At 46.5% G+C, this 57,671-nt stretch carries 48 protein-coding genes and 2 tRNA genes (2 of these 50 only partly in view); 30 read left to right on the top strand and 20 right to left on the bottom strand.

The window, feature by feature from the left end; all coding sequences use genetic code 11:
• The 6 genes from Y697_RS09915 to Y697_RS09890 all read left to right on the top strand — a co-directional run.
• Window positions 1-276, top strand: partial view of a carbohydrate ABC transporter permease gene (locus Y697_RS09915; protein ID WP_121551463.1) — the end only. It extends 552 nt beyond the left edge of the window; the window shows 276 of its 828 coding nt (coding positions 553-828); its start codon lies off the left edge, out of view; it ends in the stop codon at window positions 274-276.
• A 222-nt stretch (window positions 277-498) separates the two neighbouring features.
• Window positions 499-1,554, top strand: coding sequence for a zinc-binding alcohol dehydrogenase (locus Y697_RS09910; protein ID WP_121551462.1), 1,056 nt, complete (start codon window positions 499-501; stop codon window positions 1,552-1,554).
• Between the two features lie 435 nt (window positions 1,555-1,989).
• Window positions 1,990-2,796: a sugar phosphate isomerase/epimerase gene (locus Y697_RS09905; RefSeq protein ID WP_121551461.1), complete on the top strand. Its 807-nt coding sequence runs from the start codon at window positions 1,990-1,992 to the stop codon at window positions 2,794-2,796.
• Complete coding sequence (locus Y697_RS09900) at window positions 2,793-3,857, top strand: Gfo/Idh/MocA family protein (protein WP_121551460.1); 1,065 nt, start codon at window positions 2,793-2,795, stop codon at window positions 3,855-3,857. The genes Y697_RS09905 and Y697_RS09900 overlap by 4 nt, the downstream gene beginning before the upstream one ends.
• Window positions 3,854-4,402 (top strand): flavodoxin family protein, encoded by a 549-nt coding sequence (locus tag Y697_RS09895; RefSeq protein ID WP_121551459.1) that lies wholly within the window; start codon window positions 3,854-3,856, stop codon window positions 4,400-4,402. The genes Y697_RS09900 and Y697_RS09895 overlap by 4 nt, the downstream gene beginning before the upstream one ends.
• Complete coding sequence (locus Y697_RS09890) at window positions 4,383-5,051, top strand: NAD(P)H-dependent oxidoreductase (protein ID WP_183083775.1); 669 nt, start codon at window positions 4,383-4,385, stop codon at window positions 5,049-5,051. Before Y697_RS09895 ends, Y697_RS09890 begins: the two co-directional genes overlap by 20 nt.
• A gap of 1,509 nt (window positions 5,052-6,560) precedes the next feature.
• Here Y697_RS09890 and Y697_RS09880 read toward each other — a convergent pair.
• The 4 genes from Y697_RS09880 to Y697_RS09865 form a co-directional block, all read right to left on the bottom strand.
• Window positions 6,561-9,173: a calcium-translocating P-type ATPase, PMCA-type gene (locus tag Y697_RS09880; protein WP_121551456.1), complete on the bottom strand. Its 2,613-nt coding sequence runs from the start codon at window positions 9,171-9,173 to the stop codon at window positions 6,561-6,563.
• Window positions 9,174-9,272: 99 nt separating this feature from the next.
• Entirely contained in the window at window positions 9,273-9,998 is a 726-nt protein-coding gene (locus Y697_RS09875; RefSeq protein WP_121551455.1) for a TetR/AcrR family transcriptional regulator, read from the bottom strand.
• Window positions 9,999-10,983: 985 nt separating this feature from the next.
• Complete coding sequence (locus Y697_RS09870) at window positions 10,984-11,523, bottom strand: flavodoxin family protein (protein ID WP_121551454.1); 540 nt, start codon at window positions 11,521-11,523, stop codon at window positions 10,984-10,986.
• Between the two features lie 133 nt (window positions 11,524-11,656).
• Window positions 11,657-12,169: a hypothetical protein gene (locus Y697_RS09865; RefSeq protein WP_121551453.1), complete on the bottom strand. Its 513-nt coding sequence runs from the start codon at window positions 12,167-12,169 to the stop codon at window positions 11,657-11,659.
• Between the two features lie 239 nt (window positions 12,170-12,408).
• On the opposite strand from Y697_RS09865, the gene Y697_RS09860 reads away from it, so the two are divergent.
• The 10 genes from Y697_RS09860 (at window position 12,409) to Y697_RS09815 (ending at window position 27,454) form a co-directional block, all read left to right on the top strand.
• Window positions 12,409-13,473 (top strand): GntR family transcriptional regulator, encoded by a 1,065-nt coding sequence (locus Y697_RS09860; RefSeq protein WP_183083782.1) that lies wholly within the window; start codon window positions 12,409-12,411, stop codon window positions 13,471-13,473.
• Between the two features lie 1,241 nt (window positions 13,474-14,714).
• Complete coding sequence (locus Y697_RS09855; protein WP_121551451.1) at window positions 14,715-15,944, top strand: extracellular solute-binding protein; 1,230 nt, start codon at window positions 14,715-14,717, stop codon at window positions 15,942-15,944.
• A 44-nt stretch (window positions 15,945-15,988) separates the two neighbouring features.
• Window positions 15,989-16,900: a carbohydrate ABC transporter permease gene (locus tag Y697_RS09850; RefSeq protein ID WP_121551450.1), complete on the top strand. Its 912-nt coding sequence runs from the start codon at window positions 15,989-15,991 to the stop codon at window positions 16,898-16,900.
• Window positions 16,901-16,904: 4 nt separating this feature from the next.
• A complete protein-coding gene (locus tag Y697_RS09845) occupies window positions 16,905-17,783 on the top strand; it encodes a carbohydrate ABC transporter permease (protein ID WP_121551449.1) in 879 nt (292 codons plus the stop codon).
• 5 nt (window positions 17,784-17,788) lie between these two features.
• Entirely contained in the window at window positions 17,789-19,204 is a 1,416-nt protein-coding gene (locus Y697_RS09840) for an endo-1,4-beta-xylanase (RefSeq protein ID WP_121551448.1), read from the top strand.
• Window positions 19,205-19,218: 14 nt separating this feature from the next.
• Complete coding sequence (locus Y697_RS09835; protein ID WP_121551447.1) at window positions 19,219-21,165, top strand: alpha-L-arabinofuranosidase C-terminal domain-containing protein; 1,947 nt, start codon at window positions 19,219-19,221, stop codon at window positions 21,163-21,165.
• Window positions 21,166-21,197: 32 nt separating this feature from the next.
• Entirely contained in the window at window positions 21,198-22,682 is a 1,485-nt protein-coding gene (locus Y697_RS09830; protein ID WP_121551446.1) for an alpha-N-arabinofuranosidase, read from the top strand.
• A gap of 336 nt (window positions 22,683-23,018) precedes the next feature.
• A complete protein-coding gene (locus tag Y697_RS09825; protein WP_121551445.1) occupies window positions 23,019-24,542 on the top strand; it encodes an FGGY-family carbohydrate kinase in 1,524 nt (507 codons plus the stop codon).
• A 622-nt stretch (window positions 24,543-25,164) separates the two neighbouring features.
• A complete protein-coding gene (araA, locus tag Y697_RS09820; RefSeq protein ID WP_121551444.1) occupies window positions 25,165-26,697 on the top strand; it encodes an L-arabinose isomerase in 1,533 nt (510 codons plus the stop codon).
• A 55-nt stretch (window positions 26,698-26,752) separates the two neighbouring features.
• Window positions 26,753-27,454 carry an L-ribulose-5-phosphate 4-epimerase gene (locus Y697_RS09815; RefSeq protein ID WP_121551443.1) on the top strand — a complete coding sequence of 234 codons (702 nt, stop codon included), beginning with the start codon at window positions 26,753-26,755 and terminating at the stop codon, window positions 27,452-27,454.
• Between the two features lie 96 nt (window positions 27,455-27,550).
• On the opposite strand, the gene Y697_RS09810 is transcribed toward Y697_RS09815, so the two are convergent.
• The 10 genes from Y697_RS09810 to pfkA form a co-directional block, all read right to left on the bottom strand.
• Complete coding sequence (locus tag Y697_RS09810) at window positions 27,551-28,159, bottom strand: metal-dependent hydrolase (protein WP_259462476.1); 609 nt, start codon at window positions 28,157-28,159, stop codon at window positions 27,551-27,553.
• A complete protein-coding gene (locus Y697_RS09805) occupies window positions 28,146-28,658 on the bottom strand; it encodes a hypothetical protein (RefSeq protein ID WP_121551441.1) in 513 nt (170 codons plus the stop codon). Before Y697_RS09805 ends, Y697_RS09810 begins: the two co-directional genes overlap by 14 nt.
• A gap of 11 nt (window positions 28,659-28,669) precedes the next feature.
• Window positions 28,670-29,539, bottom strand: a complete 870-nt coding sequence (locus Y697_RS09800) for a DUF4895 domain-containing protein (RefSeq protein ID WP_121551440.1) — start codon at window positions 29,537-29,539, stop codon at window positions 28,670-28,672.
• Window positions 29,536-30,729 (bottom strand): VWA-like domain-containing protein, encoded by a 1,194-nt coding sequence (locus Y697_RS09795; protein ID WP_121551439.1) that lies wholly within the window; start codon window positions 30,727-30,729, stop codon window positions 29,536-29,538. Before Y697_RS09795 ends, Y697_RS09800 begins: the two co-directional genes overlap by 4 nt.
• A complete protein-coding gene (locus Y697_RS09790; protein WP_121551438.1) occupies window positions 30,719-31,816 on the bottom strand; it encodes an AAA family ATPase in 1,098 nt (365 codons plus the stop codon). Before Y697_RS09790 ends, Y697_RS09795 begins: the two co-directional genes overlap by 11 nt.
• 23 nt (window positions 31,817-31,839) lie before the next feature.
• Window positions 31,840-33,471: a hypothetical protein gene (locus tag Y697_RS09785; RefSeq protein ID WP_121551437.1), complete on the bottom strand. Its 1,632-nt coding sequence runs from the start codon at window positions 33,469-33,471 to the stop codon at window positions 31,840-31,842.
• A gap of 349 nt (window positions 33,472-33,820) precedes the next feature.
• Window positions 33,821-35,443, bottom strand: a complete 1,623-nt coding sequence (gene groL / locus Y697_RS09780; protein WP_121551436.1) for a chaperonin GroEL — start codon at window positions 35,441-35,443, stop codon at window positions 33,821-33,823.
• Window positions 35,444-35,456: 13 nt separating this feature from the next.
• The gene (gene groES, locus Y697_RS09775; protein WP_121551435.1) at window positions 35,457-35,726 is read right to left on the bottom strand and encodes a co-chaperone GroES; all 270 of its coding nucleotides are present in this window, start codon (window positions 35,724-35,726) and stop codon (window positions 35,457-35,459) included.
• Window positions 35,727-35,949: 223 nt separating this feature from the next.
• On the bottom strand, window positions 35,950-37,368 hold the full coding sequence (pyk, locus tag Y697_RS09770) for a pyruvate kinase (protein WP_121551434.1): 1,419 nt from the start codon (window positions 37,366-37,368) through the stop codon (window positions 35,950-35,952).
• A 14-nt stretch (window positions 37,369-37,382) separates the two neighbouring features.
• Window positions 37,383-38,342: a 6-phosphofructokinase gene (pfkA, locus tag Y697_RS09765; protein ID WP_183083780.1), complete on the bottom strand. Its 960-nt coding sequence runs from the start codon at window positions 38,340-38,342 to the stop codon at window positions 37,383-37,385.
• A gap of 151 nt (window positions 38,343-38,493) precedes the next feature.
• On the opposite strand from pfkA, the gene Y697_RS09760 reads away from it, so the two are divergent.
• The 7 genes from Y697_RS09760 (at window position 38,494) to Y697_RS09730 (ending at window position 44,817) form a co-directional block, all read left to right on the top strand.
• The gene (locus tag Y697_RS09760) at window positions 38,494-38,727 is read left to right on the top strand and encodes a putative signal transducing protein (protein ID WP_121551432.1); all 234 of its coding nucleotides are present in this window, start codon (window positions 38,494-38,496) and stop codon (window positions 38,725-38,727) included.
• Window positions 38,720-39,826: a glycine cleavage system aminomethyltransferase GcvT gene (gene gcvT / locus Y697_RS09755; RefSeq protein ID WP_121551431.1), complete on the top strand. Its 1,107-nt coding sequence runs from the start codon at window positions 38,720-38,722 to the stop codon at window positions 39,824-39,826. The genes Y697_RS09760 and gcvT overlap by 8 nt, the downstream gene beginning before the upstream one ends.
• Window positions 39,827-39,833: 7 nt before the next feature.
• Window positions 39,834-40,211, top strand: a complete 378-nt coding sequence (gene gcvH / locus Y697_RS09750) for a glycine cleavage system protein GcvH (protein WP_183083773.1) — start codon at window positions 39,834-39,836, stop codon at window positions 40,209-40,211.
• Between the two features lies 1 nt (window position 40,212).
• The gene (gcvPA, locus tag Y697_RS09745; RefSeq protein ID WP_121551429.1) at window positions 40,213-41,559 is read left to right on the top strand and encodes an aminomethyl-transferring glycine dehydrogenase subunit GcvPA; all 1,347 of its coding nucleotides are present in this window, start codon (window positions 40,213-40,215) and stop codon (window positions 41,557-41,559) included.
• Window positions 41,556-43,004, top strand: coding sequence for an aminomethyl-transferring glycine dehydrogenase subunit GcvPB (gene gcvPB / locus Y697_RS09740; protein ID WP_121551428.1), 1,449 nt, complete (start codon window positions 41,556-41,558; stop codon window positions 43,002-43,004). The genes gcvPA and gcvPB overlap by 4 nt, the downstream gene beginning before the upstream one ends.
• Window positions 43,005-43,047: 43 nt before the next feature.
• A tRNA-Thr gene (locus tag Y697_RS09735) sits at window positions 43,048-43,124 on the top strand.
• Window positions 43,125-43,365: 241 nt separating this feature from the next.
• Complete coding sequence (locus Y697_RS09730) at window positions 43,366-44,817, top strand: PAS domain-containing protein (protein ID WP_259462475.1); 1,452 nt, start codon at window positions 43,366-43,368, stop codon at window positions 44,815-44,817.
• Window positions 44,818-45,020: 203 nt separating this feature from the next.
• On the opposite strand, the gene Y697_RS09725 is transcribed toward Y697_RS09730, so the two are convergent.
• The 6 genes from Y697_RS09725 to yajC all read right to left on the bottom strand — a co-directional run bounded on the left by Y697_RS09725 (window position 45,021) and on the right by yajC (window position 50,694).
• Window positions 45,021-46,739, bottom strand: coding sequence for an NAD+ synthase (locus Y697_RS09725; protein WP_121551426.1), 1,719 nt, complete (start codon window positions 46,737-46,739; stop codon window positions 45,021-45,023).
• Window positions 46,736-47,638, bottom strand: coding sequence for a phosphatidylserine/phosphatidylglycerophosphate/cardiolipin synthase family protein (locus Y697_RS09720; RefSeq protein WP_259462474.1), 903 nt, complete (start codon window positions 47,636-47,638; stop codon window positions 46,736-46,738). The genes Y697_RS09725 and Y697_RS09720 overlap by 4 nt, the downstream gene beginning before the upstream one ends.
• 44 nt (window positions 47,639-47,682) lie before the next feature.
• Window positions 47,683-47,758 (bottom strand) — tRNA-Ala (locus tag Y697_RS09715).
• Between the two features lie 54 nt (window positions 47,759-47,812).
• The gene (gene secF / locus Y697_RS09710; RefSeq protein WP_121551425.1) at window positions 47,813-48,733 is read right to left on the bottom strand and encodes a protein translocase subunit SecF; all 921 of its coding nucleotides are present in this window, start codon (window positions 48,731-48,733) and stop codon (window positions 47,813-47,815) included.
• Window positions 48,730-50,235 carry a protein translocase subunit SecD gene (gene secD / locus Y697_RS09705; protein WP_259462473.1) on the bottom strand — a complete coding sequence of 502 codons (1,506 nt, stop codon included), beginning with the start codon at window positions 50,233-50,235 and terminating at the stop codon, window positions 48,730-48,732. Before secD ends, secF begins: the two co-directional genes overlap by 4 nt.
• Window positions 50,236-50,301: 66 nt before the next feature.
• Window positions 50,302-50,694: a preprotein translocase subunit YajC gene (gene yajC / locus Y697_RS09700; RefSeq protein ID WP_121551423.1), complete on the bottom strand. Its 393-nt coding sequence runs from the start codon at window positions 50,692-50,694 to the stop codon at window positions 50,302-50,304.
• 154 nt (window positions 50,695-50,848) lie between these two features.
• On the opposite strand from yajC, the gene frr reads away from it, so the two are divergent.
• The 7 genes in view from frr to mutL are tightly spaced (at most 22 nt apart) and all read left to right on the top strand, a layout consistent with a single transcriptional unit that may run on beyond the window.
• On the top strand, window positions 50,849-51,406 hold the full coding sequence (gene frr, locus Y697_RS09695; protein WP_183083779.1) for a ribosome recycling factor: 558 nt from the start codon (window positions 50,849-50,851) through the stop codon (window positions 51,404-51,406).
• Window positions 51,406-52,089 carry a polyprenyl diphosphate synthase gene (gene uppS / locus Y697_RS09690; RefSeq protein WP_121551421.1) on the top strand — a complete coding sequence of 228 codons (684 nt, stop codon included), beginning with the start codon at window positions 51,406-51,408 and terminating at the stop codon, window positions 52,087-52,089. Before frr ends, uppS begins: the two co-directional genes overlap by 1 nt.
• A complete protein-coding gene (locus tag Y697_RS09685; protein ID WP_121551420.1) occupies window positions 52,089-52,943 on the top strand; it encodes a phosphatidate cytidylyltransferase in 855 nt (284 codons plus the stop codon). Before uppS ends, Y697_RS09685 begins: the two co-directional genes overlap by 1 nt.
• Window positions 52,944-52,955: 12 nt before the next feature.
• Window positions 52,956-55,565: an alanine--tRNA ligase gene (alaS, locus tag Y697_RS09680; protein ID WP_121551419.1), complete on the top strand. Its 2,610-nt coding sequence runs from the start codon at window positions 52,956-52,958 to the stop codon at window positions 55,563-55,565.
• A 22-nt stretch (window positions 55,566-55,587) separates the two neighbouring features.
• Window positions 55,588-55,968, top strand: a complete 381-nt coding sequence (locus Y697_RS09675; protein ID WP_259462472.1) for a Mini-ribonuclease 3 — start codon at window positions 55,588-55,590, stop codon at window positions 55,966-55,968.
• Complete coding sequence (gene rlmB / locus Y697_RS09670; RefSeq protein ID WP_121551417.1) at window positions 55,968-56,711, top strand: 23S rRNA (guanosine(2251)-2'-O)-methyltransferase RlmB; 744 nt, start codon at window positions 55,968-55,970, stop codon at window positions 56,709-56,711. Before Y697_RS09675 ends, rlmB begins: the two co-directional genes overlap by 1 nt.
• A 9-nt stretch (window positions 56,712-56,720) precedes the next feature.
• On the top strand, window positions 56,721-57,671 hold the 5' portion of the coding sequence (mutL, locus tag Y697_RS09665; protein ID WP_121551416.1) for a DNA mismatch repair endonuclease MutL. The gene runs 846 nt beyond the window's last position; 951 of the gene's 1,797 nt are visible here — the first part of the coding sequence; the start codon lies at window positions 56,721-56,723; the stop codon falls past the right edge of the window.

The raw sequence follows: 57,671 nt of genomic DNA, 5'->3' as shown, positions 1-57,671 counted from the left end.
AGGATAGTCGTCCTCCCTCTCGTGATGCCAGGACTCTCGGCCACGTCCATACTATGCGCGCTCATCGCTTGGAACGAGTTTCTGTTTGCCCTGGTTCTTACAGGCAGAGACACCAGACCTCTACCCGTTCTGGTCAACATGTTTGTAAGCGAAAGAAACATAGAATGGGGAGTAATGAGCGCGGCGGCAATAATCACCGTACTCCCTATGATCGTTTTCGGTCTGCTCGTGCAAAACGACCTTGTTCGAGGTCTTACAATGGGAAGCTCTAAGTAGAGCCTGGATTCAAGATTAGCAGGTTACGGCCAAAAGAAGCAGTAGGATTAAACCGTCGGTTGCATCGATTCCTTCAATAAATTCATTCCTTTCCAAATCGCCCCAAAAACACATACGATTTTTCAATTCCTGGAATTGTCTTCAGGAACCGAAGCATGTAGTTTGTCGTATGGGATAATAATCGAAACTGGAAGACGGTTTTTGAACAGGGGGTATGTGGAAATGCCAAGAATGCTTGTTGCAACTGCGCCAGGAAAAGCGGAGATTGTTGAATACAGGGACAGGAAGATTGCTGCGAACGAGGTTATGGTTGAAGTCGAGTTCGCTTCTCCAAAGCACGGTTCGGAGATAGCAGATTTCAGAGGCGAGAGCCCGCTTATAGACGAATATTACGATGACGACTGGAAGCTCTTACTCCCTCGATCGCCGGATCAGAAAAAAGGAGTTGAGTTCGGTTCCTGGAATCTCGGCAATATGTGGGTAGGTAAAATCGTCGTGAAGGGTGTGGATGTGAAGGACTATGGTGTTGGCGAGAGGGTCTGTTCTTACGGAGGAATTCGCGAGACTCATATTGTAAACGCCTTAGGCAATCATCGTCTATTGAGAGTTCCCAAAGCTGTCTCCTGGAAGAGCGCCGTGTGCTATGATCCAGCTCAGTTTGCTCTGTCTGGGATCAGAGACGGGAATGTGAGACCGGGTGATCATGTTGCAGTAATAGGGCTTGGAGCCATAGGACTGCTTACAGTCCAGCTCGCGAAGAAGATCGGGGCCAGCCCCGTGATAGCAGTCGACCCCATTGAAGTCAGACGGGAGGCTGCGCGAAACTCAGGAGCAGATTTTACTTTGGATCCAAAAGCGTGCGATGTTGGACTAGAGATCAAGAGCCTTACCGCTAAAACCGGTGCAGATTGCATAATCGAGACAAGCGGAGCTCCCTCCGCTCTGCAATCGGCTCTCAGAGGTCTTGCACATGGGGGAACGATTTCCTACGTTGCCTGGGCAAAGGAGTTTCTCGGGGGCATCAATTTTGGACGTGAAGCCCATTACAATTACGGACGGTTGATCTTCTCCCGTGCGGCAAGTGAACCGGGACCCGACTATCCGAGGTGGGACAGAAAAAGGGTTGAAAGAGTCTGCTGGGAGATGATATGCAAAGGTTCTATTCGCGGCGATGAAATAGTCAGTCCCGTCGTCGGCTTTGAAGAGTCCGCTAAAGCCTACTGCAAATACGTCGATACAAGTCCCGAGCTGAGCATCAAGCTCGGAGTTGCCTTCTGAAGGCTCATAATAATCCATGAGTCGGGAGGTGATCGGGAGCTATTTGCAAATGCCGCGATTGACCTCTGATGATCTTGATTATAGATTCTCCCTCGAAGAGGGGAACGAGCAGTAGCTGAGGGCGCAAGTCTCTGAAGACCAAGAGACTCCTTTGTATAATCGTAATTGGAAAAGGCAGGTTTGCTGGAGAAATTCCGTTATCTGATCAGAAAGCAAGGCCCTTCAATCGTGAACAGGACACACGATTGGAAACGCGCTTCAAAAAACACAGTTTGGTATCTGTGATAATGAAACCGATTTGTGAACTGAGAAAAGAGATGATCGAACTTCAGAAACAAAGATGTGAAAAATTGCGGGCTACCAAGAGAGAATAGATAGCTTGTCTTAAATCCAGTTGAATCTACGTCAATGACTAACCTGTGAAAGGGGGAATATATGAAGCTGGTCACTCAAGACAAGGAGTTCTTTCCTTCAAAAATGGAGGAGAAAATGAGTTTCATGTATAAGCTGGGTTTCGACGGTTTCGAGATAGATGGAAGACTCTTGATCGAAGAGTTCGCCGAAGTGAAGGCGGCCGTTCGTTCCACCGGCGTTCCAGTTACAAGCGCATGCGGCGGTTACCGCGGCTGGATAGGAGATTTCTCGAGCGAGAGGAGATCTCAAGCAGTAAAGGATATCGTAGAGATCCTGAAAGCACTTGCCGACGTCGGCGGGAAAGGTATAGTAGTTCCTGCCGCCTGGGGAATCTTTTCGAAGAGACTTCCACCTATGGTCCCCCCTAGAACCGATTCAGAAGATACGTCAGTTCTGCTTGACTCCCTCGAAAGCTTGGACAAAGTGGCCGCCCAAACTGACACCTTTATCTATCTCGAGCCCCTTAACAGGTATGAGGATCACATGCTTAACACCCTGCAATCTGCCGCGGAACTGATAGAGCTGGGCGGATTTTCGAATGTCAGACTTACCGCTGACGCCTTCCATATGAATATAGAGGAGGCCGATCTTCGTAAAAGCATTGTGCAGAACAAGGAGTATATTGCGCACGTACATATCGCCGACAGCAACCGCTATCAACCGGGTCAGGCCCATCTTGATTTCGATTATTTCTTTTCTGCACTTTCGCAAATCGATTACAGCGGAAACGTGGTCTTTGAATGCAGGGTTGCTGGAGACGACCCGATCGAGAGATACAGAGAATCCTGTTGCTTCATAAGAAGCATAGTTGGGAACACCGACACATGAGAAACGACAGACTCCGGGTTGCGATAATCGGTGCTGGGCAGATAGTCGAGGTTACACATTTGCCCATTCTTTCATCAATGAGGGAGAAATTGGATCTTGTCGGGATTGCAGACATTGTTGCGGAGAGAGCCGAAAGACTGGCGACCAAATTCGGTGTAGAACGGGCTTTCCAAGATTATGAGGAGATGCTTTCGCTTCTCAAGCCAGATGCAGCACTTGTCTGCACGCCGAATAGATTTCATGCGGCTGCCACAGTGACCGCACTTAGGACAGGTTGCCATGTCTTCTGTGAAAAACCTCCTGCTATGACCAAGGAAGAGGTCTACCAGATGATGGTCGCTTCGAGGAAAGAAGGAAGGATTCTTTCTTTTAACTTCAATTACCGGTACAGGAGCGAGGCAATCGCTATCAAGAAGTTCGTTGATAACGGCGATCTTGGCGAAGTCTATCTTTGCGAGGGGAACTTCTTGAGACGGCGCGGGGTACCCGGCTGGGGTTCCTTCTCAAACAAGGAAATGCAGGGCGGAGGACCCCTGATGGATATCGGCGTGCACATGCTCGATCTCGCCCTCTTCATGATGGGTTTCCCAGAACCAGAAAGCGTGACGGCCAGCACCTACTGCAAGATAGGTAACAAGAAGGGTGTCGGTCTGATGGGCAGCTGGGACCCGGGTAAATTCAATGTTGAAGATTCGGCTTTTGGGTTCGTGAAATTCGCAAACGGAGCATCATTGATTCTGAAAACGGCTTTCGCGTTGAACATGAAGGATCGTTCAACAATGAATCTTCAGATCTTCGGCGACAGGGCAGGCGCCACAGTCTTTCCGCCCGAAGTATTCACTGAAATTCACGGCGAGCTGGCAGATATTTCTCTTCCCTTTGTAGAAGATAAAAACTGCTATATGAGATCGTTAGGAGCATTTTTTGATCGTTGCCGGGGAGGGAGCGCTGAATTACCCAATCCCGAACAGGCATTTCTCGTTCAGAGCCTCCTCGACGCCTTTTATGATTCGGCCGAAAGTGGTTCGCCCGTGATATTCGAAAGGGGCTCAATGCAATGAAGATCACAATTCTAAACGGCACCAATAAGGAAAGAGGCACTTTTGAAGAGTACCTGGAAAAGCTCATCGAATCTCTCTCAAAGATGAAGAATGAGATTCAGTATTTCAAGCTGAGAGATCTGCAGATCAAGCAATGCATGGGATGTTTTGGATGCTGGATCGAGACTCCTGGAGAATGCATCATTCCGGATGACACAGTCAAAATCAGACGGGCCGCAGTGAATTCCGATCTACTTCTTTTTGCTTCACCGCTCGTTCTCGGCTTCACCACATCGATTCTTAAGAAAGCAATCGACAAAATGATTCCGATCGTCCATCCCTATTTCACAGTAAGAGCTGGCGAAATCCACCATAAGAAGCGCTACAAGACTTACCCGCTCTTGGGTGTCCTGATCGGGAAAGAAATCGATACAGACGAAGAGGATCTGGAAATAGTTCGGGCAATATATGAACGGGTGGCAATTGAGATGGCAACCAGTCTTGTATTCTTCGATTCCGTTGAGAGATCGCCTGAGGAGGTCGCATATGCGATTACTAGTCATTAATGGATCACCTAGAGGAAGCAGGAGTAACTCACTCGTAATTGCGAATCACTTCTTGAGTGGAATAAAAGCCGCTCTCCAGAACGATCTCCAGCCAGAAGTTGTGAACTTGATCGAAGAGCATTCGGCCCTCTCTGATGTGACAGATAGAATCGCCGTTACAGATAAGGTTCTCTTTGCCTTCCCCTTGTATGTGGACAGCATGCCAGGCTTGGTGATGGGGCTATTTGAGACCTTATATAACTTGAGGGGGAGGTTATCGGGAAAAGAGTTCTTGTTTTCCATCCAGTGCGGCTTCCCTGAGACTCTGAACCTGAGATTCGTCGAAAGATACCTGCAGAAGCTTACAGGAAGACTCGGAGCAGACTATGGGGGATGCATCAGCAGGGGAGGGATGGAAGGAGCGAGATTTCTTTCTGAAGATTCGCAGATACTTCAGAGATATCGGGAACTCGGAGAGATCTATGGAAAGACCGGTAAGCTAGACAAAGATCTGCTCGGAAAAATCGCAGATCCGGAGAGAATACCATTGGCCGCCAAAGCGATCGCTCTGGCCCTTTCCCCGATCGGCATTTTCGACAAATACTGGAACAAACAACTTAAGTCAAACGGGGTTTTCAGAAGAAGGAATGACAGACCTTACGAAGAATAGATACGAATCTCGTGACTGTTTTCCCTTATACTACTAAATTCTGCAGAGTGAACGTCTTTGTGAAGGAAATCCGGAAGCTCGATAGGTCTTCACAAGCTCTGCGGGTTATTCATCACTGACTGCAAAGACTAACGGTTTCTTCTTGAACTCGGTGTTATAGGAGAAGCCTATTGCCACAACGAAGTCCTCTCGCATAATAGGCAACTCTCGACTGGATCAATCACACGGTATCCTCTCTCTTCGACAAGAACCTCGTCTGAAAACAGCACAGTCTAGGGGGTCACTTTTTTGCCCTCATTCCACCAACTTAGATTTCGAATTTGATAGATCCTTCTCTATTAGCCGTTATTAGGCCAATGGCTTTGGCAGAACCGTCTTCTCTGGCAATGAAGTGAGCGCAATCGCTTCCCAGAGAACTGCGGCCGTTGCTTTTGTGTATTGACGAAGTTGTCACCGATTCTGAAAGCTCATCATGATCTTTAAGTCAGAGAGTTAAATTCCACTAATATGCTGGTCTATGCGCGAATCTTATTTGGCTCCTGCCGATCCTGATCTTAAATCCTCCCTTGAGGGAGGAGGGCCACGTAGTGGCGGAGGGTGTAGGTCTTTGTACACGAGAAGAGCCGACGCTCTGAAATAGTACTCTGAGAGCGGTTGCTCGGTGTTAGTTTTTGGTCTCTGGCAGGAGCATACCTATGGATCACAGACCAAATAACGCAAAGTAGTGAATACATCGTTCAATTTCTAACAGGCCGACCTATTCTAAACGTTGTTCAAAGAGCACACACCCCACCGCAAGCGGTCCCCCCCGCTCGAGCGGGGATTTAGATCAAGAGCCAGGAAGAGCCGGGTCTAGGGTCTGGAAAGAGCAGAAGTGATGCTGGGAAGAACATCCCAGGAAGTGATGCCCGGAGTAGCATCCGGGGAAGTGAGGCTCGCTGCGCGAGGAAGTGATGCTGCTTCGCAGGAGGCAACAAAACGTAAGAAGCCAAAGTGAAGAGAGAAAAGCGGCTCTAGTTCTGACGCTACGCGTCCAGGTTCTTTTAAGAACGCTAGAGAAAAAGAGAGGGGAGACTGAAGAGACGCGAGATTTCAGGCCGATTATGGAACTAAGGAATAAGATGATTGAGCTTCAGAAAAAATAATGTGGGTAATGACAAGAGTCTGAAAGGATGCCTTCACTAGATTGATAGCGCATTCGATCGTAACTCTTCGCCGCAGGCTGCGACAAACTTACCTCATAGCTATTTCCCTTGAGGAAGACCGTGTCATAGTATGGAAGCCAGAAATACCCTCCGTCATGGAGATCTTCACTCAAGCTGTCTTTTATGAGCCAAGCCCAGGTCCGGGCGCACACGCAATCGATATGGTATCGTCCCAGCCCGCGATTGTAACCATATGAACAAGAGAATCGACTGGAGACTCGTTGTCACAATGGATCTGAGTCGCACGAAAAAACTTTAGAGAAAAACCGGACCGGGTACAGGTAGCTACTTTTCGTTCATTATGTCAATGCTTGTGGCGAATAAGTCCAATCAACTTCGCAATCTCAATTACGGGAATAGGCACCAGTGAGAGAAGGAGAGCCAGAACGTACATCGGCGTCTCCAGTTGAGTCAATCCGAAAACTGTCGCGAAAGGAGAGATGAATACAACTGCAGCCACCATGGCCAGCGATGTCAACACTGCAAGAGATAGTACCTTGTTTGAAAGGATCCCGATTCTGAACAGCGAGTGGTTTGACCGCATATTGAACGAGTGAAAGATCTGAGTTAAAGAAAGAATGACAAAGGCCATGGTTCTCCCGACAACAACATCTCCGGTGCTCTTCCAGCCAATCGCAAAGCCGATCAAAGTGAGGATGGCAAACATAGCTCCTTGAAGAAGAACCTGAATACCAAGTCCCCTGGCAAAAATGCCTTCATTCTTGGGTTTAGGCTTTCTTTTCATGACATCCTTCTCTACTGGCTCCATACCGAGAGCGATCGCCGGAAGGCTGTCGGTCACTAGGTTTATCCAGAGCAGTTGTGCAGATATCAGCGGAGCTTCTCTCCAGATCATCATTGCTGTAAAGACTGTGAGTATCTCTCCAATGTTTGTTCCCAGCAGGAAACCAACCACTTTTCTGATATTGTCGTATATGCCGCGACCTTCCTTAACGGCATGCACAATCGTCGCGAAATTGTCGTCAGTGAGCGTCATGTCGGCCGCGCTCTTCGCAACATCGGTTCCGGTTATTCCCATCGCACATCCGATATCTGCGGCTTTTAGAGCCGGAGCATCGTTCACCCCGTCCCCAGTCATTGCAACGACTTCACCCTTCTTTTGTAATGCACGAACGATCCTTATCTTGTCTGACGGAGATACTCTTGCATAGACCGAGATGTCTCTTACTCTCCTGTCCAGTTCATCATCAGACATTTTTGAGAGCTCGATTCCGGAGACAACCTCATCTCCGTCAAGCAAGATGCCGACTTCTTTGGCAATAGCCGCAGCCGTGAGTTTGTGATCGCCGGTGATCATCACGGGTCTAATCCCTGCCTGGCGGCAAAGTCCGACGGACTCTTTCGCTTCGGGACGCGCCGGATCTATCATAGCAACGAGACCAAGGAACGTGAGACCACTCTCAATCTCGGCTGGATCAAGGGTCGCTGGAATCGTATTGATTTCTCTGGAGGCTATGGCAAGAACTCGAAGCGCACTGCTTCCCATTTCCTCCGCGATCTCTTTCCCCTTTTCGACTTCTCCGGATGTGCATCTTGTGGCGACTGAATCTATCGCGCCTTTAACAATTACCACGTTCTTTCCATCGATGCCGTTAATAGTTGTCATCATCTTACGTTCTGAATCGAATGGTATCTCGGCCAGTCTCGGATACTTTTTCTCTATCTCATCTTTTAGGATCCCATTTCTCATGGCCGCAAGCACTATAGAGGTCTCGGTCGGGTCACCGATGTGCTTCTCTTCTCCATCCTCAATAACGACTCTTCCGTCTGAACAAAGCGTCGCATACAGCAAAAGGTCCCTCATTTCAGACGAGTTGTCACCGCTGATGTCCTCAGTAACTGACGAGGCAGCCGAAAAGGCCTTGACAAGGGTCATCTTATTCTGTGTGAGAGTCCCCGTCTTATCTGAACAGATTACAGTGGCGCTTCCGAGAGTCTCCACGGCGGGCAGCTTTCGAATTATAGCGTTTCTCTTCACCATTCGTTGGACTCCAATGGCAAGCACAACTGTCACGATCGCCGGAAGCCCTTCCGGAATCGCCGAAACTGCTAGCGAAACAGAGATCATGAAGATCTCCATTATTGGAATACCTTCGATGAGCCCCACAAGAAAAATCACTGCACAGGCAATAAGAGCGGCGATGCCGAGATACTTCCCGAGAACGGCCAGTCTGTGTTGGAGAGGAGTTTGGGTATCTTCTTCTCCAGAAAGCAGGCCCGCGATCTTTCCCATTTCTGTCTTCATTCCCGTCTCAACGACGACGCCCTTCCCTCTTCCATAACTGACGCCGCACCCTGAAAAAACCATGTTGTGTCTATCACCGAGAGAAGCCTCTTCCTTAACGATTGCATCTGCCGATTTCTCGGAGGGGACCGATTCACCGGTAAGGGCAGACTCATCGACCTTCAAACTCGCGCTTTCAAAGATTCTCGCATCGGCAGGAACGAAGTCACCGGCCTCGATGAGGATAATATCTCCCGGTACCAGCTTCGATGCTCGAATTAACTTTTGTTCTCCGTCACGAATTACCCTGGCGTTTGGTGAAGAGAGCTTTTTCAAAGCATCCAGAGCCTTCTCTGCCTTACTCTCCTGTATTACGCCGATAACAGCGTTCAGGATTACAATAAGTATTATCAGAACCGGCTCGAAGAACCCTTCCTTTTCGAAGATCGAGACAATAAACGAAATCGCGGCGGCGGCAATCAGAATGATTATCATTACGTCCTTGAACTGCTCTGCAAAGCGTTCAAGATTCGTCTTCTTTCTCTCCTCGCGGAGAGTGTTTTCGCCGTATTTGCCCAGACGTTCTTCCGCTTCAGAAGAACCTAGGCCAATTCCTGGATCGACATCAAGTTCTTCGGTAACCGCTTTTGTCTCAATGAAATGCCAAGTCATAAAATCCCTCCACCACATCTATTTGTCTAATTATTCATTTCAAAACTAATGAAGTCACACTAGAAGGCTTCGTGAAATCTTCCCACTGGTGAGCTCCGATCACGATTGACCAGGAGTTCCTGTCCTCAGCGAAATCTCGGTCCCATTTATCAGGGAAGAGAGAACAACTCGAAATGATTGAAGAAAGGAGCTACGCAATTCTTCATCACTCATCAGACTCTTCTTTTTGAAATCGTCGTAGTAAGCCGCAAAGGTTACAAGCGGAATTATCGAGAAAAAGAATTTGAAGAGCGTCATTTCTGAAGAGTAGTTGAAGTCACTATCGGCCTCGGAAATCGATTTGAAAATCGGGTTGTCATCGGTATCTCTTGTAAGATCAAGCAGTCTGAAAAGGTCGTCGTGGTGTTTGCTTTCTTTCAAGGATTCGTACATCAATATTCTCAGAGTCAGCCTGTTCTCAATGAGATAGTCGAGTATCTTGTCGTAATAGGAGAGTGACCTCTTCACGAAACGCGCAACCGAATCTTCATCTATGAACTTCATCCTGTCATGCTCTATATCTAGCTCTCCATCTCTTATCATCTGGATAATACTTGCCTGAACGAAGTCCATAGCAATCGTCGTCGCATCTCTTAGCAGAGAATCCACCACGTGGCTCAGAATTTCTTCTTTGCTATCGAAGTAATAGTATATGAGACCTTTGGTTACCCCCGCAGCTTCCGCTATCTCACTTGCGGTTGTCGCGTGAAATCCCTTTTGAGAAAACAACTCTATCGATGATTTTATTATTCTTTCTCGAGCCTCGTTGACATCTGAAGATTTCAATATAGACCTCCTGACTGACCGGTTAGTCAAAGATATTATATACCGTTATCGCTGACTGTCAATAGATAGAAAAATGAATAAGACACCTAATTGAAGAAAATGAGGCTTCAAAACAACACGCAAAGACGAATGCACCTCTTCAGCTCTCGGAAAGCTTATCATTACACGTAAGTCAGGGAGTCAAGTGCCATAAATATGCCGGATCTCGCGTGAGTTTGTATTTGACTCCTGATGATCCTGATCTTAAGTCCTCCCTCGAGGGAGGAGGGCCACGTAGTGGCGGAGGGTGTAGGTCTTAGTATGCGAAAAAAACCGATGCTCTGAAATAGACCGATGTGAGTGATTGCTCGATGTTAGTTCTTGGTCTCTGGCAGGAGCATACATATGGATTACAGATTAATAACGTGAAGTAGTGAATATATCGTTCAATTGCGAACAGGCCAATCTATTCTAAACGTTGTTCAAAGAGCACACACCCCACCGCAAGCGGTCCCCCCCGCTCGAGCGGGGATTTAGATCAAGAGCCAGGAAGAATCGGGTCTAGGGTCTGGTAAGAGCAGAAGTGATGCCGGGAAGAACATCCCAGGAAGTGATGCCCGGAGTAGCATCCGGGGAAGTGAGGCTCGCTGCGCGAGGAAGTGATTCTGCTTCGCAGGAGGCAACAAAACGCAAGAAGCCAAAGTGAAGAGAGAAAAGCGGCTCTAGTTCTGACGCTACGCGTCCAGGTTCTTTTAAGAACGCTAGAGAAAAAGAGAGAGGGGAGACTGAAGAGATGCGTGAATTCTAGCGGATTCTGGAATTGAGGAACAAGATGATTGAGCTCCAGAGAGGACGATGTGGGTAATGATTAGCATAGAATGAGCACCATCTGAATGCGGCAGAGATCGAATTTCATGATTCCCTTAGAAGAAATTCAATGCTACTTCGACTCTGAAACTACTTAAGCCATCGATTCTTCCAAAGTTCTTCTCGTTCTGCATAAAACTCAAAGATCAAAACCAAGATTGTAGACCTTTTTTAGAGCCTCCTCTCTTTCATCTTCACTCAGCTCGCTGCACATTCCGAAACTAACAGAAAACTCCATAGAAACGAAGTCACAGATCTCCCTCATACTCTTTTCGACAATTTCGGCTCCGGAATTAGGATCCTCACCACCGTAAGTCATGAGAAGAACGAACTTCTTTCCTTTGAAGGCCTTTTCGTAGTCGAGTGCGTACAATCTGTCAAGGAAAGTCTTCAACTGAGCACTCATATTCCACCAGTATATGGGTGTGGAAAAGATAATCACATCGGCGGCAAAGACTTCACCATAAAGATCAAGCATGTCGTCATTAATTACGCAGGATTCGCCACCATTTTTGCATTTGTCGCAGCCCGCGCACGGTTCGATCTTCTTACCATGAAGAAAGACGGATTTCAACTCCAGCTTATCGTGTCCCTCTCTCATCCCCTTCGTGAAATAATCCAGGACAAGCATAGTATTGCCCTTCAATCTTGGACTTCCCATAACAGAGAATACCCTCATAAGCGGATCACATCCTATTAGAAGTTTTCGTATCGGAAAAACCCTTCAGCCGAAAAATGCCATCTTCTCTACTACTCCATCCACTTCTTTATTTAACAAAGGGGTAGTACGAAGGAACAACAGTACTAGCCGATTAGAAGTACAGATCGAATCCCAACAATACCGGCAGCGGCCAGAAGAACAACGAGTAATTCACTCTGTTAGTCATTTTCGTAACATCGATAATGCTTAGAGCCGGTGATATTCGAGGCTTTGAAAGCTTAAGAGTCGTGAAAGAGAAGGCAGATGAACCTCTGAGACCTACAGCAATCATAAATCTTCTTCCAAAAAGATTGAAAGAAAGATTTTCAATTCCAGAGAAGAGTCTTCCGCTGATACCAGCCTCAAAACTATGGTGAACGTTGTCATAGCTGTAAGAAACCGTGGGACCAGCGTACAACATGACTTGAGTGAAATCTATAGGGCCAATGCTCCAGGGATTTGTAAGCTTAAAACCAAAATGATAGTATCCCCTTGCCGAGAAGGTCTGAAGGATGAAGGGAAAGTAAGCGATTGAAGCTCCGATATTGTTTGTGTTGAAAGTGTATCCATACGCAGAAACAGAAAGAACCAAAACTAAAGTCACTACGAGCAGTAATTTCTTCATTATTTCCACCTCCCGACTGAAGTATATCATCTAGATCTTCTCGAAAAGAAGCTCTAGAAAGGGCTTAGGCTATTGTCATCGGCAGGTATTCTCTTTCAGGTCAGAAGAATTTATTCTCCGTATGACCCTTTGAAAGGCAAAGATCGATCGAGACTATCTCTTTCTAAGAAAACTTGACTCAACCAATATTGAAGTGTAAAATCCTATATGTACGTACATTCTAACTGGGGGCGATTGCCATCACTCCAAAGTATACTGTCATTGAACGTTACCTGCTCGAAGAACTCAAGTCCGGGAAATACTCTGTAGGGGATAAACTCCCCACAGAGAAGGAATTGATGAACAAGTTCAGTGCCAGTAGAGAGACAGTTCGAAAAGCTTTGGATCGACTCTCTTTCAAAGCGGCTATCGTGAGAAGACCGGGCCTTGGAACCTTCGTCAGCTATGGCAGCGATAACCACCTTGTCGGCATTCTTGTGCAACAGATAACCAGCTACATATTCCCCTATATTGTTCTCGGAGCTGAAGATCATCTCTTCCGGAACGAATACAAGATGCTGTTGGGTAATTCAGCGGAAGATCCAGTGAAGGAGAGGCAGATTCTTACGGAGTGGATCGAATCGGGAGTGAAGGGCTTAATAATCGACCCAGTTTACAGCGCGACGAAGAGGTCAAACAAGGATCTCGTAAAGTCCATGGCCAAATCCGGAGTGAAGATCGTTCTCGTCCACAGTGACTGGAATATCGATAACGTAAGCTGCAATGTCCTCGATGACGCATACGGAGGGGAAAAGGCGTCGGAAATCTTCTTTGAATACGGCCACCAGAGAGTAGCTGTAATCTACAAGTCAACACATCTGCCGGGCGTCATAAGGGCAAAGAGTTTCGTCGACCGTTGCAAGCAGCTTGGATTTACTAAGATTTACGAGAAGTCCTTCAACGTCTCGGAATTTACCGGAGCGCCTATGCAGATAGCTCATGAACTCATGTCTCTCCCCTCTCAGCTGCGTCCGACAGCAGTATTCTGCTACAACGATGCGACTGCTCTTCAGCTTCAGTTAGTAGCCAAAAGACTGGCGCTGAATATTCCCGAAGATATATCCGTAATCGGATTTGACGACGGACCAATCGGAGATTTCAGAGAAGTCCTAACCACCTTTGCCCACCCTAAAGAAGAGGTGGGGAGGAAATCTGTCGAGATTCTCCTGGACATGCTAAATGGTTCCAATACTCATAGAGTTGTTCACCAACCGGAATTGATAGAGAGAAGCTCAGTAGCAGAAGCGAAACAGTATCTCAAGTGAAATGTGAGAGGCTGAGGCTAAGGTGTTCGAGGACCAGTTCTCTGGGGACTGGATTTGAGACGCAACTTTAGATTTATTAAGAGCGAGGGCAGTTTCTGATAAGAGAAAGAACAAAGCGGTTTCACATGGCCTGAAGATTTAGGAATGACGGAAGTCCCCCGTTGGCGATAACCAGCCGTGATGTAGGAAGAGCACACTTCGCTAGAGTAGAATCACGTCCTCTTTTAGAAGAACTTCTGAAAGCCGTAGTATGAGATTCAAGGCTCCAGTTTCGTATAGCGGAAACACCCACCTTTCAGAATGACAGGACCGCAGCACCTCAACGATTCTCAATTCCTCACCTTATCCAAACGGCGTTTTCAAAAACAGTCTATCTAGTTCTTCTTTTCCAGTCAGAAGAAGTTGAAACTGAATTTTGCGAAGGGAAGACTGTTCTCTAAAAATATCTCGCATTACTCTTGTTCTTTAAGACCCAAACTCTAGCCCCACTCCCACCACGAATCACCAAGGACTTTTGATGAAGCCAGCATGCTGCAATAGGTATTATTCTACGCCTTCCGTTCTATGATCTTCTCATGGTACGGATTCATGATCTGGGGAAGGTCTGTTCTTCACTGCATTTGCGAATTGCCTTAATGCTCAATTAACCACTTACCAAAACTCGGGACTCTAAAGGTATTGCCAGCTAGACACACTCAGAGTGTTCGTCGTTACTGAACTCTCTACTCTATATATGTACGGACATTACTTCATGAAAAAGCGAAAGAAATCGAAGAGAACTGATCTTTTCGGTGTCCGAGCAATGAATGAGAAAGATATCGGGCGAAGTCGGGCTCAGATCATCGCAGAATGTCTATAATTCAATTTGGTGAGTCATTCGATATTTTGCTAGAATATGACCGTAAATTGATTCTTCTTTTAATATCATCGATTATTTTGGCTTTGGAGCATTCGGAACAAGACTTTTTTGCGGAACTGATTTGTGAAGGATTTTCTGTTTTGCAATTAGGTACGTACATATAAATGTTTTCCGATCAGCATTCGTCTAAGCCTTGACTCTCGAATCCAACTCATACTAAATACTCATTCACGGAAGATATATCTTAATTATTTTGAGGTCTGACAGATTGAAACAATCCACTCTTTTGGAGGGTGATATGACAAGCTAAAGAGTGAACACCTGATTGCGATCTGTTCTTTTTCGACTATCAAACGTTTACCTTTATTGGGAGGTGAAACAAATGAGAAAGTTTATGTTTTTGGTACTTACGCTAGTTGTCGCTGTTAGTTTCTCTTTTGGTGTAACCATTACGATGATGACACCGCTTACCGGAGCTGACGGAGCGTACATGGACGAGATTGTTGCTAAATTCAATGCAGAACATCCGGATATTGAAGTTGTCCATGTTGTGGTAGAGTCTTCTCTTGATATGAAGAACAAGCTCTCGATGGGTATTGCATCCAAGACGGCCCCCGAGATCATGTTCATCAGGAAATTCGACATGCCTCTCTACCTGGAACACTTTAAGGGCTTCACAACGGAAGAATGGCTGAAAGAGTATGGAATTGACACTGACGACATCTTCCCCGGTGTTCTCGACGGACTTGTAGTTGATGGTAAAGTTGTCGGTATTCCAATGGACATATGGCTATTCTACATGGCCTACAACAGAGGAAACTTCGCAGAGGTCGGTCTCGATCCCGATAACCCGCCGAAAACAAGAGATGAGTTCATTTCCGCAATGGAAGCTCTGATACCCATTACACCTCCAGGTCTTACCCCATACTATGAAAACCCTGCCTGGACATGGATCTGGTTCCATCTTCTCTGGCAGCATGGCGGCGAAGTGTTGACAGACGACTTCAAGGAACCGGCATTCGAAAAGGCCGGAATAGAAGTCTGCAAATTGATGCTCGAGATGCAGGACAAGGGTATTCTTCCCATGCAGGTTGCCGACCCTGGCGTGTCCTTCCAGTCTGGGGAGAGCACTGTGTTAATAACCGGTATCTGGACCATTAAACCCTGGATGGAACAACTGGGTGAGGATTTCGGTTATGCGGTAGCTCCTCAGTTAGGCAACACTAAGGCCGTATTTGGAGGATCCCACGTGCTCGCGATGCCAACCGTCATGGTTGAAGATCCAAAGGTACTGGGAGCGGCAACGACATTCATCAAGTATCTTTGGGACCACGCCATTGACTGGTATGAAGCGGGCCAGACTCCTGCAAGAAAATCAGTCGCCGAAAGTCAGGAACTGAAGGAAAGACTTCCTCACATCTACGCAGTATCTCAGGATTCCGAATACGTAAGACAGTTCCAGATGTTCCCACTGATATCGGAAATCGAGGCCGAGATCGCAGTCTACCTTGAGGAAGTATTAGTGCTTCACTCGATATCTCCGGAAGCAGGTATGAAAGAAGCTGCATTTGCCGTACAGGAAATCCTTGACGACTACTGGTCAAGAAACTAATCGCAGATAAGTAATCGCTTTGTTGGTGAAGGGAGGAGGAGTAATTGACACAATCACATTCTAAATCACCTAAACGATTCCGAAGGGAGTTAGGATCGTGGTTGTTCCTTCTCCCTCACCTGTTCTTCTTCGCTCTATTTGTTGTAGTTCCGCTGGTTTTTGGTCTCATAATTAGCTTTTTCAACTGGAGCCTTCTCAAAGATAACGTCTTTATCGGTTTTGACAATTACATTCGAACGTGGAACGATTCGAGATTTTGGCCCACTGTTCAGCATACGGTGATCTTCGCGATAATCAGCGTTCCGCTCACGATAATCGTGGCAATCTTATTTGCCCACATACTCAAGAAAAAGAGATTCGGTCAACTCTGGCTCCTCATAGCGTTTGTGTCGCCGGCTTTCTTTGGATCGGTAGGAATTCTCAGTTCCTGGAAGTGGATATTTGCCTCATTCCCTTCGGGTCTGGCCAATTTCTATTTGAATAAGGCTGGGTTCATTGAAAACGCAGTTTCATGGTTCGGAAGTACTTCCGTCGCGTGGGGCGTGATTATTCTGGTTACCGTCTGGTGGATTGTGGGATTCAGCATTTTGCTCTATCTAGGGGCTCTTCAAAGAATCCCGCCGGAGCAGTACGAATCTGCCAAACTCGATGGTGCCGGTCCCTGGAAGAGGTTCATCTACATTACATTGCCGTGGATCAGGAGCGTGCTTTTCTTTGACGTGGTTCGCCAGGCAATACTGGCATTTGGACTGTTCGACCAGGCCTATATTTTGTCAGTCGGAGGCCCCGCAGGAACGACCCGTACACTGGTCTATTACCTTTACCTTGTGGGATTTGAAAGACAGGATTTCGGAAGGGCCGCAGCGATTTCCTGGTATATATTTGCGATCGTACTGATATTTGCGGTGATTCAGCTCGTTCTGGTCACCAAATCGATACGATCGACGGAGGGGTGAGAAGATGACTTCTACGGTTGCAAAAAACAAGAAGAAACTGAGCAAACGGGTGACTGCACTGATTATTACTGTTCTTCTCTGGGTCTTTGCAGCTTTCTGGTTTGCGCCAATTTTCTGGATGTTGTCAACTTCAATGAAGTCAACGACGCTTGCTGTAATTGAGACTCCCCCTCAGTGGATACCCAAAAACCCTACAACTGAGAACTATCAGATTATCTTCGCGCCCTCTGGGGGCCTTTCACTGATCAAAGCAACTCTCAACAGCGTGATTGTTGCGGTGAGCTCCACTCTTGCAACGCTGGTTCTGTCAATCCCGGCCGCTTATGCTCTATCTCGATTGAGATTTAGAGGACGAATGTTCATCTTCTGGATTTATGTCGCTGTCCTGGCCTTCCCCGCCGTTCTCTTTCTAATACCTCATTTCTTCATAATAAACGGTATGGGTTTATCTAATTCCTACCTTTCCCTGATCTTGCCTGGCCTTGGGGGAACATTCGGGGTATTTCTCTTAAGGCAGTACATGCTAGACATACCCAAAGAGCTGGAGGATGCTGCATGGATAGATGGGTGTTCTAAGTTCAGGTTTCTGATAAGCATCGTGATTCCGTACATTAAGCCCGCGATGCTCGTTCTTTCCCTGATGACGTTTCTTGGTTCCTGGAACAGCTTCCTATGGCCGCTGTTGATCTTGAGCAAGTCGGATAAATTCACCTTGCCTATAGCACTGATAAGATTCAGCGCGGGGTGGGGAGATCCTTATAGAGGAATAGGACCAATGATGGCGGGAGCTTTCTTCTCTGTCGCCCCATCTTTGATAATTTTCATCGCATTCCACAGATACTTGATGAAAGGAATCTCCCTGGGATCTCTTGGAAAGGAGTAGATACCATGTCTAGAATACTGAAGTCTTTTCGGAGAATTGGAGAAGAAGAGTCAGCAATGACCCCAAGGCCCTGTCTGCTAATAATCTTGGGCTTGCTAATATGCAGTCTATCTTTTGGAAGTAGTGTTTTGCCTATCGATATCGATGTAAGCACTTTCGAAGAAAGGATAGAGTCCGACAGAAAAGTACAGGTTGAGATAGAAATCGTAGATAGAGATGGAGAAGCGTTGGAGAACATTTCGGTGTCCGCCAAACAACTTTCACATGAGTTCTACTTCGGAAATGCTCCGGAATATCTGCTTTACGTATACGCCCAGACCAGTTATAACCGCGGAAGGAGATTCGGGATCAGGCCTCTGCCTGAGGAAGATCTCCAGGAGTATAAACGTTTGTATCTTGAGCTCTTCAACTTTGCCACTCTTCCCTCCTTCTACTGGGCAGACTATGAGTCCACTGAAGGAAGAATCCGATTGGCCGAAGCCTCGAAGAAAATCGCCCAATGGCTGGGTGAAAACGAAGTACCGGTTAAGGGTCACACACTTGTTTGGGGAAATCCGCCGAGCGTAGGCGTCCCCGCATGGATAGAAATAAAAGGAAGGCTCGGTCAATGGGCCGAAGTCCGCGAATACCTCTTTTCGAGAGTTATTAGGGAAGTCGAAGAGTTCAAGGATCTCATTCAGTACTGGGATGTCGTTAATGAGCCTATTGTTCAACCCTGGTTCGACTCGATAGGTTCGGACTATATTGCAGAGTCGTTTAGAATCGTTAAGGAAACCGATCCCGACGCCATTACAGTTCTAAATGAATACGGGGTGTTGGTTAATGAACGGACCAGGCGAGCCTTCATTTCGAGAGCCCGGCAACTCATAAATGAAGGAACTCCAATAGATGTGATTGGGGCCGAAGCGCATATCTTCACTGCTCAGGACCTGCTTGGTCAGCTTCAATCCTTGGAAAGCATATATCTTGCGATTGACGAGCTGGCTCAGCTGGGAAAACCTATTCATATATCGGAGTTTCAGATTCCTCTCCCCGCCGTGATAGATGCTTTCAACGTCTCAATAAGTGAGGCCGAGGAGATACAGGCCGAGATCGCCAAAATATTCTATAAAGTCTTCTTCAGCCATCCAGCAGTGGAGGTAATAACGTACTGGAATTTCTACAGGGCATGGCAGTCAGGCAGCGGATTTCTGCGCGATGATCTCTCGATAAAACCGATGTATGATGAGTTGAAGAGGCTTATTCATGAAGAATGGAAAACAGCTGCCCATCTCGAGACGGATATTTCGGGCACAGTGGCTTTCAACGGTTTTGCTGGCAAGTACGAAGTCTCGGTAGAAAGCGGGGCGATGTCAGAGAAATTCATTATCGAAGTGAAGAAAAACGAGAAGAATGAATTCACCCTTATTCTCGGGCAATGAATGGAGTGATCTAAATGAAAACAGCCACCATTTTATTAACCTTTGTTCTCATGATGGCTCTTGTTCCGGTAACTCTCGTTGCGAATACAGATCATGTGCTGACAATAGACCCCAGCAATCTTGGTCCCGAAATAAGTCCCTTCCTCTACGGTATATTCTTTGAAGACATAAACCATGCAGTAGATGGCGGCCTGTACGCAGAATTGGTAAGAAATAGATCTTTCGAACACAAAGATCCTCTCGAAGGCTGGTTTGCAGTCTTTGAAACAGGTTGTCAGGCCACCTTCTCAATAGACTCGGACCTACCGCTGAATGAGAACAATCTGCATTACCTGAGTTTTGATATTGCATCGGAAAACAAATCCGTATCGCTCTCCAATAACGGTTACGACGGCATCCCTTTGAAGAAAGGGAAACGTTACGAGTTTTCCGCATTCATTCGAGGTAATTCGGAATACAGCGGTGAGATCGCTGTGCTACTCACGGATGCGAAGGGCAATAAAATCGTTGAGGCAAGCCTCGGCTCGGCTTTTGGCGCTGAGTGGGAAAAGTATTCGGTCGAATTCGAAATCCCCGAAGACTACGGCAATAGCAGGCTTCTACTAACATTGAAAGGGGCCGGCGAGGTCTGCCTGGACATGATTTCGCTTTTCCCTGAAGAGAACTGGAACGGCATGAGGGTAGATCTCCTCAATATGCTTGAAGAGCTTAGACCTGGTTTCGTAAGGTTTCCGGGCGGCTGCCTCGTTGAAGGTGACAGCCTGGAGAACGCCTATAGATGGAAGGATACAATTGGACCGGTAGAAGAGAGAAAAGCAAATTACAACCTCTGGGGCTATCACCAGTCATATGGAATCGGATTCTCCGAATATCTTCTTCTGTCGGAACGCCTAGAAGCTGAGCCCATACCGATCTTCAACTCGGGCATGTCCTGTCAGGTTCGAGGAGCCGAGTACTGTCCGATAGATGAGATGGAGGAATGGATTACTAATGTTCTTGACTTCATAGAGTTTGCAAATGGTCCGCAGACTTCATTCTGGGGCTCGAAGCGTGTCGAGCTTGGTCATCCAGAACCGTTCGATGTCAAGTACATAGGCATTGGAAACGAGAACTGGGGAACGGAGTATTACGATCGCTTCCCGTTGTTCAGAGAAGCTGTCAAAGCGAAATATCCTGAAATCATCATTGTGTTCAGCGGCCCGCCTTCATATGAAGGAGCTTCATTCAACCGGGCATGGAGATGGGCAAGAGAAAACGATGTCGAAATTCTTGACGAACATATGTACGCTGTTCCGGAATGGATGTTAAGAAACACCGAAAGATACGACAAGTACGACAGAACTGGTCCAAAGGTCATGCTCGGAGAATACGCAGCTCACGCGGCTGGGACAAGAAACTCCCTTCAAGCAGCAATGGCGGAAGCGGCCTTGATGACAGGCATTGAACGCAATTCAGACATAGTAATAATGGCGGCTTACGCGCCTCTATTCAACAGGCCGGGCTGGTCGCAGTGGACGCCGGACCTGATCTGGTTCGACAACACAAGAGTATATGGAACCCCAAGCTATCATGTTCAGAAACTCTTCAATGAGAATCTCGGAGATGTGGTCATACCTTCTGAACTTACTGACGAGAATCTCGAGGTTATCGGTTACTGGTTTAAGTCCCTGTACCACGTCTGCGTCTATGATCGTGAAACGGAGAACTTGATCATAAAGATTGTGAATCCATGGCCCGAAGAGAAAGAAGTCAGAGTCGAAATTGGCGAGGAATTGAAGATCAAGGAGCAGGCAGAAGTGATTCTGATGACTTCCGACAGCGTCTTCGATGAGAACACTTTCCAGAACCCTGAAAAGGTCCTGCCAAAGAAATATGTTCTATCGGGTCTATCAAACGAGTTTACTTTTACCTTTGCAGAAAATTCCATAACTATACTGAGATTGAAAGCAGTTGGCTTATAGAGTGATCATCTAATTACCAGGGAGGGAATGAAGTGCAGACATCTGTAAAAATCTGGCCTAGGAAGATCGGAAAAATTGACAATATGATTTACGGTCACTTCACAGAACATCTAGGAAGATGCATTTACGACGGTATCTATAACGAGAAATCTCCAAAATCAGATTCGAGGGGTTTCAGAAGGGACGTCATGGACGCCGTGAAGAACATAAAGTGCCCAATCTTAAGATGGCCTGGCGGAAACTTTGTGTCTGCCTACCACTGGCAAGACGGTATAGGCCCTCTCGAAAAGCGCCCGCAACTTCTCAATTACATCTGGGGAGGTGTGGAGTCAAACAAATTTGGGACTGATGAATTTATAGAGTATTGTCGCGAAATAAATACCGAACCATATCTGGCCGTTAGTCTCGGAACGGCGACTCTTGACGAAGCAATTGCCTGGCTTGAATACTGCAACCTCGACACCCCGACGAAATATGCTCAAATGAGAAAAGAAAATGGTCATCCGGAGCCCTACGGCGTTAAGTACTGGGGAATCGGGAACGAAGTATACGGACCCTGGCAGGTAGGCCATTGCAGTGCGGCCGAGTACGCAGAAAAACTCCGCCAGTACACTCAGTTCATGAAGGGTGTGGATCCGTCGATAAAGGTAATCGCAGTTGGAGCCGATAACCCCGGCTGGGACATGACTGTGTTGAAACATGCGGGACATCTGATAGATTACATCTCTATCCACCAGTATCACGGCTGCGATGACTACTTCGGTACCGTCGCATCTGTCTACTACTGTGAACAGAGACTCAAACTCCTGGAGGGGCTGATAAAACACCTGCGTTTGGATCATGTCAAGATCTCCTTTGATGAATGGAATATCTGGTACAAAATCAGCGCGGAAAGGGAAGGCGCAGAGAAGAGAATTGTGCTTCTGGAGGAACCCTACGCTTTGAAAGACGGTCTCTTTGCGGCAGGAATCTTCGCTGTTATGCATCGTATGGCAAATACAGTTCAAATGGCTAATCTTGCGCAAATGGTGAATGCTCTCGGCATGATAAAGACAAAAGGCGACGAAATGGTATTGACTCCTATCTATCATGCATTTGATCTATTTGTGAATCACACCGGAAGAACTGTCCTGGACATGGCGATTGGCTCAGAAACTTACGAAATAAACTCCAAGACATTCGTCGAGGGCCGAAACAGCTTCAAGCTCAGCGATGTTCCCTATGTTGATGGATCGGCCACCTATAACGAAGATAAGAATATTTTGAGCGTTGCCCTTATCAACTACTATCAGAAGGATGTAGAAGTCAGTCTCGATCTTTCGGGAATTGAGGTCCAGAAGAGGGCAGTACAGCATATATTGACGGGGTCTGCTCCCGATGAAATGAATGACTTTGACAATCCAGAACGAATAAAACTTTGGAGCAAAGAGCTTACCTCCTGCTCTCCGAAAATGACCGTGAAGCTGGATTCGATGTCGGCCAGTGTAATCGAGTTTTCCCTGGACGGAAAGCTCTAACTCTTTGAAGAAGGATTGCCTCTAGCATAAGTTCCGGTAATGAGAGCTTTCTAGACCTGAGGAGAAAGTGTTCCCGAGTCTTGAAGAGAAAGAGTCATCATTTGAAAACAGGACGGGACTCAGCATCGAAAATCAAGCTGGTCTTAAGTCTAGCAGGAACTGGTTTGTGGCCCGTAAATCTATCATGTTGCCGGTGTCCACGCGAGCAAAATCTTTGCCGTCTTGCGAGCATCCAAATGCCCCGAAGGCGTGGGGCTCGACTCAGGCAAGTCCGGACTGGATGAGGTAAAATCGTGGTTAAGGCATAAAATCGACGAAATCTAGAAGGTGATGTGTATGTACTTAATCGGATGTGATATTGGCACCCAGGGAACAAAGAGTGTGATGGTAAATGAAAAAGGAGAGGTACTAGTAGAAGCTCAAAGAGAGTATGACGTCATTAAGCCCGGTTCAAACTGGGCTGAGCAGTGGCCCGATGTTTGGGTTAAGGCGGCTTTCGAAACCATAAAAGAAGTGTCTGAGAAGTCGGGAGTGCCGAAGAAGGAAATAGCCGCACTGGCCGTAAGCGGACTTTATGGAGGGTCGGGAGTCCCTGTTGACAGTGGAATGAAGCCTCTGCACCCTTGCCTCATCTGGATGGACAGAAGAGCGACGTCGCAGACCGCCTGGGTGAAGGAAAACATATCAAAGGATAAGATCTTTTCGATTACGGGAAACTATGTCGATTCCTATTATGGATTCACAAAAATAATGTGGCTCAGAGACAACAGGCCGGATATCTGGAAAAAGATATATCAATTCGTGACACCGAAGGACTACATGGTTTATCAGCTTACAGGTGAGAACGCAATTGATTACTCCTCGGCAGGAAACATTGGCGGCGTATTCGACATAAGAAAGCTGACCTGGTCGAAGGAGATGTGTGAGGCCCTGGGAATTCCCATTGAATACCTTCCCGAGAGAATCGTCAAGTCGAGCGATGTCGTCGGCAGAGTAACTGCCGAAAGCTCAAAGCTGTGCGGCCTTCTCGAAGGTACTCCGGTAGTCTCAGGGGGGATAGATGCCCCGGTTGCTCAGCTTTCGGCGGGAGCTCTTGAAGAAGGCGAACACGTTGCAATGGTTGGAACTTCTACCTGCTGGGGTACCGTACACGACGGCAAGGATCTGCCATTTGGTTTGGTGAGCTTCCCATACGTGGTGAACGATACTGAAAGAATCTACTCTTTTGGAGGCTCGGCAACTACCGGGGCTCTTGCCAAGTGGTTCAAGGAAGAGTTTGCCGACAGTGAAGAGTCCGTTGGTCAAAGGACAGGCAAATCTCCGTATCAGCTCCTCGACATGGAAGTTGAAAAGATTCCTGCAGGAAGTGACGGAATCGTAGTGCTTCCTTATTTCATGGGTGAAAGGTCGCCCATCTGGGATCCCTTTGCGAAGGGTGTATTCTTTGGAGTTACGCTAGTTCACACAAGAGCCCACATGTACAAGGCACTCATGGAAGGTGCTGCATACGCATTGAGGCACAACATGGAAAACGGAATCAAGGCTGGATTGAAACTTGACGATGAGTGCTGGATAGTTGGCGGAGTGGCCAAATCTACTGCATGGAACAGAATTTTCGCAGATATAACCGGTTACAAAATGAGACAGGTATCCAGTCTAGTTGAAGCGCCCTTTGGCGATGCCTTCCTTGCGGGGCTAGGTGTTGGATTGATAGACAGACCGGAAAGAATAAAAGAGTGGGTGAAATTCCGAGATCCGATAAGTCCAAATTCCGAAAACCAGAGGGTTTATGAGAAACAGTACTTGATTTTCCGCGAGCTCTATGAAAAAACGAAGGAAATAATGTGGAAGATGCACTAGGTACGGGCAGGGTGTTAGGCCAGGAAGGCAGGATGCTTAACTGAGAATCCCTTGAGATGACGCATCGCCGGGTGGAGCATTAACGGCAGGCCCCAGATTCTATCGTGACTTTTGCCCGAATACTAATTGTCTGCGTCAGCGGACTAGTCAAGGCACTCATGTTTTCCCGGGGATTTCCTGAGAGTGGTTCAGTCGTGAAGGGTATGTAATCCTATCGATTTCAACCACTCCTCGATTCGTCTTAGCTCACGAAGAGGGGACTTAAGATCAAGGGCTCCAGGAAATGATTCACACTAATGGCCCGAGATATTGAATCAAGAACTGACCGTCATCGTGAGGCATCCACAATGTAATAGGAGAAATTTGGGCGGCGAGGAATCACTTCTGGCAGGGATGAGCCGGTAAAACGGGACTTTATGTTCTCCGGGATCAGACTCTCTGTTTTGTGGACTGGCAGCGCTGAGAGAAAAAGATAGTCAAGGATGAGAGGCTCACAGAGATCCTGCTCATTCAACGGCTCACCTATAACCCATAAGATCGGCAAAGAGAGGAAGTATGAGCGATAAATCATTCCTAGATTGCAACCTGGAGCCTTTAGCCGACATCAAAACTTTCTGGATGAGTGGTTGTATTTCAAAAAGGAGGACTGATTACTATTACTAGAGACCTTGAAGTATGGTTTATAACAGGAAGTCAGGAACTGTATGGAAAGGAGGTTCTGAAAAAGGTTGAAGAGAATTCGAAGAAACTGGTCGATGCACTCAACGATGCGATTTCATCTCCTATAAAGATTGCCTGGAAACCAGTGTTAAAGGATGCAAATCAGATAAAGAAAGTAATTGATGAAGCTAATTCTAGCAAAATCTGCGTAGGTTTGATAGCCTGGATGCACACGTTTTCACCCGCAAAGATGTGGATTGCCGGACTTAAATCACTTGAAAAGCCTTTCCTCCACTTCCATACTCAGTTCGAGCAGAAGATACCCTGGAATACCATCGATATGGACTACATGAACACTAACCAGTCCGCCCACGGAGGAAGGGAGTTTGGATTCATCTCGACAAGGCTTGAACTCAAGCGCAAGGTCATCGCGGGACACTGGAGCGATTCTAAGGTCATATCAAAGATGGAAGACTGGATTAGGGCGGCGCTCGGCTGGAATGAAGCTCATACACTAAAGGTTGCAAGGCTTGGCGACAATATGAGAGATGTCGCGGTCACTGAGGGAAACAAGGTCGATGCTCAGATTGACTTTGGTTATGAAGTTCACGGCTTCGCAGTTGGTGACTACATTGAGGGGTATTTCAAACAAGTTAAGAGAAGCGAAGCTGAGGAGCTCGTGAATAGGTACCAGGAGGAATACCCTATCAAGAAATCAACAGTCTCTGAAGAAGTCTTTCAGGCATCTATATGGGAAGCCGCAAGAATAGAAATCGCACTCCGAAGATTTTTGGAAGAGGGCGGCTTCAAAGCATTCACAACCACTTTTCAGGACCTCCACGGAATGAGACAGCTTCCGGGAATCGCAGTGCAGAGACTCATGAGAGATGGCTACGGATTCGGGGGCGAAGGTGACTGGAAGTCCGCGGCCCTTGTTAGAATCATGAAGGTGATGGCTGAAGGCATCGATGTTGGAACCTCCTTCATCGAAGACTACATTTATCACTTCGAACCGGGAAACATAAAAGAACTTGGATCTCACATGCTAGAAGTCTGTGAATCCATAGCGGACGGTACACCTTCTCTCGAAGTGCATCCCCTTTCGATTGGAGGGAAAGAACCTCCCGCGAGACTGGTGTTCAATGCGAAGGAAGGGCCTGCCGTCCAGGCCTGTATAGTCGAGTTTGGAGACAGGTTCAGGATGATAGTCAATGAACTTGAAGTAGTGAAGCAGGACGAAGATATGCCGAAGCTTCCTGTTGCAAGGGCGTTATGGGTTCCAAAGCCGGATCTGGCAACGGCGGCGACTGCGTGGATACTCGCCGGCGGGGCTCACCATTCAAGTATGAGCTACACTGTTACTGTGGAACAGCTTGAAGATCTTAGTGATATGTTTGGAATTGAGATGGTAGTAATTGACGATAAAACGGATATCAAAGAGTTCAAAAAGGAGCTTAGATATAACGAGCTATACTACAAGCTGAAGAAGCTGTAGTTTGCAGGTTCAAATCGCTGGAAGTGTACGCTAATCTCTTGGTAGGGGGAAGTCTATGCTGCGTGAACTGAAGGAGGAAGTCTACAGAGCGAATGTTGCGCTCATTGAATCTGGACTGGTAAAACTCACGTGGGGAAACGCAAGCGGAATCTCCAGAAAGGAGCGTCTCGTAGTTATTAAGCCAAGCGGGGTAGACTACTCCGATCTTTCCCCAGACAATATGGTTGTTGTCGACCTTGAAGGAAGAGTAGTCGAAGGTGAACTGAGGCCTTCTTCCGACACTCCAACTCATGTCCTTCTTTACAGATGCTTTGGCAAAATCGGCGGTGTAGTCCATACCCACTCAACCTGGGCAACTTCGTGGGCACAGGCAGGAAAAAGCATTCCCTGCTTCGGAACGACTCATGCCGATCACTTCTACAATGAAGTACCCTGTACGAGATTGCTGAACGCCGAAGAGACAGAAACCGATTACGAGTCGAACACAGGCAGGATAATCGAAGAAGCTTTTTCCGAGAGAGATTACCTCGGAACCCCAGGCGTCCTAGTCGCCGGTCATGCGCCCTTCACATGGGGAAAGGATGTGCTGGACGCAGTCAAGAACGGCATAATTCTTGAAGAGATAGCTAAGATGGCATGCCTTTCACTGCTTATAAACGCGGAAACAGGCATCCTTCCAAAACACATAATGGACAAACACTATTTCCGAAAGCATGGGAAAGAGGCGTACTATGGACAGACTCCGAAAAACAAGTGAATAGAAAACCATTAGGAACGCTGTCAATGATATCTCTTGTGAGTTTGTTTTATTGACTATCTTTTTGGAAGAGGTTTTCTGGATGTAACATTAAGCTCATACACCGTCCTTTTCATTTTGAGCGGCTGGCACTCTCCACCCTTTTGCAAAGCCGTGGACTCTATCAAGAATTAGATGAAGATAATAGCCGACAGAGCCCGCAACACCGAGAAACAGCACTTCTGTGTAGTTCATCTCGCCCCCAAGCAGTTCTGATCTTAGAAGCACCGTTGTTACGATGATCAGGCCGTAGAGGAGTCCTCCCCACACTGAGTGGAAGAAGCCCCTGTGACTCAGAAGATTTATCGCTTTTGAGACGACCACGCCCAATGCAATGGCAAGGGAAAAGGAAATTGCAACTGCAAGAGACATAGAATTAAGCCAGGATAGAACAAAAGGCTGAATCTCTGGCGAAATCACCGAGGAGTAAAAGACGCAGGCAAAGAGACCCGCGATAAGCACTTCAAAGATTCTCTTTATCAAGGCGCTTTTTGAGTCAATATCAGGTACGTCGCTTCCCAAGACGAACAAGAGATATCCGTAGCCTATCAGCCTGCTGTCTTGAAGAGGGCAGACATGCAAGAGTTCGATTGCAGTCAATGAGAGAAAGATGAAGACAGGATAAGTCGCTATTCCCCAGTAAACGTGCGTTCTAAAGTCCGGCATCGGCATCACTGCCAAATTTGGTTCCCTGGCTCGAGACATCAACATAGAGAAGCACGTCTTTCAAAGATATGCTCATGCCGCACTCCACTTCCTCCGGAACGGATTCACTTACATCCAGCGGATAGAGGGCAGTGCGGTCGCACAGAGAAAGGTTTACTCTCGAAAACCGCCTGTAGATTGCAGTTATTTCTTCTTCTTCAACATTCAGACCAACTGTTGCCGTTATTCCAGACATGAAGAGGTATTCAAGCTCGTCGGGTTCGATCTTCATTGACTCAGAGCTGAGTGTCCCCTCAACCGGCAAACAGAAGAGAATCAATTCTCTCGAAAGATTTAGAAAGGGCGTTCCTTCAAGTCTTTCATACATTCTATATTTGTCGATTGTTTTTTCGTCTGCAAGTAAGACCTGTCCGGAGTATTCGATAAGATCCCCGGCCTTCAATCTCCGGATGTTCTTTATTGATATCGGATAAAACATCTTCAAAGTCTGTCTTGCCAAGATACACCACCCTATTTGTCAAGCGGAAAATCTCTGTGAATAAATTCCAGCATCTTGTCAACCGTCTCAGATATGAATTTCGAGTAGAACTTGTAGAATTCCTCGAGCCTATCGTATACCAACTTGGATTCAACCAGATCGATTTCGAAGACGGTTGAAACCGGTCTCGCAATTTTCATGTTAGGAGTAACGCTGGCGTTCCTCAGAACAACGCACTTCTTCGTGACTTCGATCCTGAATAGCCTAGAAAGTTCCAAGATTATTGAACGGTCGATGCTCTCGTTTATTTTGGGGGGGCCGAAAGCAATCTTCAAGATATTCTGAAAGGGGAATATCAGGACCTCACCGTTATCGAACTCTATCCATCTTCGATAGTTCTCTCTGCATATAGAAAGGAGGGCATCGTCAATCATTTCGGGTAATCTGAAGTAGTCCTTTCCACGGAGTGAATCCTTCAGTATCTCTTTGCGAAGAAGTCTTTCATTGCCAAAATAGGCGAGGAAGTACAACTTCAACGGACTCTGAAAGATCGCCCTGTGGAATACCAGCTCAGTTCCCTCTTCAAAAACATCGGAGAAGTCATCATCGATAGGTTCTTCCTCTTCATTTGAGAATCTGTACAAGGCACTGGTCGTCTCGAAAGGAGACGAATTGGAAAGTCCCACGAAGCCTCTTCCCTCACTGTCAACGAAAACCGAAAGAACCGGTGCATTCCCCTTCGAGGCCTGAACTACAAGCGTCATGAAATGGCCGAAAGCATTGTCAAGTCTATCAGACCGCTCAACAACCAGTTTCGCGTAAGATGAAAAATCACCTTCAACGCTCTCGTAAACCGCTTTGAGCTTATCTCTAAAGCTTTCTGGACCAGCATAGTATGTCATTTAAGGAACACCACCGACGATCGTCCGTAGATTGATTTTGCCTCTTGGACGAACTCTGGATTATGACTCTTCGGAAGAACAAACAACGCTCTTCTCGAAATCGTAGGAAGATCGGTAAATCCATCCGTGAAAAGCAGAAGTCCTTCCGGTCTGAGTTTTTCCTGAGCGTAGTCAACAGCAGGCTGAAGATCGGTCTCCCCTCTACCCATTAATTTGAGATCTCTCCACATACCTTTTCCATACTTCATGACACTCTGAACAGTCTCGTCTACCTGCACCAGCCAGACCCGGGAGTCTGTGACTCTAGTGACCTCATCTATCTCACTGAAGAAGGCGTTGAACTCCTCTTCTATTATGCTCCCGCTAGTATCGACTACGACAACGAGTTTTGCTGCGTAATCGTTTTTCCAGCCTGGCTGGTCATCATATCTTCTGTTAGGTCTCATAGGAGTTCGGTATCTGCCTACCTGCATCGATGAACCGAAGAACCGCCTGATCATGTTCCTCCAGTCAAGGATCGGGTTATCAAGAACTAGTTTCATTACCGCCTCAAGACCCTCCGGCATTCCGTCCTTCGCCTTTTCCATAGTTTCTGAGATCACCTGTTTAAGCAGATCCTCAACGAACTCTTTCGGAAGTTCAAACCTTCCAAAGTCTTCATGTGAATCGGGCCTGGACATGTTTGAGTTTAAAAGCTCAAGATCAATGGTCTTATTCTTCTTCATGAAGTCAAGACCCCAGTCGTGGTAGAACTCTGCCGTCATTCCCGGATATTGCATAGGAGGTCCAACGAAAAACCTCTCATTATCTGTTCCACAACCCTCCTGGAGAAGAGAATCCATAGGAAGGCTGAAAGCGTCGAGTTCGCGTATGAACTGATTTACGGCAGCATCCATAGATATATCCCAGAGCATCTTTTCTCTGGATTTGTTGACAGGTATCAGAATGTGTCCATTCACTATATGAAGACACTCGTGCTTCAAGAGTGCCTTCGAAAACGTAAGTGGTTTGTTTCGAAGTGTATCCGGATTGTACAGAAGTTGAAATCTTCCCCTAGAGCTCACCCTCAATTTCATCGTTCTGACCGAAGGCGAGGGAATTCTGTCGATGAAGAGAAGCAGGAAATTGTAGAAGGGGCTGTCCTTGCCTAGTTCGAAAACAGCCTTTTCCATCAACTCCTCATTTCTCATCCTTTTCGCTCCTCTGCAAGAATTTCAGAACATCATGGTCCATTGCCAACTCCTCAAGAAGATTCTCGTAGAAGGCTCGTTTCAATCCCTTTTCCCCCTCTACCTGGTGAACGATGTGTCTTATTACGGAGAAGAACGAATCTTTAGGGATGACTCTGCCTATCTTGAGAAGGTTTTCCGAGATTACAGGTACATTCTGAAAGTATTCCTGAACCTGTAAATCATCTATTTCAGAAAGATGCTTTGTGATACGGAGAATCGAGGCGCTGGTCCCTGAGATATCACCTTCTGCAAGTCTCGAAAGGATGTTCTCATCCAATTCGAGAAGCAGAGTTCGAGGAGAAGGAAGAAGCTCGCTTCCCTGAATCTTACTCATGAAAGTTCTGGCAGCTTCCGGTCCTACTATACCTGCTGCGATTACGTAGCCAAACTTTTCGATCTCCTTGCTTGAAAGACCTGCGTACACTCTCCCCAATTTGTACCAGCTACGGGGACTCGGTCTCAATTCCAGCCGCATCGAGACAACCGTGTCTCTTGAAAGAAACTCCGGATACTCACCTATGAAGTTGGTAACAGTCTCCGGCATCTTCTGGAGTTCCGCCCATTTAAGCCATTCTTCGGGATCGGGAGTCAGCTCTATATGGAAGAACCTTGACATGAAGGCCGGATCAGTTATCAGTTCGACCTGGTCATATTCCTCATCAGGCGGATTAGCCGCTGCCATTATCCAGCATCCTTCAGGCAAAAAGTGGTTGTGTATTCTTCTATCAATTAGAAGTTGCATAATTGCATTTCTGATAGATCTATGAGCCCTGTTTATCTCATCTATCATGAGTATCACATTGCCCTCAGTCGGCCACCAATCGGGCCTTAAGAACAAAGTCCGTTCCCCGTCCCTCGACGGCATGCCGATAAGATCACCCGGCTCCATTTGAGAAATAACTAAGATGATCAATTCTCTGCCCGTCTCAGCTGCAATCTCTCTGGCAAGATCAGTCTTTCCTACCCCAAAGTGACCCCAAAGAAGCGGTATCTCTCCGGATTCCATGATCTTCTTGCTCAAGTGTTTTACGTCCTGAACCTTCAAGCCTATCCCTCCAAAATCCTCATTCAGACAAAATTATAGCACAGCGACCTGAACGATGCCCAGGTAATGATTGCCCATAGAGCGAGCGGAAAGACCACTCCAAACAGCCAGGTGAATGGGGAGACAACCGGAACATTGAGGAAACCAAGAAAGAGGCCAATATCCTTGGCGAGATAGAGGGTAAGCGGAAGAGTGGAGAATACCGGCAGGAGTGTTGACAGTAAGAAGGAGAGTATTGCACCCGACAAGCTGAGGGCCTTGAAGACGTTTCTTGTATCTTTGGTCCCGAAGCTCTTCTCAAGAAAACCCCCGAGCAATGAAAGAGTGAAAATCGTTGGAATCATTAGAATCAGAAAATTCATCATGAAAGCTCTGTACTGAGAGGCGTTCGAAGAGACATACAGACCAACAATGATAATAACCACCGAGTACAGCGAACTTACAACAAGAGATTTCGACAAAACAGCTTTGAACCTATTGATGGGGAACAGCCACGAACCATCTCCGAGCTGCCTTTCGAAAGCAAACAAAGCGGTTGACGAGACAGTCGCATAGTTGCTGAACAGAAAAACGATCAAACCGAGAAGCTGCAGAACTCCGAAGCTGTTTAGAAGAGCCGGGTTCACTATGACAACCACAGGAACAAATAATGAAGGGTAGAGAAAGGCAAACGTGAGTTTCGGCTCTCTGATCAGCAGAAGGAAATCCTTAATCAGGAGACCTGTGAGAACGCCGTGCCTCCTGAAATTCACCCTCGAATGGACTTCGAAATTTCCAATAGGTCTTGTCATTAGCTTCTGAAGGACTCTAGAATACACAAAGGTTTCGAGCAAACCCAACAATCCGAAAATCATCACGGAAACAACTAAGAATAGCAAGAGATCTCTGACATCACCGGTAATCGCCCTGACAAAGGGCGACCACGGAAGGTAAGCAGATGTTATAACCTCCTGGAGACCCCCGAACTGCTCGGCCACCTGATCGGGTTTTGCCAGATCTATTGAAGAAAAATCCATGAATCGCAGCGTGAATATAAAGACGAAAAGAGTTACCATCGTCATCATGGCAGAAAGAGTCTTGAGAAAACGCCCCTTGGAAAGGAATACGATTCCAAAAGAGATAATTGCAGTTATCGCAAGAGTGTTAAGCACAAATATAAACAACAAGACCAGGGCAATCCAGAATCTCCCACCAGAATAGCCAAGCCCCTTCAAAGCAGCCATGAAGATCGGCGCAAATAGGAGTATAGGTAAGCCTCCCGCCGCGAGAACTTCGAGCAGTTGCACATTCGCAACCGTAGCCTTCTTCAACGGTAAGCTGAACAACATCTCTGCTCTGTCGGAGAAGAAAAGATTCGAGACTACTATTGGAAGATCACTACCCAGAAGTATGGAAAATATTATCGCGGAAAAAAAGGAGACGACTATTAGCCTAAGGTCAATTCCTGTAAGCTCCTTAAGCTGATCGGAAAGACCGGCGACACGTGAGAAGTTCGGAATCAGGAAGCCTCTCAAGTAGAAAGCTATCGGAATCCCTATCATAATAACCAAGACAATCGCAAGGATAGAAGCAATAACTGCCTTCTTTCCATGGCGGGTTAGCATTCGGAAGCCTTCTGTAATTCGCCACTTGGTGATTATAAAGAAATCCCTCATATCAATATTCTGCCACAAAGCAGCTTGTGATTTCCATAACGCATCCCTGAAGAACTTCGGATTTGCTTCCGCGAAGCAGACGAGTTTACAGGTTAAAACGTGGAGAAGTGGAAAGAAGAGTCTAACGCTGGACGCTGAAGGAATGCGTCACAAGTTCCAGGTTGTGAGTTACAAGTATATCATGTTGCCGCTAAGGCGCAAGTGAGTGCTGCGGTCTCAGGACTATTTTAACCGCAATTACTGGAGTAATAGACCAGTTACGGTCAAGATGTAGATTACTTCAGTCATCTGAAAGTAGAGGCAAGAAAAAAAGGGAGAGCGTACTCTCCCTTCAGATTATCCTTATTTATCAGTACTCGGGCATCTGTGGCATCTGTTGCTGAGGCTTTTCTTCTGGCTTTTCAGTCAGGGCCGCTTCGGTCGTTAGAAGGATCGCGGCAATAGAAGCTGCATTCTGAAGAGCGCTTCTAGTAACCTTTGCAGGATCAATGATACCGACCTTGAACATATCTGTATAGACATCATTCAGTGCATCGTAGCCGTATGCATTGTCATCGCTATGAAGTATCTTGTCAACGACCACGGCGCCATCCAAGCCTGCGTTCTGAACGATCTGTCTTATTGGAGTGTCCAGAGCCTTGAGGACTACCTTGACACCTATCTTGATATCTGGATTCTCTGTGCTGTCAAAGAGTTCCTGAACTGGCTTCTTTGCTCTTGCAAGAACAACTCCGCCTCCGGCAACTATTCCTTCCTCTACTGCAGCTCTCGTAGCTGAGAGAGCATCCTCGATTCTGTGCTTCTTCTCCTTCAGCTCTGTCTCTGTCGCGGCACCAACCTTGATTACTGCCACGCCTCCTGAAAGTTTAGCAAGCCTTTCCTGAAGAGTCTCTTTTTCGTACTCGGAAGTCGTCTGATCGATCTGAGCTTTGATCTGACCTATTCTCTGCTTGATCTTATCAGGATCTCCCTTTCCGTCAACGATTATCGTGTCGTCCTTCTTAACCTTTATAACGCCGGCGCTACCTAGATCGTCAATTGTCGCGTTCTCAAGAGTTAGTCCGACTTCTTCGCTTATCACAGTGCCACCGGTAAGGATAGCAATATCCTGGAGCATGGCCTTTCTCCTGTCACCAAACCCGGGAGCCTTGACGGCCACTGAATCCAGTGTTCCTCTCAGTTTGTTCAGAACCAGAGTGGAAAGAGCTTCACCTTCGATATCCTCGGCAATTATGACAAGCGGCTTGCCTGCCTGTGCAACCTTTTCCAGGATTGGAACGAGCGGTTTCACTGCCGAGACCTTCTTATCGGTTATGAGAATCAATGGCTCTTTAATTATCGCTTCCATCTTTTCTGGATCGGAAACGAAGTAAGGAGAGATGTAGCCTCTGTCGAACTGCATACCCTCAACGAATTCAACGTATGTTTCGAGAGTCTTTGAATCTTCTACCGTTATTACTCCATCTTGACCGACCTTGTCCATAGCTTCGGCGATAAGTTCGCCAATTTCAGTGTCATTGGCAGAGATAGCCGCGACTGAAGCGATGTCTTCTCTTGAAGAAATCTTCTTGGAGAGAGATCTTATGTGTGAAACTGCCGTCTCGGTCGCTTTCTGGATCCCCTTCTTCATGAGAATAGGGTTAGCTCCGGCCGTAACGTTCTTAAGGCCTTCCTTGATCATTGCCTGGGCAAGAACAGTAGCTGTGGTGGTTCCGTCTCCGGCAATGTCATTAGTCTTAGACGCTACTTCTTTAACAAGCTGAGCTCCAAGATTATCGAATTTATCTTCCAGATCGATTTCCTTTGCAATCGACACACCGTCATTGGTTATCGTTGGAGAGCCCCAGCTCTTCTCCAGAACTACGTTTCTCCCTTTTGGACCAAGCGTAATCCTAACAGCATCTGCTACAGCATCTACGCCTCTTTCAAGTGATCTTCGTGCTTCTTCGCTGTATTTCAGAATCTTAGCCATACTGATTCCTCCTTCAATCCTCGATCTTTGCCAGGATATCATCTTGATCGATGATTATGTAGTCATCTTCATCGATCTTGATCTCCGTGCCTGAATACTTAGAATAGAGGACCTTATCGTTTTCCTTAAGGTCAATATCCTCGACTTTCTCACCAACCGCGATTACCTTCGCAGTCATCTGCTTCTCTTTCGCAGCGTCCGGAAGAACGATACCACCTGATGTTTTCTTTTCGTCCTCATAAGGCTTAATCAGTAACCTTGTACCAAGGGGAACTACTTTCATAAAAAGCCTCCTTTCGAATTTTATGTTTAGCACTCAAAGTGACCGTCTGCTAATAAATGATAAAACAACATTGTGATTTCTTCAAGCACTCTCTGTGTTAAATGATCGTAAATATGAAAGATAAAGGGTATTCGAAGGCAATTATTTCGTCCGATCTTCCGATTTTTCCGTTTATCTTCGTGGCATCTCTCTTTTTCTCATTTTTCTATCCTTCATCAAATCACTATGCCGTCTCTAGTTTCAGTATATTAGTAGAGTTACTGGTTCCAAACGGAATACCTGCGGTGAGAATTATCGTGTCTCCCTTTTTCACTAGCTTAAGCTGTCTGGCAAGAGGACCGGCCACTCTTACGAGATCATCCGTGGAATTGCCGAGGCCCATCAAAACTGGCCGGGCTCCCCAAACTAGGTTTAGTCTGTAGTAAGTGTCCTCATTGGGAGTGACCGCAAGTATGTAGGCTCTCGGCCGGAAACCGGAGACGTTTCTTGCAGTATGCCCGGAGAAAGTCGAACTGACAATAACCTTGACCTTCAGCTCTTCGCTTATGTCCCACGCAGCCCTGCAGATGGCGTCTGTATGATCATCTGTTGAGACTTTCTCTCTCGTCCATCTCAGCAGTCCGGGATTCTGTTTCAAATATCTTTCGGTCGATCTAGCAGTGAGGTCCATGACCGATACGGCTTCAAGAGGGTACTTTCCAATCGAAGTCTCTCCAGAAAGCATTATCGCATCCGTTCCGTCTACGATTGCGTTTGTTATGTCGGTTGCCTCGGCTCTTGTAGGCACGGGATTCTCTATCATAGATTCCAGCATCTGAGTTGCCGTTATAACTGGAATTCGCTTCTGGTTTCCGTATCTTATAATTTTCTTCTGAGCAACCGGGACTTCCTCAACGGGAATCTCAACTCCAAGATCGCCCCTCGCGACCATAAGTCCATCGGAGACCTCGGCAATCTCTTCGATATGTTTCAACGCCTGTTCAGTTTCTATCTTCGAGACTATGGGAATAGATCCTCCAGAATCTTCGACAACCCTCCTGGCATGCACGACATCTTCGGGCCTTCTGACAAATGAAAGTGCGAAATAGTCGACTTCTTCCTCAATCCCAAGTCTGATAAACTCCCTATCTTTCTCAGTAATTGCCGGAATGCTAATGTCTATACCCGGGAGGTTAATTCCTCTTCTGTGAGTGACAACTCCTCCACTTAAGATTCTCGTTCTGACTTCAGACTTTGTCACAGATAAGACCTTAAGCTTGATCTTGCCGTCATCCATAAGAATCAGGTCTCCTGGTTTCACCTCATCGGGAAGCTTTTTGTAATTCACGCTAACAATACTCTCACTTCCTCTGAGGTCTTCAGTAGTCAGGAGAAACTCGTTCCCCTTTCGAAGTTCAACCGCAGATCCTTCAAATAAGCCAGTTCTGATTTTCGGGCCCGAAAGATCAAGCAAGATTGTCAGTGGCAAATTCATAAATTTGCGAATCTCCTTCAACTTTCTGATTCTCTCCCTGTGTTCAGTAATGTCGCCGTGAGTCGTATTGAGTCTGGCGACATCCATCCCCCTTTTAAGAAGAGACTTGAGCATTTCAGGGGACTCGGTAGCCGGACCGATTGTGCAAACGATCTTCGTTTTTCTCAAGCTGCTTCACCTCGTCATGAGAGAATTTTCGCCATTTCCACCAGTTCCATGTCAAGTTCCCTTTTGTGCGAGAGTACTTCTTCGAGAGAGACTCCGACTATCTTCCCACCGTGGAGGCTCAACATGATTCCTGACTCTCCTCTTTCAAGCGCCTTGACCGACGCGTATCCCATTCTCGAGGCCAGTACCCTGTCAAAAGCAGTTGGAGATCCACCTCTCTGAATATGACCTAAGATGGTTATTCTCGTCTCGTATCCAATCCTGTGTTCTACATGTCTGGCAACAGTGTAGGCACTCGACGCACCTTCGGCAACAACAATGATGCAGTTGATCTTTCCTCTTTTCCTTTCTTTCCAAATCTTATCGGCTATTGACTCATAATCTACGGGAAGCTCCGGAACGATTATTGCTTCGGCTCCAACGGCCATACCTGAAGCAAGTGCCACATAGCCGGAGTTTCTTCCCATGACCTCTACTACAAAGGCTCTTTCATGCGAAGAAGCAGTGTCTTTGAGCTTCTGAATTGTCTCAACACAGGTATTCAAACACGTATCCACCCCGATGCACATGTCTGTCATAGCAATGTCGTTATCTATTGTTCCCGGAATGCCTACAACTGGAATTCCGTTTTCTTCCATAAGTAGTCTTGCACCGGAAAGACTCCCCTCTCCTCCAATGACAATAAGGGCTTCAATCTGATTATTCCTCAGGATTTCAGCGGCCCTTGCTCTGCCTTCCTCGGTCTTGAACTCTTCGCAACGGGAACTCCTAAGGACCGTTCCACCTTTCTCCATTATTCCACCGACCGAGGAGTAATCCATATCGATGAACTCCTCATCAAGTAGACCAGAGTATCCTCTCCTAATTCCTACAACGGCTATTTCATCTGTCCGGGCAGTTCTTACAGCTGCCCTTATAGCCGCATTCATCCCCGGTGAATCCCCTCCACTGGTGAGGACCCCGACCTTCTTAATCATCATTATCCCTCCTAACGATGACTGCACTTAGCTAACCGACTACATTCTAGCACATTGGGATTCCAAAGTCACCAGTCAGAAATGCGTCTAGAAGTTAACTAATCTAATTACTTGGTGTATAATTTCAGGTGAAACAGGAGGTGATCGAATGAAGGTCCTCAAGTCGGGAATTCCGGAGTTTGAAGCAAAAATGTATCAAGAAATCCTTCTAAAAGAAGGAATCTTTTCGGAACTGGTGGATTCTCATTTCGCATACACCGACAGCATATACTTTGGTTCGGGCGGTTTAGTAGACATTATTATACCCGACGATGATTTCGAAGAAGCCGTTCAGATTTTTGAAGATTTGCAAGAGAGGGGGAGGGAAAAAACGGATGAGTGATCTTAAGAGAACGCCGCTTCACAGCGAGCATGTGAGACTAAAGGGAAAGCTGGTTGATTTTGCTGGTTGGGAGATGCCTTTGCAGTTTGATTCGATAATCAGCGAGCATAATCTCGTCAGGAAGCAAGCCGGCCTCTTCGATGTCTCACACATGGGAGAAATCGAAGTTGTGGGATCGGATGCGATTCGATTTTCGGACTACTTGATAACAAACTCAGTCTCTTCGCTCAAGAACGGAGCCATAGTCTATTCTCCAATGTGCAATGAAAATGGTGGGATAGTCGATGACGTATTGGTCTACAGAATAGGCAACGAAAAGGTGATGTTCGTAGTCAACGCTTCAAACAAAGACAAAGATTTCGAGTGGATCAAGAAAAACAAGGGTTCTTTCGATGTGCAGATCAAAGACGCATCAGATGATTTTGCGCAAATCGCCTTTCAGGGACCTCATGCAGAGGAGATTTTGCGGGAAATATCGCAGGTCAAATTAGCGGACATCCCCTTCTACCATTTTGAATATGGAAGAGTCAATGGGATCGAGGCAATTGTCTCTCGTACTGGGTACACGGGCGAAGATGGGTTCGAGCTGTATGTCGCCCCAAAAGCTGCGATACCACTCTGGAGGAAAATTCTCGAAGCCGGAGCAGAAATTGGAGTGAAGCCGATTGGCTTGGGAGCGCGAGATACCTTGCGATTTGAAGCGGCTTACATGCTTTACGGCAACGAACTCACAGATGAAACGACTCCGCTAGAAGCCGGTCTTAAGTGGACAGTGAAAATGGACAAGGACTTCATTGGAAAGAGCGTTCTGGAGGAACAGATGGAAAATGGCACGGAGTACAGGCTTAAGGGGCTGGAACTTTCAGGAAAGGCCATTGCCAGGCATGGTTACGATGTTTTCGATGGAGAAAGTGAAGTCGGCTGGATAACAAGCGGTATCTTCTCGCCTACACTTGGGAAACCGGTAGCTCTAGCTTACCTGAAGAAAGACTACTGGAAGAGCGGTTCCGAAGTACAGGTAGATGTTAGGGGGAAAAGATCTCCCGCAGTAGTTATTAAGACACCTTTCTATAGAGGTTCTGTGAAATCTAAAAGTTAAGGAGGAGTTGAAAATGAAGAAGTATGCGGTAACTCATGAATGGGTATCGGTAGAGGGAAAGACTGCAACTGTAGGAATTTCGGATCACGCTCAAGATCATCTTGGAGACATTGTCTATGTGGATCTTCCCGAAGTCGGCAAGTCACTCAAGAAGGGTGAAGTCTTCTGTACTATCGAATCCGTGAAAGCGGCAAGTGACATCTATGCACCAGTTGGCGGAAAGGTCATTGAAGTGAATGAAGAACTTGATTCTTCACCAGAAAAGATCAATGACGATGCCGAGGGCGCAGGCTGGATAGCAAAAATTGAAATGAGCAATGAATCAGAACTTGACAGTCTTATGGATTTGGAGGCATATAAGAAGCACTGCGAAGAGGAGGGCTAAGATGCCTAGTTTCCCCTATCTACCCCAGACCAGCAGAGACATCGATGAAATGCTGGAGGTAGTTGGAGTCAAAAGCGTGTCAGAGCTGTTCAGAGATATCCCCGAGAAATTTGAAGTCGATATCTCAATACCTGAAAGTAAGGATGAATTCACTGTACTGAGAGATTTGAGTGAACTAAGTAAGAATAATGTAACGCTTAACGACCTGTCAGTCTTCAGAGGAGCCGGCGTGTACAAACACTTCGTCCCAAGCGCGGTTCAAGCAATAGCATCGAGAGGCGAATTTCTCACTGCATACACACCTTACCAGGCAGAAGTCTCACAGGGAACTCTTCAGATGCTGTTCGAGTTTCAGACAATGATATGTGAACTAACGGGAATGGAGGTAGCCAATTCATCGATGTACGACGGCGCAAGCGCGGCTGCAGAAGCGGCTCTAATGGCTGTCCGAGTTAGAGGCGGAAAGAAGATTCTTCTCTCTGAAGCACTCCACCCCGAGTATATCGAGACAATTAAGACCTACTGTTTTGGAAGCGACATAGATGTGGAAACCGTATCCTTCGATTCTGAAACCGGGCAGATCGACGTAGCCGATCTCCAGAAAAAACTGACTGAAGATACGGCAGGCTTTGTGCTTGGCTATCCGAACTTCTTCGGGATAATTGAGAATCTTTCCGAGATAAGAACGCAGATCGGCGAAAAGATTATGATGATTGTCAGCGCAAATCCGATTGCGCTTGGGATACTGGAAGCTCCTGGAAAGTTGGGTGCCGACATCGTTGTGGGTGACGGACAACCACTGGGCAACTCTCCTTCGTTCGGTGGACCGGGACTTGGCTTTTTTGCCTCAAAGGAGAGTCACATAAGAAAGATGCCTGGAAGAATCATTGGGGAGACCAAAGACAGTGACGGTCGTACCGGTTACGTGATGGTTCTTCAGACTAGGGAACAGCATATCCGGAGAAACAAAGCAACTTCCAACATATGCTCGAACCACGCTTTCAATGCATTGGTCGCCTCGATCTACATGAGCATGGTAGGCTCTGAAGGGTTGAGGGAGATTGCACGTAGATCTTTTGACAAGGCTCATTATTTGGCAGAAAGAATAAGCAAGACGGATCATGCGAGGCCGGTTTTCACCGGTCCCTTTTTCAACGAATTTGTGGCCCAATTTGATTGTGACTTGGAAGAATTCAACAGAGAGCTCTTGAAGGAGAAGATACTGGGACCTCTTGAGCTTGAACGCTTCAGCAAAGAAATGAAAAACTACGGGCTAATTTGTGCAACAGAAACGAATCTCAATGAGGAGATCGAGTTTTTTGCCGGCAGACTGGAGGCGATAGGATGACAATATTCGATAAGTCAACCGAAGGGAGAACCGGCTTCTATCTCCCAAGAGAAGAGTCCTATGGGTACGAGCCTTCTGAAATGCTGCCCGAGAATTCTGTTCGAAAGGAAAGCCCCCTTCTACCTCAATTGAGTGAACTTCAAGTTATGAGACACTTTACAGGACTTTCTAAGAAGAACCACTCCGTTGACAGCGGCTTCTATCCTCTTGGATCTTGCACGATGAAGTACAATCCAAGGTTGAACGAGAGGATTGCCGGTCTGGAAGGTTTTAGCCAAATCCACCCTTATCAAGCTGAAGAAACTGTGCAGGGCGCCCTGGAAGTGATGTACAACTTGCAGAACTCCCTGTGCGAGATTACCGGTATGGATAGCTTTACTCTTCAGCCTGCCGCAGGGGCTCACGGTGAACTGGTCGGAATGCTTCTGATGAAGAAGTATTTCGAGCTCAAGGGCGAGAACAACAGAAGAAAGGTTATCGTTCCCGACTCGGCACATGGAACCAATCCGGCCTCGGCAGTAATGGCGGGATTTGAAGTCATCGAGGTTTCTTCGAACGACAATGGTAGAGTCGATTTGAGAAGCCTTGAGGAGATTCTTGATGAGAACGTCGCCGGAATAATGCTTACAAACCCAAACACTGTTGGCCTTTTTGAGAATGAGATCTGTGAAATTCAAGCGATGGCTCATAAGAAGGGCGCACTACTCTATTATGACGGCGCGAATCTGAACGCAATAATGGGTCACGCAAGGCCCGGTGATATGGGGTTTGATATCGTCCATTTGAACCTGCATAAGACTTTTTCAACCCCACATGGAATGGGCGGACCGGGTAGCGGTCCTGTAGGAGTGAAGAGCATTCTGAAAGATCTCCTTCCTGTTCCAGTGGTTCGTTTCGATGGCAGCAAGTTCTCGCTGGATTATAATCTGCCGAACTCTATCGGGAAAGTCAGGAGCTTCTATGGTAATTTTGGCGTTTTCCTGAAAGCATACGCCTACATTCTAACCCTTGGTGGCGATGGCCTGAAAAGAGCAAGCGAAATGGCCGTGTTAAATGCAAACTACCTCCGGGCCAGATTGAGCAAGCTAATACCGACGGCCTATTCTGGGCTCTGTATGCATGAATTCGTTCTTAAAGGAAGCAAGTTGGTTTCCGAATACGGAGTGAAGACACTGGATGTGGCCAAGAGGCTTCTTGATTACGGGCTTCACCCACCTACCATCTATTTCCCACTCATTGTAGATGAAGCGATGATGGTTGAACCCACAGAGACAGAAACAAAAGAAGCGCTAGATGTCTTTGCAGACACTTTCGAGAGGATTCTTAGTGAGGCAGAGAAGGATCCCAACATACTTAAGAGCGCTCCTCAGAAGGCAGTTGTAGGAAGACTTGATGAAGCAACGGCCTCAAGAAAGCCAAAGACGAGGTGGAGTAAAGACACCTGATATTGAAACTTGAAAAATGCTGTGATATCATAGTTTCAGCAGAGCAGGCGTAGCTTCAATCGGTCGAGCGCCGCCTTGGTAAGGCGGAGGTTATGAGTTCAAGTCTCATCGCCTGCTCCATTTTTCAACCGGATGAAAATCCGGTTATTCTTTATTTATTGACGAAAAGTACTAATTTTGAATCTTCTTACAATCTATGCTAGAATAAAAATGTAACTTTCTTTGCGTAGCTATAGCCATCCAGTTCTCTTTGCAAGGCTTTGAAGGACATTTGTGAGCAAGACGACTGTAACCTCCGGTAAGAACACTGTAAGCCTAGCTGTTTTCGGTTGGATCTGGAAGTTCTTTTCTTTTTGGGTGGATGTTGTGGGTACTCACTTTGATAGGTGCGTTCTATTCAGGGGTGAAGTCTGTGTTTGATTTCTATTCAAAGCCAAGAATAATCCTTGTGGGAAGAAGCCAAAAGGATGCAAGAAGGTTAATTGAAGCTTTCGATGATCGCTTTGACGTCAGGTATGTTGAAGAGGTGTCCGACGAGTTTGGCCGCTTCTCCGATGCAATGATTTTCGACTACGTCAGTGAAGACATCATCAAGAATCTTCGCGAAGGTATCATTCCATATTTGTGCCTGATTGGAACAGAGAAATCGATTGCAAAGTACTCTCTCGAAGCGGGAGAGTATCTTCTCAAAGGGCCGGGATATCTGCACTATCTTCCGGAGATTGTCTACTCGATGCTCGAGAAACATAGACTTCAGAAGACCCTCGATTTTGAACGTGAGAAGTATATGGGGCTCGTTAACAGCATGGGTTGCGGAATGCTTATTCTGAGGAAGAGAGATGGTAATGTAATTTTCTGTAATAAAGTGGCACAGAGTCTACTTGGATACGCAGAAGAGGAGATCGAGAAGATGCGCTTGCAGGATCTTGTCTATGATGAACCCTTTGCCTTGCAGACTATTCTTGGAATTGAGAACTTCGATACCGATAGAGAAATCGTAATGCTGACAAAGTCGGGCGGAAAGAGCTACGTCATTTTCAACACCTCGGAAATGCTTTACGGTGCGGAGAGAGTTGTTCAGCTGACATTCATGGATGTTTCCAAACAGAAGAGAGATAGAGAAGAGTTGATATTCCAGTGGCGCTTTCTAGACAATGCAGAAGAAATCGCGATGGCCATAGACGAGAAGGGAAGAATAGTCTATCTGAACAGGTTTGCTGCAGAGATTCATGGCTACGATCTTGAAGAAATGATAGGGGACAATCTCACTTCTTATATCGTACAGGATCAGGGAGAAGCGAAGTCAATGCAGTTTTCGATGATGAAGTCCGGAAAATGGAAAGGCAGACAGCTTCATAAACGCAAAGATGGTTCGATATTCACGGTAGAAGCTAAACGAAGCGTACTTCGAGTCGACGACAATGTTTATGAGCTTGTGATAGGAATAGACGTAACCGAGAATATCGAGCTTCAAGAACGATATAACCTTCACTCTTTGCTTCTTAACGGTACTGGAGATCTCGCAGTTGCAACCGATATGGAGAACAGACTGATCTACATGAACGAGGCAGCAGAGATATTCTTCGATACAAATCTAAAAGCTGAGCAGGGAAGAAGAACCGGCGAAATTAACTCAAGAACACTCAGATCTTTTCTTGAGATTGCCGTATCGCAGTCTTTCGATTCAAACGAAAAGAGAATAGTGCTCCCCAGAAGCGATGACTCCCATCTTTCAATCGAATTTACCAGCAAGATAGTTCGCGATTCCAACAAAGAGGTCGGCATAATCTTTTTGGGAAGACGGCTCAGTTAGCAAAACAGTTCTAATCATGAAGCTGCTGCATATTCCTTCGATCATCCCGTCATGAGAACCCCTATTCGGCCGGCAGATATTTCAAAATCGGGTGTCCTTTTCATTCTTGTCAGGACAGTAGGCATGACTCTTAGTACCCTAAAAAATGATTTTGCTTTTGTGATTCTAATTAAGTCTCGAGGATAGACGCGCTGCTTCCTAACTCACACGTTTTGATAATGATTTGTAATCGGCATTCTCCAATCCTTCCCGAAGGCTCTTTTGGAAACCTTGATGCCTGGAGGACACTGTTTGCGCTTGTATTCGTTTCTCCTCAACAGACGAAGCGAGTGTTCGACGGTTCCTTCGTCAAAACCTTCAAGAACGATCTCTTCGGCCGACAAACCTTCCTCAATATGAAGCCTGAGAATTTGATCGAGTACTTCGTAGGGTGGTAGTGAATCCTGATCTGTCTGACCCTCTCTCAACTCGGCCGATGGAGCTTTGGAGAATACATTTGATGGAATCACGATCTTCCTTTCAAGTTCGTTTATTCGCTCCGCGATTTTGTAGACCTGAGTTTTGTACAGATCCTTTAGAACTGCGAGACCGCCAGCCATGTCTCCGTAAAGAGTTGCGTAACCTGTGGCCATCTCGCTCTTATTGCCAGTAGTCAGGACGAACCAGCCAAATTTGTTTGACAGAGCCATCAATATCATTCCGCGTATTCTTGCCTGCAAATTCTCTTCGGTGACGTCTTCCGATGTACCGAAAAATGCCGGTTCCAAGGTTTTTATTACCTTACGCATGATTCCATCGATGTCAATATCGAGGATTTCTATACCCAAATTTTCCGCAAGTTCCAGCGCATCTCTCTTTGATTCCTCCGAGGTTATTTTCGAAGGCATCATGACGCCCTTGACATTGTCTCTGTCGATTGCCCTCGCGGCTAAAGCGGCGACAAGGGAGGAGTCCATTCCCCCGCTGAGACCGAGAACGACCTTTTCGAAGCCGTTCTTCTTCAGGTAATCTCTTATCCCCAACTCCAGAGCAGCTAGCAGCTCATCGAGACTGTCTAGTTCCTCATTTTTCATGACCGGACATACAGAGGAACTCTGCCCGTAGAAGGGTTTCACCGAGACTTCTTCAAGACTAACCTGCATGGAATAATCCTTCCTCTTTCCCTCAAAGAGGTTGTATCGAGTCGAGACGTCTGTGTCAATATCAAGCACCAACAAGTCTTCTTCAAAAGCCTTTCCAACGGATATTCTTCCGTCCGGCATTGCCACACAACTCCTACCATCGAAAACCAGATCGTCCTGGCCGCCAACCAGATTGCAGTATACTATAGTACTGGAGTATTCCATAGCCCTAGTTAGGAAAAGAGAAGATCTGGTTCTATCTTTCATGGCGGTAAACGGAGATGCGGAGAGATTGAGTATTAGATTGGCCCCGGCAATTGCCTGATCATTTATCGGCCCCGAAGGAACCCAGAGATCTTCACATATGTTGATTCCGATCCTTGTCCCCCCATATCTCACAAGGAGCGGATGCTTTCCAGGAGAAAAATATCTCCTCTCATCAAAGACCGAGTAATTGGGAAGACTCATTTTTCTGTACACAGCCTTTATCTCGCCGGCATTGAGTACGGCGGCAGCATTGTAAATCTCATTAGAAAAGTCGACAAATCCAAGAACCACCATAATTTCGCTTCGAGCAGTATAGTAAGCTATCTCATTCAATGTGGCAAGATTCTCCCTAAGAAACCCCGTATTGAGCAGAAGGTCTTCGGGCGGGTATCCGGTTACCGTAAGTTCGGGAAACAGTACAATTCCAGAATCAACAGCTACTGCTTTGTCTATTGCCTCAATAATCTTACTCTTGTTTCCTTCAAGGTCCCCAACCGTTGTGTTTATCTGGGCGAGCGCAGTTCTTACTATCATTTCGAGACCCCCCTGATGTATTCGAAGTGATTCACAAACTCCTGTGCAAGATCTCTGGACTCGATTATAGCAACAATTTCGCGATTTTTCCCCCAGCCGCTTAGAGAAGCATTTGCCGAGCCAGTAATCACAACTCTTCCATCGACCACGAATGTTTTGTCATGGACCGTAATAGACGTCGATTCAGACACTTCCATTCCCGAAGTGAGATAGTCTTTCAAGGGAGAGTCGTCGTTCCAGCTGTCGATTACCCCTATGACTCTTACACCCCTGGAAGCGCAGAATTTCAGAGCGGCGAGTACCTGGGGATCGGTAAAAGCAAACATGCCAAATCGGATTTCCTTTCTTGCCTTCGTGAGCTCATTGATAACATGCTTACGTGCTTCTTCAGAGGGACATAGAAAGAAGACCATGTTTTCGATTCTGGTCATTCTTCTGGAGTTGCCGCTTTCGATTGCACTGTAATAGTCAAGAAACAACGTGGCAAGTCGGGCAGATTCGAAAATCATGAAGCTGTTTGAGTCCTCTCTGAGGCTACCTTCGGTAAAATTTCCAGTTCCGAAGACAACTATTCTTCTGTCAACGACAAGAAACTTCGAATGAACGAGAGCTGCAGACGTATCGGTCGAAATTCTAAACTCCGGAGATTTCTCGAAGACTCTCGACACGGTCGAATTGTCTATCATCGCAGCGATCTTCACACCTCTCCTTTGGAGGCGATTCAGGCAAGCTATTATCTCCTGCTCATCCAAAGAATATGACACAAGGACAACTTCTTCCTTCGCATTCTCTAGAACCTCGACTATTCTCTCTACGGCTCTACCATCATCAGTGAAAAAGACAGAAGCCGATACCGAAATAGAGAGAAGGGCCACGCAAGCCAGAATAATTCCCTTCATCCGGATCACCCTAACAAAAAAGCGGAGAACTCACGTTCCCCGCCTGGTGGAGACGAAGGGATTCGAACCCTCGGCCTATACAATGCCATTGTATCGCGCTCCCAACTGCGCTACGTCCCCACTCTGAAAAAATTATACTCTACCAAGTTTCACTTTTCAAGAGGTAGACAACGATCAAGCATGTCCTCTATTCTCAGATCTCTTGAGCCACTCGATAACGATCGGACTTGAGATATACAGAGAGGAGTATGTTCCAACTACAACACCGACCAGCATTCCGAAGGCAAATGGCCTCAAAACTTCTCCAGAGAATATGAATAGCGTGAGAACAGCAAGGAACGTAGTCAAAGAGGTGTTGATAGACCTGACTATCACATCGTTGATGCTTGTGTTGACTACTGTCTCTATGGTCTTGCCTCTCATCTTCTTAGTGTTCTCCCTTATCCTGTCGTAGACTACTATTGTGTCATTCAAAGAGTATCCGACGAGGGTAAGAATCGAAGCAACGACCGGCGCATTGAACTCGATTCCAAAAATGCTGTAGAAACCCATAACGATTATGACGTCATGAACAAGCGTCAACAGTGCGCCGACTCCAAAGGAGAACTTGAATCTTATGGTTATATAAAGCAGAAGAAGCGCCATGGATACTATAACGGCGATCCAGGCATAGCCTCTTATTTCCTGTGCAGCATAGCCGGAGATAGTACTTACTGAGAGAATATTACTTCTACTTACTCCCTCACTCTCAAGACCGGCTATCATCTTATCCGTCACTGACTCTTCGCTTTCAGAAGTATTGACGATAATTGAGAATCGGCTTCTCTGCTCAGATGAACCCTCCTCAATCAGGGGTCTCTGCTTGATTATCCGTGCGGCCGCAAAATCAGGATCCTCTGCACTGAGTAGCTCTCTCATCTCTGCCACAGTCATTTCAACATCAGGAACAGATACGCTGATTTCGATTCCGCCCGTGAAATCTACACCAAAATTGAAGCCTCTAGTGAAGATAAAAACGATCGAAACGACTATCAAAACTAGGGAAAGAGCAATAAAGTACTTTCTTTTTCCAACGAAGTCTGTCTTGAAGGTCATCTCGCATCTCTCCCTTCTGTTTCAACTTCAACATAACGATGAGGCTTGAGACTTCCCGCCATCCCGGCGAGCACCGTTCTGGATACCACTATGTTGGTAAACATCGCACCTATAACACCAATTATCAAGGTAATGGCAAACCCTTTAACTGTCCCCGTTCCAAAGTAATAAAGAACGAGTCCTGCAAGTATCGTGGTCAGATTGGCATCGAAAATGGTCCAGACGACTTTAGAGAAAGCAGAGTCAATTGCGTTTTCCGGTGTCTTGCCCAACCTTAATTCTTCCTTTATCCTCTCGAAAATAAGGACGTTTCCATCAACTGTCATTCCTATGGTCAGAACAATACCCGCTATACCGGGCAAGGTTAGGATCGAACCGGTCAAAGAAATCATTCCAAAGAGAAGAATCGCGTTGTACAGAAGAGCCAGATCGGCTACGAGACCCATCTTCTTGTAGAAAATAACCATGTAGATCATGATTATTACTATTCCGGCCACTCCGGCCCAAAGACTTGAACTGATTATATCTCTTCCAAGTGTGGGAGAGAGAACCCTTTTGTTGAAGGACGCAAGATCAACAGGAAGATTTCCGCTCCCAACCAAAATCGAGACTTCTCTAGCCTCTTCAATAGTATTAAGTCCTTCAATCACTGCGTTCCCGTCAGAAATCTGGGATTGGACAAGAGGAGCGATTATTACCCTGTCATCGAGTACTATCGCAAGTCTCTTCTTCATATCTGTATCGGTGTAAGTCGACTTTACAGACGTAATATCTCTGAAGGTTTTTGCCCCTTCGGAACTGAACTTCAGAGAAACCATGAATCTGCCTTGACCGGGTCTCGGCTGATTGTTGACAAGGGCCTTGGCATCGGTAACTACACTTCCGTCAAGTTCTGCATAGCTTGAACCGACACTCACCATCGGACTGATGAAATACCAGGTATTGTTCTGCACTCCGCCTGTGTATTCTCCGTAGTGAAGCTCCTTCACCCAGTAAGGTTCGGCTCCCTGAAGCTTTCTTCTGCTGATCTCTAGGGACATTCCTGCAGGGATAGAGGGAGTCGAGACCGAAGTCTCTATCGCCAGAACATCTGCAAAGTAAAGCCTCCCGGTCTTTCCAACCAGATTCTCCGCTCTTGAAACATCAGTTATACCAGGAATCTGGACTCTTACTCTTACAGGTGGAATATCCTCTCCAAAGGAAATTCCTGCGGTTACTTTTTCGACTGTCGCTTCAGTGAACCCTGCAGCATCCAATCTTGCTCTCAAGACCTCTATGACCCTGTCTGCAAGAGCATTCATCTCTGAATCCGACACATCAGTAAGCATTTGGTACTCAAGAAGAGCTCCACCCTTTATATCAAGCCCTAACTTGATGTTTGCAGCTAGCTTATCCAGGAAGCTGCTTTCGGCTGGTGCACTACCGTGAGGTATGAGCAGCGGAAGTAATGCTGCTATCAAAACCACTACGGTAACGATCAAGCGTTTTTGGTTTGCTCTCATACGGACTTTGCCCGAAAGACTCGGACAGACACCCCCTTCCAATATCTACGAATATAACTCAAACTATTACTGCTTTACGTTTACATCGGGTTCTACTTCTTCCTTTTCATTCTCGCCCTTGTTCACTACAACGGCGATCGCCTTTCTTGTAACGTCCAGTTCCGTACCGGTACCGGTCCTGATCCTGAGACTATCCGGTTTTATCATGGTAATCTTCCCGATTATTCCACCGGCCGTTACGACTTTATCGCCAACCTTAAGCTTCTCCATCATCTGCTTGAACTGCTTATCCCTCTTTCTCTGAGGCATAATTATCAAGAAATAGAAGAAAGCAACCATTAGGACTAGCCAGATGATTATCCCTGAGAATCCCCCGCTGGTCGCAGCCCCTGCATCTGCCGTAGGAGCTGCAACATCTCCTGCTGGGGCATATGCTATGAAACTAAGGATTGAAAACATTTACATACCTCCTGTCATGGTTAGAGCACCTGTATGATTTTACCAGAATAGACTACCCAATTCAACTAACAAACCTTTTCGGAGTTCTGTCGCTGCCAATAGGAAACGGCTTACATGATATAATTCCGTTGACAAACGGATGAAAGGGAGGAAGATCATGAGTAGCCTGCTGAAAGAAGCTGAAAGCAGAATGAAGAAGAGCGTTGAAAAGATCGTCGAAGAGTATGGTCAGATGAGAACGGGCAGACCTTCTCCTGCCCTTCTAGAGTCCGTAAAAGTCGACTACTATGGGGTCCCGACTCCTATCAATCAAATGGCAACGGTTACAGCGACAGAGGACAGGTCTCTTATAATCAAGCCGTGGGATAAGACCGTTTTGGGTCAGATAGAGAAGGCAATATTCGGCTCAAAGCTTGATCTTACACCCATCAATGATGGAGTCAACATCAAACTGAATTTTCCGATACCGACAACGGAACAGAGAGAAAAATGGGTGAAGCTTGCAAGAGACAACGCCGAGAAGGGGAAGATAGCAATTCGAAACATTCGAAGAGATGCAATCAAGGAAGCAAGGGATTTGGAGAAGGCCTCAGAGATGACTGAAGACGACCTCAAGAAATTTGAGGATGATATTCAAGATCTCACGAATAAGTATATAGAAGAGATGGACAATGCTTTCGAAAAGAAGAGCAAGGAGATTATGGACTTTTAATGGCACTTCCCGTTCATGTTTCCTTCATTATGGATGGAAACGGCCGCTGGGCAAAGAAAAGAGGGCTTGAAAGAATTGAGGGACATAAAAAAGGGGCAGAAATTGCAGATTCTGCCTCCCACTGGTGTGCCGATCTAGGAATACGATACGTAACACTCTATGCGTTCTCTACAGAAAACTGGCGGCGCCCACGACAAGAGGTTGATTTTCTTTTTGAACTTATGCTCATTTACATAAGTAGCAAGCTTGACAATATGCTCCAAGAGGGTGTTAGAATGCGTTTCATCGGAAGACTGAATGAGCTTCCCTTGAAACTCATGAACTTCACTGAAGAAATCGAGAAAAAAACTTCCTCGTGCAGAAAACTGGATGTTATTGTTGCTTTGAATTACGGAGGAAGGGCCGAGATTGTCGATTCCGTCAACAGAGTTCTGGATAGTGGAAAGCGAAGGGTATCGGAGGAGGACATAAGTGAGAACTTATATCTTCCCGATGTACCTGAACCGGATCTTATAGTAAGAACTTCTGGTGAAGAGAGAATCAGCAACTTCTTGACCTGGCAGTCGGTTTACAGCGAGCTATTCTTCACCAGGACGTTGTGGCCCGATTTCACAAAATGGGAATTTGTGAAGATAGTTGAAGAGTACTCTAAAAGGAAGAGAAGGTTTGGTGCATTGAGCTGATGAAGAAGACCTCGGAGACAAATATCAGAATAATTACAGCTGCTGTTGTTGCTCCTTTCGTGATTCTGTGTTTCGTTAACTACTACTCCTTCATAGGTCTGGTTTCTGCCGTGGTTCTCTTTTCGAACTATGAATATCTGAAGTTCGCTTTGAAGGGAAACGATCATCAAACCGTCCGAATTGCTCTTTCGGGAGTTATCCCCGCGATAATTGTTGTATATGGGATACTTCTCGACAGATTTGGAAACGTTGAATCGGCGGCGCCTAGACCGGAACTGATATTTGCGGTTGGTGTGATTTCACTCACTTCCATAGTAGTCGTGACCGTTGCGGATGTTAGGAGCGCAAAAGAGATAATTGCGAATGCCGTCTTTTCGTTGATTTATGTGGGTTTCGATCTGGCATTCTTCTATCATATCTATCTTGGATTCGGCGCCTCAATGGCACTGATGTCGCTTACGTCTGTATGGCTCTTTGATACAGGAGCGTATTTCTTCGGGAAACGCTTCGGTCGGATCAGAATATCTCCAAGTTACAGCCCCAAGAAAAGTCTCGAAGGTGTAATCGGAGGATATGTGACCACTCTCCTCTTCATGTTTCTTTTCGTCTACATAAGTAAGTTAGTGGGACTCTACAACGGACCCGATCTTGGGATACCCCATTTCATGGTGCTGGCGATTGTAGTGTCTGTATTTGGCACTATCGGAGATATTGCGGAGTCGTCATTCAAGAGATATCACGGCGTTAAAGATTCCGGCAATCTACTTCCCGGCCATGGTGGTATGCTAGATCGTATAGATGGTGTTCTTTTTGTGACACCTATGTTCTACATATTCCTTACTCTTTTGACTTGAGGAGGCAGACCAATGAGATACATGACCGGAGCTGAGATAAGAGAGAGTTATCTCAAGTTTTTTGAATCGAAGGACCACAAAAGAATACAGAGCGCTTCACTTATTCCGAACGATCCACAACTAATGTTCACTGTTGCGGGCATGGTTCCTTTCAAACCAATCTTCTGGGGAAAAGTCGAATCCACATATAAGAGAGTCACAACTTGCCAAAAGTGTGTGAGAACCAACGACATCGAGAATGTAGGCAGGACTCCCAGACATCAAACTTTTTTTGAAATGCTGGGAAACTTCTCATTTGGAGATTATTTCAAGAGAGAAGCAATAAAGTGGGCCTGGGAATTCGTTACAGAGCATTTGGCTCTACCGGATGAGCGCTTATGGGTTTCGATTTACTTAGATGACGATGAAGCGTTCTCAATATGGAGAGATGAAGTCGGAGTCCCCGAGAAGAAGATTGTTAGACTTGGAAAGGCAGATAATTGGTGGGGACCCGCCGGCCCTTCGGGTCCTTGTGGTCCCGATTCAGAGATTTTCATAGACAGGGGTCACGTAGATAACTGCCCGGATCCTGACAACTGCACTCCAGCTTGTGACTGTGGAAGATTTCTTGAATTCTGGAATCTCGTATTTACCGAGTTTAATCAGGATGAGGAAGGAAATCTGTCCTACTTAGAAAGAAAGAATATCGATACCGGATTCGGGCTTGAACGAGCTGCCTCGATTCTTCAGAACGTCGACTCAAACTTCGATACTGACCTGTTCATACCCATAATAAGAAAGATCGAAGAGCTTCTGGGTGTCAAGTACAAGGAGAAGGAAGTCTCTGACGTCTCGATCAAAGTTATCGCAGACCATGCTAGATCAATTGCATTCATGGTTTCCGACGGAGTACTACCCTCCAATGAGGGACGGGGCTACGTACTCAGGAGAGTCCTAAGGAGGGCCGTAAGGCACAGTTCTTTGCTTGGCTACGATTCTCCATTTCTTTACAGAATAGTGGAGACAGTCGCAGAGCAGATGGGGAACTTCTATCCAGAACTGAAAAACCGACTTTCATTTACGCAGGAAATCATAATGAAAGAGGAGGAAAGATTTCTTTCGACTCTGTTGAACGGCGAGAAGAGGCTTAAGTCAATTCTGGTAGATAAGAAGCAACTGTCGGGCTCCGAGTTGTTCATACTTCACGACACTTACGGATTTCCACTGGAACTTGTCGAAGAGATCGTCGCGGATACAGGCGTTACACTTGACAGAGAAGGGTATGAAAGAGAAATGAAGTTGCAGAGGGAGAGGGCAAGAGAGGCGCTGGGAAACAGGGAATATATGGGAGACATTGAAGTCTACTCCAGTATCTTTCCAACTACCGGCAACTCAAAATTCACAGGTTACTCGAGACTTGAAGACCGATCGACCATAGTGGCGATTCTGAAGGACGGGGATGCCGTGGAAGCCCTTAAGCAAGGAGAGACTGGAGACGTTATCCTCGAAAAGACTCCCTTCTACCCCGAAAGAGGCGGACAGGTAACGGACACCGGGCTCATTAAGACCGAATCAGCGCTGGCCAGAGTTGAGAGTGTGTTCATCCCTTATCAAGAGATGATAGTCCACAGAATTTCAGTCGAAGAAGGAACTGTGCGGGTAAGTGACGAAGCCAGGCTAATCGTAGATACAGACCGAAGAAAAGCAATAATGAGAAATCACACCGCAACTCACTTGCTACACGCAGCTCTCAGAAAAGTCATAGGTGGCCACGTTCATCAGTCTGGTTCACTGGTTCTACCTGACAGATTGCGCTTCGATTTCTCTCATTTCCAGTCTTTGTCAACCGATGAGATAAATGATGTGGAGGACATGGTTAACGAAGAGATTCTCAAAGCAAAAGCAGTCGATAAGGCAGAGAAGAGCTTCGACGAAATCAAGGGCGAAGACGTAATGGCCCTCTTTGAAGAAAAGTACGGCGACAAGGTTCGAGTAATCACTGTAGAGGAATTCAGTAGAGAACTGTGCGGAGGTACTCATGTAAATAACACCGGAGAGATCGGTCTCTTCAAGATTCTCTCGGAGACCTCCGTAGCGGCGGGAACCAGGAGAATTGAGGCTATAACGGGAACCACTTCCCTCGAGTACTTCCGCAATCTGTTCAACAGGCAAAGGACGATCAGAGAAGTACTTGAAGTGCCTGAGGATGTAATAATTCAGAGGCTTCAGGGCATACTCGATGAACTTAGGTCGGGCGGACAGGAGATTGTCAGATTAAAAGAGAAGCTACTTTCAGGCGATACTCTAATGAAAGATAAGAGAATGACGGCCAAAGGCGTCAATTTGCTTATCAGAAGAGTAGAGAACGCGCCATCCAGTGCTTTGAGAAACGGTTCAGATGTTCTCCTCAGCAAGGAAGGTGGCGGCATAGTGATCATCTTCAATGAACTGGAAGATTCCGTTTCTTTCGTCGTGAAGGTCGAGAAGAAACTTACTGACAGGTTCAAGGCAGGAGAAATCGCAAAGAAGATAGCCCACGACCTGGGAGGGGGCGGCGGCGGCAGGCCGGACTTCGCTCAGGCGGGTGGAAAAGATCTTTCGAAATTGGAAGCCGTCATAGACAGGATCGATGAATACCTATAATAATGAGTTTGATGAGGCCTGTTTGGGCAGTCTTTTTGCCGTCTCGGCTGCCCCCGACAAGCTTTCCCTAGATAGTCTTGCTTTCGTGGGAGATGCAGTGTACAGTCTCTACTTTAGATTGAAGACTCTCCCGCAGGCACATCGAAGGGCTGGCCATCAGCACAATATTGTAAAAGATTATGTCAGCGCTCCCGGTCAGAAAAAGGCTCTAGAGGAGGTCGAAGGAATTCTCGACGAAGAGGAGAGGAAGATCGTTAGGCGAGGTTACAATTCGAGAGGCTCGAAAAAACATGGGGACGACGAGGACTATAGAATGGCTACCGCTCTCGAGGTTCTCATCGGTCATTTATTCCTTGAGGGAAGATTCAGAAGGATAAAAGATCTGCTCGAAAGGGTGATTTAATGTATCTCCATGGAAGAAATGTGCTGAAAGAACTGCTTGGAATCGACTCGGCGCTACTGAGAATCAGACGGATAATCTTTACTAATCAGAGGAATGTCGATTCTCAGTTGATCGAACTTGCCAATGAAGCGAAAACCAAGGGGTTTCGAATAGAAGAAATGTCACCGGAAAAACTCGCAAATCTCTGTCGAGAGAAGAAGCATCAAGGAGTGGTGATTGATCTAAAGGAGTTCTCATACGTAGACTCCGAAAAGATGCTCGATAATCTTGAAGAAAAGAGCACAGCAACCATTGTGCTTCTAGACCAGATCCAGGACCCACATAATCTTGGAGCGATTATCAGGACATCGGTTGCGGTCGGGGCCGATGCTATCGCAATCACTTCGAGCAACTCTGCTGAAATTACTCCGGCAGTCGTAAAGGTCTCTGCTGGGCTTGCTTTCAGTATTCCAGTAATCAAGATAGTTAATATGGCGCAATTTGAGAAATCTCTCAAAGAAAGAGGATTCTGGATATTCGCTTCAGACATGGATGGAATCCCTTATTACGAAAACGAATATCCCGAAAAATCGGCCATAATATTCGGAAATGAGGGAAAAGGAGTCAGGCGCTTGGTGAAAGAGAGAAGCGACGTTCTCATTTCGATTCCTATGGAGAGGGCGGTAGATTCGCTGAATGTCGCTGCTGCTGCTGCGATTATCTTGTTCGACAGACGACGCCAGCTCGCCGTAAGAGGAGCGTGAATATAACTAATGAGAATCCGTGAACTTTCGTCCGACGTTGTTAGGAAGATTGCTGCAGGTGAAGTCGTAACGGGATGCTTTTCCGTAGTGAAAGAACTGGTAGAAAACAGTATAGACGCCGGTGCAACAGCCATAGAAATTGAGATCAAATCGGGCGGAAAAGAATACATGATGGTAAAAGACAACGGAAGAGGGATGACCAGAGAAGAAGCAAGCGTTGCAATTTTGCCTCATACTACCAGCAAGATTGTCTCCATTGATGATCTCGATACTCTCCTTACATTCGGCTTCCGGGGAGAGGCCCTTTCAACGATAGCCTCGGTGTCCCGCATGAGGCTGTCAACCGCCTCAGATACAGAGGAACTTGGGGTGGCTATCGACATTGCCGGAGGGGATATCACGGGAGAGAAACCTCTCAGCGGTTCGAATGGAACTGCAGTCGAAGTTTTCGATCTTCTCTATAACACGCCCGCCAGAAGGAAGTTCTTGAAATCTGCCTCAATTGAGGGACGCATGGTAACTGAGATGGTTCAGAGATTCATTCTCGCATTCGATAAGATCGATTTCACTTATTCTCGAGATTCTCAGGTAATCTTCGATACAAGGGGCCTTGAATCGGTCGAGGCAAGAGCTGCACTGATCTATCCAGGGCTTTCTGCGAAAGACTTGATACCAGTTTCGGAAAGCTCAGCAGAAATAAAGATACGGGGTTTTGTTACGCTCCCAAATCGCACAAGAAAGAATAGAATGGGTGAAAACATCTTCGTAAACGGCAGATACGTGAGACAATTCGAGCTAAATTTTGCTCTCGAGAGGGGTTACGGAGAGACTCTTCAAAAGGGGAATTTTCCTTTTGCAGTTCTCTTTATCGATATTGATCCTCAGGAAGTCGATGTCAACATCCATCCCCAGAAACTCGAAGTTAAGTTTGCCTCTACTGCATCTGTTCTGGATAATGTG

The sequence above is a fragment of the Mesotoga sp. BH458_6_3_2_1 genome (assembly GCF_003664995.1).
In the GTDB taxonomy this organism is placed as follows: Bacteria; Thermotogota; Thermotogae; order Petrotogales; family Kosmotogaceae; genus Mesotoga.
This window is presented reverse-complemented; position numbering and strand designations above follow the sequence as displayed.

Coding starts and splice junctions, on each gene's coding strand:
- Y697_RS09910 (WP_121551462.1), top strand. CDS start 499: ATGCCAAGAATGCTTGTTGCAACTGCGCCAGGAAAAGCGGAGATTGTT.
- Y697_RS09905 (WP_121551461.1), top strand. CDS start 1,990: ATGAAGCTGGTCACTCAAGACAAGGAGTTCTTTCCTTCAAAAATGGAG.
- Y697_RS09900 (WP_121551460.1), top strand. CDS start 2,793: ATGAGAAACGACAGACTCCGGGTTGCGATAATCGGTGCTGGGCAGATA.
- Y697_RS09895 (WP_121551459.1), top strand. CDS start 3,854: ATGAAGATCACAATTCTAAACGGCACCAATAAGGAAAGAGGCACTTTT.
- Y697_RS09890 (WP_183083775.1), top strand. CDS start 4,383: ATGCGATTACTAGTCATTAATGGATCACCTAGAGGAAGCAGGAGTAAC.
- Y697_RS09880 (WP_121551456.1), bottom strand. CDS start 9,173: ATGACTTGGCATTTCATTGAGACAAAAGCGGTTACCGAAGAACTTGAT.
- Y697_RS09870 (WP_121551454.1), bottom strand. CDS start 11,523: ATGAGGGTATTCTCTGTTATGGGAAGTCCAAGATTGAAGGGCAATACT.
- Y697_RS09865 (WP_121551453.1), bottom strand. CDS start 12,169: ATGAAGAAATTACTGCTCGTAGTGACTTTAGTTTTGGTTCTTTCTGTT.
- Y697_RS09855 (WP_121551451.1), top strand. CDS start 14,715: ATGAGAAAGTTTATGTTTTTGGTACTTACGCTAGTTGTCGCTGTTAGT.
- Y697_RS09845 (WP_121551449.1), top strand. CDS start 16,905: ATGACTTCTACGGTTGCAAAAAACAAGAAGAAACTGAGCAAACGGGTG.
- Y697_RS09840 (WP_121551448.1), top strand. CDS start 17,789: ATGTCTAGAATACTGAAGTCTTTTCGGAGAATTGGAGAAGAAGAGTCA.
- Y697_RS09835 (WP_121551447.1), top strand. CDS start 19,219: ATGAAAACAGCCACCATTTTATTAACCTTTGTTCTCATGATGGCTCTT.
- Y697_RS09825 (WP_121551445.1), top strand. CDS start 23,019: ATGTACTTAATCGGATGTGATATTGGCACCCAGGGAACAAAGAGTGTG.
- Y697_RS09815 (WP_121551443.1), top strand. CDS start 26,753: ATGCTGCGTGAACTGAAGGAGGAAGTCTACAGAGCGAATGTTGCGCTC.
- Y697_RS09810 (WP_259462476.1), bottom strand. CDS start 28,159: ATGCCGGACTTTAGAACGCACGTTTACTGGGGAATAGCGACTTATCCT.
- Y697_RS09800 (WP_121551440.1), bottom strand. CDS start 29,539: ATGACATACTATGCTGGTCCAGAAAGCTTTAGAGATAAGCTCAAAGCG.
- Y697_RS09795 (WP_121551439.1), bottom strand. CDS start 30,729: ATGAGAAATGAGGAGTTGATGGAAAAGGCTGTTTTCGAACTAGGCAAG.
- Y697_RS09785 (WP_121551437.1), bottom strand. CDS start 33,471: ATGAGGGATTTCTTTATAATCACCAAGTGGCGAATTACAGAAGGCTTC.
- groL (WP_121551436.1), bottom strand. CDS start 35,443: ATGGCTAAGATTCTGAAATACAGCGAAGAAGCACGAAGATCACTTGAA.
- groES (WP_121551435.1), bottom strand. CDS start 35,726: ATGAAAGTAGTTCCCCTTGGTACAAGGTTACTGATTAAGCCTTATGAG.
- Y697_RS09760 (WP_121551432.1), top strand. CDS start 38,494: ATGAAGGTCCTCAAGTCGGGAATTCCGGAGTTTGAAGCAAAAATGTAT.
- gcvT (WP_121551431.1), top strand. CDS start 38,720: ATGAGTGATCTTAAGAGAACGCCGCTTCACAGCGAGCATGTGAGACTA.
- gcvPA (WP_121551429.1), top strand. CDS start 40,213: ATGCCTAGTTTCCCCTATCTACCCCAGACCAGCAGAGACATCGATGAA.
- gcvPB (WP_121551428.1), top strand. CDS start 41,556: ATGACAATATTCGATAAGTCAACCGAAGGGAGAACCGGCTTCTATCTC.
- Y697_RS09730 (WP_259462475.1), top strand. CDS start 43,366: ATGTTGTGGGTACTCACTTTGATAGGTGCGTTCTATTCAGGGGTGAAG.
- Y697_RS09725 (WP_121551426.1), bottom strand. CDS start 46,739: ATGATAGTAAGAACTGCGCTCGCCCAGATAAACACAACGGTTGGGGAC.
- Y697_RS09720 (WP_259462474.1), bottom strand. CDS start 47,638: ATGAAGGGAATTATTCTGGCTTGCGTGGCCCTTCTCTCTATTTCGGTA.
- secF (WP_121551425.1), bottom strand. CDS start 48,733: ATGACCTTCAAGACAGACTTCGTTGGAAAAAGAAAGTACTTTATTGCT.
- secD (WP_259462473.1), bottom strand. CDS start 50,235: ATGAGAGCAAACCAAAAACGCTTGATCGTTACCGTAGTGGTTTTGATA.
- yajC (WP_121551423.1), bottom strand. CDS start 50,694: ATGTTTTCAATCCTTAGTTTCATAGCATATGCCCCAGCAGGAGATGTT.
- uppS (WP_121551421.1), top strand. CDS start 51,406: ATGGCACTTCCCGTTCATGTTTCCTTCATTATGGATGGAAACGGCCGC.
- Y697_RS09685 (WP_121551420.1), top strand. CDS start 52,089: ATGAAGAAGACCTCGGAGACAAATATCAGAATAATTACAGCTGCTGTT.
- alaS (WP_121551419.1), top strand. CDS start 52,956: ATGAGATACATGACCGGAGCTGAGATAAGAGAGAGTTATCTCAAGTTT.
- rlmB (WP_121551417.1), top strand. CDS start 55,968: ATGTATCTCCATGGAAGAAATGTGCTGAAAGAACTGCTTGGAATCGAC.